We start from the raw sequence: 54619 nt of genomic DNA, 5'->3' as shown, positions 1-54619 counted from the left end.
GCGGCCTCCCATATGGTGACGCTGCTGCGCACCCTGCTGCCCGCCGACCACCCGGTGATCGTGATGGGCGACGGCCAGTCCCTGGCCGCCTGACGGCACGCCTCCACCGTGCCGGCGGCCGGGTCCGCCCGCGCCGCCGGCGCCGTCCCCCGTTTGTGCCCGTTGCCCCCTCCCGCTCCGGGGCGTTACCCCTGCGGGAGCGCGCCGGCCGGTCGGTGCGGGCCGGCTCCGGCGGCAGCCGTACGGGTGTCCGCCGTCGGCCGATGTCACGAATCCCTGCCCGCGCGGGTCTTCATGGTGAGACCCCTGCGGGGCGGTACACGTGCAACGGAGGCCAGAATGCCAGAGACTTCAGCGGTGCGGACGCTGCCTGCGGCCGAACGCTCCGGCGAGCTCGCCGACTTCGGTAGGCGCTGGGCCGAGGCGGAGCGGCGCGGCGACGTCGCCGCTCTCGACGCCCTGCTCACCGACGACTTCACCGCGGTCGGCCCGCAGGGCTTCGTGCTGGGCAAGGCGCAGTGGCTCGACCGGTACGCGTCGGGCGCGCTGGTGCACGACGACTTCACCTGGACCGAGGTGACGCTGCGTCAGTACGGGAGCTGCGCCGTGGCGGTGGGCGTCCAGCGCCAGCAGAGTGTCTTCGACGGGCGCGACGCGGACGCCGGCTTCCGGATCACCCAGACCCTCGTGGAGGTGGACGGCCGCTGGCAGCTCGCAGCCGTCCACCTCAGCCCGACCGGTGCGTGACCGGCCGGGCCGTCGGGATTCGGTGTGTCCGCGCGGTCAGCCGCGCGGCAGCACCGTCGACTGGACGCCGGTCAGGCCGGTCCAGTCGTTGGACGCGATCGAGGCGTGGGCCGCGGCCAGTTGGGCGACCCGGGCCTGCGCGTCCGCGGCCGTGGGGGCGGTGTCGTCCAGCGTCGGCGGCACGTTCTGCGCGTCGGTCATGATCAGCAGGTAGTGGTGGGTGTCGTACCAACTGGTGTCGATGCTGCCGTTCAGATACGTCGCCGCGTCACCGTCGAAGACCACGAACCAGGGGCGGATCGAGGCGTCGGAGTAGCGCGTCCGCGGGTCGCCGGCCGCCGCGTTGTGCACCGCGGGGAAGATGTTGGCCTGCGACAGCTTGCCCTGGCTCTGCAGGCCGGCCAGGTAGTCGGCGTACTCCTGGTCGGTCCACAGCGAGTCGGTGGGGTTGGACTCCTCGACGGTGCCGGGGATGACCTCCAGCAGGACCTTGCCCGCGAGCTGCTGCCGGGTCGGCCAGTTGCCCGCGCTCGCCGCCGCGTCCAGGGAGGCGTACTTGCTGCCGTCGGACTTCGTCAGCAGGTCGGACGGCTTGTAGACGAGGCTGCCCAGGTGGTCGGTGATCGACTGGTCCAGCTTCGCCGGGCTCATCCCGTACGTCGTCTGGAAACCGGCCTTCATCTCCAGCTTGATGATCAGCGGGCCGTGGCCGGGGTGCGCGCCGAGCCACACCCGCACGTCGTCGAGGCAGCTCTCCAGGTCCTTGTTGGCGCCGCCGGTGTACAGGTCGGCCGCGGACGAGGCGTTCACGCAGTTGTTGCTGTTGCCCAGCGGGTTGGAGTGGCTGACCTTCCACTCCTTGGTGACGAAGTCGTCCCAGACGTCCAGTTCGATCATCGACGTCCCGGTGTCCAGCGACTGCGCGAGGTAGCTGAACTCGCTCGGGTCGTAGGTGTTGTGCAGCCCGGAGCCGGTGGTGCCGGAGAACGGCAGCGAGTCGGTGTCGGCGGCGGAGGCGGCTCCGCCGCCGGCGCCCGCGACGGTGAAGGCGAGGCACAGCGTCGATGCGCCCAGTAGCGCGGCGCGAATACGTAGGGAAGCTCGGCGGATCAACCGAACGGTCACGTGTCCTCCTGTGGGGGTGTCGCTCCGCCCAGACGGTGCCCGCGGGCCATGAATCGACGGAGACATGACAGGTAACACGATCTGTCGTCCCGCTGTCACCTCCCCCACCTCCACTGTCGGCCAAGGGAGTTCGGCCCTACGCGCACCGCGACGAGGGTGTGGGGGGTGATGGTGTGTCAAGGGTGCCGAGGTGGTGGGGGCGGTCGCGCGGCTCAGCTCGCGCCGAGCAGGCGCAGCACCGCGGCCGTGGCCGCCGCCGCGACGACGACCACCGCGAACGGGGCGCGGCGCCAGGCGAAGAGCCCGCCGACCGCCACTCCCGCCGTGCGCGCGGCGCCGGCGAAGCCGTGCCCCTGTGTCAGGGCGGAGGTGGCCACCAGGGCGGCCAGCAGCACGACCACGGCGACGGCCATGAGCCGTTCGAAGCGGGCCGGAAGGGTGATCCGCGAGCGCAACACCGGCCCGGCGAAGCGGAACGCGAAGGTGCCCGCTCCCAATGCGGCGGTCGTGGCCAGGAGTTCGGTGCTCATCGGCTGGGCCTCGGCTCGGTGGGGGCGGCGTCGGCGGGGGCGTTTGCGGGTGCGTGCTCCGTATCCGCCTCGGCGCCGTACGGCAGGCCCGCGGCGACCCCGGCGAGGGCGAGCAGGACCGGCAGCCCGGCGGGCAGGAAGGGCGTGGTGGCCAGCGCGATCACCACCCCGGCGAAGGCCGCGCGGCGGTTGCCGGGCCGGTCCAGGGAAGGCAGCAGCAGGGCGAGCAGCACCGCGGGGAAGGCCGCGTCGAGCCCGAAGGCGTCGGTGTCGCCGACCGCCCGCCCGCCGAACGCGCCCGCCGCCACCCCGAGGTTCCAGGCGGCGAACAGGCCCGCCCCGCACAGCCAGTACGCCGTACGCCGCCGGGCCGGGGTGCGCTGTGCGAGGGTGAACGCCACCGTCTCGTCGACCATCACATGGCTGCCCAGCAGCCGGCGCAGCGGCCCGGTGCCGTCGAGCACGTCGCCGACCGCGAAGCCGAACGGCACATGCCGGACATTGACCAGCAGGCCCGCCGCGAGCGCCGCCAGCGGGTTGCCCCCGGCGCCGACGATCCCGACGAAGAGGAACTGCGCCGCCCCCGCGAACACCACCACGGACATCAGCATCGGCAGCCACAGCGGCAGGCCCAGGCCCACCGTGATCGCGCCGAAGGACGCGCCGACCAGCGCGTCGGCCACGCAGACCAGCGCGATGTCGCGCAGCAGGCCCGCCAGCTCCTTGTCCCGGGTTCGCCATATCGAACGGATCACCGTATAGAATGAACATAAGAAAGCTGCGTTCGTCAAGTCGAACGACACGACTTCTCCACCGAACGACGGCGGAGTGACGGCCGAACGACGATCGACGCCCGAAGGAACTGGAGCCACCCGGTATGACGACGGAGGACAGACCCCGCGGCGGCCCGCCGATCGCCGCCATCGCCGCGTCCCTTCAACACCAGCGCCGCCGCGCCGGGCTCTCGCTGGCCGAGGCCGCACGCCGCGCCGGCATCGCCAAGTCCACGCTCTCCCAGCTGGAGTCCGGCACCGGCAACCCCAGCGTGGAGACGCTGTGGGCGCTCAGCGTGGCCCTCGACGTGCCCTTCGCCCAACTGGTCGACCCGCCTCCGCCCCGGGTCCAGGTGATCCGCGCCGGCGAGGGTCCCACCTTCGCCGCCGAACACTCCTCCTACGTCGCCACGCTCCTGGCGTCCTGCCCGCCGCACGCCCGCCGGGACATCTACGTCGTCTCCGCGCAGACCGGCAGCGACCGCGAGTCCGAGCCGCACATGCCCGGCGTGGTCGAGCACGTGGTGCTGAGCACCGGCCGCGCGATGGTCGGCATCACCGACGACCCGGTCGAACTGCACCCCGGCGACTACGTCAGCTACCCCGGGGACGTGCCGCACGTCTTCCGCGCCCTCGAACCCGGGACCGTCGCGGTGCTGCTGTCCGAGCACAGCTGACCCGGCCCGCGGCGCAGTACGGTGTCCGCGCCCCAGGACGCGTACGAGTGCGAGGAGTTCCGCGCGATGCCGCAGCCGCCCGTACCGCCCGTACCGCCCGTACGGCAGGTGCCGCCCGAACCGACGGCGCCGTCGGTACGCACCGAGCGCTCGGGCCCGGTCACCACCGTGGTGCTGTCGCGGCCCCACGCGCGCAACGCCGTCGACCGGCCCACCGCGCAGGCGCTCGCGGACGCGTTCCGGGCGTTCGACGCCGACCCGGAGGCGGCCGTCGCCGTGCTGTGGGGCGAGGGCGGGACCTTCTGCGCGGGCGCCGACCTCAAGGCCGTGGGCACCGCGCGCGGCAACCGGCTGGCGGCCGACGGCGACGGACCGATGGGCCCCACCCGACTGCGGCTGGGCAAGCCGGTGATCGCCGCCATCGCGGGCCACGCGGTCGCGGGCGGGCTGGAGTTGGCGCTCTGGTGCGACCTGCGGGTGGTCGAGCAGGACGCCGTCCTCGGGGTGTTCTGCCGCCGGTGGGGCGTGCCGCTGATCGACGGCGGGACCGTACGGCTGCCGCGGCTGATCGGCGCCGGCCGGGCGATGGACCTGGTCCTCACCGGACGCCCGGTCGACGCGGCCGAGGCCCACGCCATCGGCCTGGCCGACCGGCTGGTCCCGGTCGGCACCTCCCGCGCCGCCGCCGAACAACTGGCCGCGCGGATCGCCGCCTTCCCGCAGACCTGCCTGCGCGAGGACCGGATGTCCCTGCTGGAGCAGGAAGGGCAGACCGAACAGCATGCGCTGGCGGGGGAGTTCGCCCACGGGCAGGTCTCGCTCGCCGAAATGGCCGCAGGGGTCGCCCGGTTCGCGGCCGGCGAGGGGCGGCACGGCGGCTTCGACGGATAGGAGGCCGCGCCCGACTCGTCGGCGTCGGCCGTACGATCCGCCGAGGACTGTTTAGGCTGGCCGTATGAAGGAGTGGGAACTCAAGAAGCTGCACATCCTCCGCGCCCTGCACGACGCGGGCACCGTCACGGCCGCCGCGGCCGCCCTGCGGATGACGCCGTCGGCGGTGTCGCAGCAGCTCGCCGTGCTCTCCAAGCAGATAGGGACACCCGTCGTCGAGGCGCACGGCCGCGGGGTGCGGCTGACCGGCGCGGCACACGTCCTGCTCCGCCACGCCGAGGTGGTATTCGCCCAACTGGAGCGCGCGGGCGCGGAGTTGGAGGGGTACGCACGCGGTGACGCCGGGCTGGTGACGATCGGCACCATCGCCACCGCGATCAGCCGGCTCGTGGTGCCGGCCGCGGAACTGCTGCGCCGCTCGGCGCCCGCCGTCACCGTGTCGGTGCGGGAGGTCGAGGCGGCGGCGGTCTTCGAGGAGCTGGCGGCGGGCGCGGTGGACGTCGCGGTGTCCCTCGCGGTCGACGCGCCGACCGCCCGCGATCCGAGGTTCACGGTCTTCCCGCTGCTCACCGACCCGCTGGACATCGCGCTGCCGATCGGCCACCCGCTGGCCGCCGAACCCGGGCTGCGGCTGGCCGCGCTCGCCGAGGAGCCGTGGATCTTCGGCAGCGCCGGGCCGTGGCGCACCCTGACCCTCGCGGCCTGTGCCGACGCCGGGTTCGTGCCGGAGCAGGCGCACGCCGCCTCCGACTGGCCGGCGATCTTCTCGCTGGTGTCGGCGGGCCTGGGGATCGCGCTCGTGCCGCAGATGGCGGCCGTCGGCGGGTGGCGGCGGGAGGTGGCGGTGCGGCCGCTGGACGTGGACCGGCCGGTGCGCAGGATCGTGGCGGCGGTCCGCGCCGGCACGGAGGACGCGGCGCTGGTGCGGCGGGCGATGGGCGCGTTGCGGCACGCCGCCGAGCTGGACCCCGCTGTGAAGCTGAGCTGAACGGAATGTTCAAAAACTATCGCTGGAGTTGAAGTGTCGGAGGGGGGAAGAGTAGGGGCAGGAAAAGGGGCAAGGGAGGACCGGCGAGGAGGAGGGGTTCGGGTGGGTACGGAATCGGGAACGGCGGCCGCCGGTGTGGCCGCGGGCGCGGCTGCGGGGGCGGGGGACGCGGGGACGGGAGCGGAAGCGGCCTTCACCGCGCTGACCGGCTTCACCGGGGACGCGCTGCCGTACGGCGGGGGGAATCCCTTCGCGGACTACCGGCGGGCCGAGCTGCCCTTCACCGGGCTGGCGGAGCTGACCGACCGCAGGCTCGGGGCAGGGGTGGTCGCGGCCAATGACGAGTTCTTCGCCGAGCGGGAGAATCTGCTCCTGCCCGGGCCCGCCGTCTTCGACCCCGAGCGGTTCGGACACAAGGGCAAGGTGATGGACGGCTGGGAGACCCGCAGGCGCCGGGGCCGCTCCGCGTCGGCCCCGCACCCGGAACCGGAGGACCACGACTGGGCGGTGGTGCGGCTCGCGGTGCCCGGGGTGGTCCGCGGCGTCGTGGTGGACACCGCGCACTTCCGCGGCAACTACCCGCGGTCCGTCTCGGTGGAAGCCGCCGCGCTCTCCCCGTCGGCGGGCGCCGAGGAGGTGGCGGACCCGTCGGTGGCATGGACCGCGCTGGTGCCGCGCACCCCGGTCGGCGGCCACGCGGAGAACGCCTTCGCGATCCGCCGGGAGCGGCGCTTCACCCACCTGAGGCTGCGTCAGTATCCGGACGGCGGTGTCGCCCGGCTGCGGGTGTACGGCGAGGTGGTGGCCGACCCCGCCTGGCTGGCCGCCCTCGGCACCTTCGACCTGGTCGCCCTGGAACACGGCGGCACGGTCCGGAACGCCTCGGACCGCTTCTACTCGCCGCCCGAGCACACCATCCTGCCGGGTCGCTCCCGGCGGATGGACGACGGCTGGGAGACCCGGCGCCGCCGCGACCACGGCCACGACTGGATCGAGTACCGCCTGGCCGAGCAGGGCGTGATCCGGGCGATAGAGATCGACACCGCCTACCTGAAGGGCAATGCGGCCGGCTGGGCCACGCTGTCCCTGCGGGACGGGGCGGACGGCCCGTGGCTGCCGCTGCTCGACCGGGTCCGGCTGCACCCCGACACCGTGCACCGGTTCGTCGTCGAGGACGGTACCGCCGCTGTCCCGGGCGGCGCCCCGGCCGGTATCCAGGTCGGCGCTCCGGCCACGGACGCCCGGATCGAGATCTTCCCCGACGGGGGCATATCCCGGCTGCGGCTGTACGGCTCGCTGACGGCGCAGGGCGCGGCGCGGCTGGCGGCGCGGGCGGCAGCGATCGCCTGAACCGGCGGTGGCGGCGGGGCGTCCGGCGGCCGGGCATCTGGCGGTCGGGCGGTTGGCGGCTGCGTTGGGGACCTGTCGGCTCGGCGTCGGGCGGTTCGGGGCGAGGTGTCGGCCGGGCGGACGGGAGCCGGTGGTGCGGCTCCCGTGCGCGCCGGGCGTCAGGTCAGGTCACTGCGCGCCGAAGCGCGCCAGCAGTTCGGTGCGGCCGAAGACGCGGGCCGTCTCGATCGCGGACGGCGTGCCCGCGGCCGGGTCGGCGCCGGCCTCCACCAGGGCGCTGATCACGTCCTGCTCGCCCTTGAACACCGCACCGGCGAGCGGGGTCTGACCGCGGTCGTTGATCCGGTCGACGTCGGCGCCGCGCTGGATGAGGGCGAGCACCGTCGAGGCGTGGCCGTGGTAGGCGGCGAGCATGACGAGGCTGTCGCCGCGGTCGTTCGTCAGGTCGGCCGGCACCCCGGCGTCGACATAGGCGGCGAGCTTGTCGGTGTCGCCCTGCCGGGCCAGGTCGAAGACCTGAGCGGCGAGTTGGAGCACCTCCGGGTCGTGCGCGGGCTCGCCGGGCGGCTCGGAGGGGGAGGCGGGGTCAGGGCTGGACTCGGTCATGCCACCACCCTACGCAGGGCAGCGTCCGCTGAAGAAAGAGATCACCACATGCCGTGTCGGGGTGTCACCGACCTTGATGTCCAAGGGCACGCAGGCGCGGCCGTCACCGGCGACGAAGAACGCACCGTGAAAGGAGGTGGGGGAGCCCGGGCACGCGTGGAAGGAGACCGCGGGCGCGGGAGCGGAGCCGTACTCGCCGCCGAACTCCAGCCCGGCGCGGGCCCGCTGCTCGGCGCCGACCGTGACCGTGACGCTGGCGCCCGCATGGAGCAGGGTGTCGATGCGGTAGTGCCAGCCGCCGGAGTTCTGCCGGCCGAGGTCGCGCTGCTCGCCGTCGGCCAGGTCGCCCAGGCCCTGCCAGGTCAGGGGGCCGACAGCGATGTCGGAGCCGGCGGGCGCCGTGGTGGGGTCGGCGGTGCCCGAGGGCGTGGTGCCCGGGTGGGCGGTAACCGAGGGATCGGCGGTCGGGGAGGCGGAGGCGGAGGTGGACGCGGAGGTGGTCGACGATGTGGACGGGGAGGCGGCGCGGGTGGAGGGCGGGGAGTGCGGGGAACGGGAGGTGGGCGCGGTCGTGGGGGAGCCGGCCGGATGGGTGGTGCGGCGCGGTGGGGAGGGGGAGTTGTCGGGCGGGAGGAAGCCGTCGACGCACTCCACCGGCCGGGGGTGCTCGATGCTCCCGACGGGTGGCGGCGCGGATGCGGCGGAGGGCGAAGCGGTGGCGGTGGCATGCGGGTGGGTGCCGAAGGAGCAGCCGGCGAGCAGCATGAGCGCCCCGCCCACGGCTCCGCCCACCCGTAACGCTCGTCCTGACATGAGCATCACTCCTCAATCAGGACGGTACGTGCTCAATCCAGCGGCGACCAGACCGCCAGTTGGCGGACCGGCGCGGGGTCGCCGGAGACCCGGAGGGTGCCGCTGTTCCACGGGACCCGCCGGTAGAGGCAGAGCAGCAACTCCCCGGCGGACCCGGTGAGGCAGGCGTCGGGCGCGGGCCCGTCGCCCGGGCCGACCCGGACCGCGGAGGCGCCGGTGGCGTCGAGGATCAGTGTCCAGGCCGGGCCCTCGGTGGAGACGAGGGCGACCCGGGCGGGGGCGTGCGGCCAGCCGTCCATGGTGCCGAAGCCGACCTGGAGGAGTTCGTCCACCGCGTCCAACGCCAGGGCCGGGGGCAGCGGTTCGGGGGCGCCGGCGGCGTCCTGCGCGTCGCGGGCGTGCACGGCGGCCTCCTGCACCTGGTGGCGGGCGACGGTGCCGGCCGTCGCCGGGCGCCCCGGCGCCGCCCACCACGTCCAGCACTCCCGGTCCGGGCCGGCCGCCCGCAGCGCGTCCAGCAGCGCGGTGGTGGCGCGGGCCGACCACGCCGAGAGCTCGCCGGGCGGGAGGAGGGCGCCGTCTTGGGCCGAGGCCGGGTCCGTGGTCGGGTCGGGGTGCGGGTCCGGCGGGCGGGTGGCCGGGCCCGCGGTGACGGCCGCCGCCCAGAAGCGCTGCACCTGGCCGACGTGTGCCACCAGGTCGCGGACCGTCCAGTCCGGGCACCCCGGCACCCGGGCCCGCGCGTCGGCGGCCTCCGCCGCCTTCCGCAGCGCGGCCGACCGGTCCGCCACCAGTTCCAGCCAGTCGGAGAAGCGCAGCACCGGGAAGTCCCCGGCGGGAGGGATGTGGAAGGGCGTCATGGGCACCGTTGTAGCAGCGGGCGGCGACAGCGGGGGCGGGTCCGGGGATCGGAGCGTTTTACCGGCATTGCGGCAGATTTGCCCAAGACTGTACGGTGCGGGCTCTGTTCAGCGGGCCGCTGAGGATGTTCCATGGTCGTCACACGGCCGCCGTGCGGAAGGCGGCCGCCCGCGCCCGGATGAGGTGGCCTTGGCCAGGACCGCGACGACCGTGACGACCGATACGACCGCGACGACCGTGCGGCGCGCCACCGTGCGCATCCCCGCCGCCCCGCTGGGCCCGGAGAACCCGCTGCCCGCGCTCGGCGAGCGCGGCCAACCGCATCGCCTCGACCCCGAGCAGCGCCAGGCGCTGCCCCCGGACATGGCCCGGCAGATCGGATACGCCCCGCTGCGCACCGTGCTGCCGGTGCGGGTCCTCGACGGGTACGGCCGGGACCGGGCGCCGGTCGAACTCGACGCCCTCGTCGTCGAGAACGACCGGTTGCGCGCCACCGTGCTGCCCGGGCTCGGCGGCCGGCTGTACTCGCTGCTGCACAAGCCCACCGGCCGCGAACTGCTCTACCGCAACCCGGTGTTCCAGCCCGCGGACTTCGCGCTGGCCGGCGCCTGGTTCTCCGGCGGCGTGGAGTGGAACCTGGGTGCCACCGGGCACGCCGCCCACACCTGCGCGCCGCTGCACGCCGCCCGGGTCACCGCGCCCGACGGCGGCGAGATGCTGCGGCTGTGGGAGTGGGAGCGGCTGCGCGACCTGCCGTTCCAGGTCGACCTGTGGCTGCCGGCCGGCTCGGACTTCCTCTACGTCGGCGTGCGGGTCCGCAATCCGCACGACCGGACCGTGCCGCTGTACTGGTGGTCCAACACGGCCGTGCCCGAGACCCCCGACACCCGGGTGCTGGTTCCGGCGGACGCGGCCTGGCAGTTCGACTACCACCGCGCCCTCACCCGCGTGCCGGTGCCGCGCGCCCACGAAGCCCCCGGCGGCCCGGGCGCGCCGGACAGCGCCGACCTCACCTACCCGACCCGGTTCGAGCACGCCGCCGACCACTTCTTCGACATCGCGGACGAGGACCGCCGCTGGATCGCCGCGCTCGACGGGCAGGGCCGCGGCCTGGTGCAGACGTCGACCGACCGGCTGCGCGGGCGCAAGCTGTTCCGCTGGGGCCGCGGCCGCGGCGGCCGCCGCTGGCAGGAGTGGCTCACCGAGCCCGGCACCGGCGGCTACCTGGAGATCCAGGCCGGCCTGGCCCGCACCCAGCTCGAACACCTGCCGATGGCCGCCGAGTCCGAGGTGAGCTGGCTGGAGGCGTACGGGCCGCTCGCCGCCGACCCGGCACACGTGCACGGCGCCGACTGGCCCGCCGCCCGCGCGGCCGCCGCCACCGCCCTGGAGGAGGCCCTGCCCCGGGCCGCCCTGGACGCCGCCCGCACCGCCTGGCTCACCCGCGCCGACACCGACCCCGACCCCGCCGACGTGCTGGCCACCGGCTCCGGCTGGGGCGCCCTCGAAGTCGAGCGCGGCCGCCACCCGCTGCCCGGCACCCCGTTCCCGCCCGCCACCCTCGGTGCCGCCCAGCAGCCCTGGCTCGAACTGCTCCTGTCCGGCGTCTTCCCCCGCCCCACCGCCGACCCCGTGCCCGGCCCCACCCTGGTCTCGCCCGACTGGCGCGAGCTGCTGGAAGCCGCCGACACCTACCCCGGCAACGAGTGGTACCGCGACTACCACCTCGGCATCGCGCAGTGGGCCGCCGGCGACCGCGCCCAGGCCGTCCGCAGCTGGGAGCGCTCGCTCGCCGCGCACCCCTCCCCGTGGACGCTGCGCGCCCTGGCCGTCGCCGACGCCGCCGCCGACCGGACCGAGCAGGCCGCGCAGCGGTACGCGGCCGGGTACGACGCGCTGGCCGACGCCCTCGCCGACTCCGGCTGGCCCTCCGCGCACACCGCCCTGCGCGCCTACGCGCTGGAGGCCGTGCCGGTGCTGCTCGCCGCCTCCCGCGCCGAGGACGCCGCGCGCATCCTGGACCGCCCGGTCCCCGGCCCCGACGGGCAGGCCGCGCCCGCGCCGCTGGAAGGCGGGCGGGCGCGGCTGCTGCGGGCCCGTACCGCGCTCGCCCAGGGCGACCCGGCCCGGGCCCGCGCCCTGCTCGACGAGGGCGTGGCCGTCGACGACCTCGCCGAGGGCGACGAAGTGCTCAGCGACACCTGGTACGCGGTCGCCGAGGCGCTGCTCGCCCACGACGCCGCCGACGACGGCAGCGCCCCGCAGGACGCGCGCGCCCGGGCCCGCCGCGAGCACCCGCTGCCGGCCGCGTACGACTTCCGGATGCGCCCGCAGGAGCCGCCGGCCGCCCACCGCTGACGGCGGGCGGCCGGTCAGCCGCCCGCGGTGAGCAGGGCCGCCCGCTCCTGGGCGGTCAGCTCGCCGGGGGCGCGGCGCTCCCGCGCGGCGCGGTTCGCGGCGTGCTGGAGCGCCTCGTTGACCGGCACAGGTACCCCGAAGCGGCGGCCGAGCAGCACGATCTCGCCGTTGAGGTAGTCCGACTCGATCGACCCGGTGCCGCGCGCCAGGCTCTGCCAGGTCGAACTGGGCTTGGCCGAAGGGGACTCCACCCGGTCCCCGCGGGTGCGCGCCTGCTGCTCGGTGCCGATGTACGCGATCCCCGCCGCGGCCAGGACCGCCGCGCCCTCGGCCCGGGCCCGCGCGGTCAGCTCGCGGCCCGCGTCCTGGCCGGCGCCGGCGCCGGCGTCGGAGCCGAGCACCGCGTCCACCGCGTTGCCGAGGTTCGACAGCAGCTTGGCGTACTTCCAGGCCATCACGTCCTCGGTGACCGGTGCCGCGAAGCCCGCGGCCGTCAGGTCGGCGGCGATCGCCCGTACGGTCGCGTCGCTGCCCGAGGGGTAGCGGCCCAGGTGCAGCATCCCGGTCAGCGGTGCGCACAGCGCGCTGACCACGCCCGGTTCGAGGAACGTCGCGGGCAGCCAGACGCACGCGCCGTAGACGCGGCCGAACCGGCGCAGCGCCAAGCGCTCGTTCTCCACGCCGTTCTGCGCGCACACCACGGCGGGCCCGGCGCCCGGGCCGCCGCCCGCCGTGCCCTCGCCGTACGCGCCCCAGGTCTCCAGGACGGCGGGGGTGTCCTGGGTCTTGACGCCGAGCACGAGCACGTCGTCGTCCCGCGCGGTCAGCTCGGCCGGGCCCTGGACCGCGGGGATCGGCAACCTCCGCTCCCCGTCGGCCAGTTCGAGCCGCAGTCCGTGCGCGCGGACGGCCGCCAGGTGCGCGCCGCGGGCCACGAGCACCACCTCGTGGCCGCTGTCGAAGAGCCGTCCGCCGATGGCGCCGCCGATCGCGCCCGCGCCGATCATGATGTATCGCATGGCTGAAACCCTGGACGTCCCGGGCGCCCGGCACAACTCCCGCCCCGACCGCAGGCGGCTTGCGCCCGCTGCCTCCCGCCGCGAGCGCCCGCCCGGCGCCTCGTGGCCACGGCCCGGGCCGGAACGGAAAACCGTTGGCCCAAGTCCCGCCGCGCCCCGCAGAGTTGGGGCGCGGGCCGGGGCTCGGCCCGCGTTCCCGTGGACACCGAAGGGGGCACCACCATGTCCACCCTGCGCGTCACCGCCGAGCGGCTGACCGTCCTCCACCACCCGAACGCCGACGCGCTGGAGCTGGCGCAGGTGGGCCTGTACCGCGCGGTGGTCGCCAAGGGGGCCTACCGCACAGGGGAGTTCGCGGTCTACATACCCGAGCAGGCGGTGCTGCCCGGTCCGCTCGTCGACGAACTCGGCCTGACCGGGCGGCTGGCCGGGTCGGGGAGGAACCGGGTACGGGCGGTGCGGCTGCGCGGCGAGCTGTCGCAGGGCATCGTCTGCCGGCCGGGCGCCCTCGACGGTGTCGACCTGGCGCGCGCCGCGGCCGACGGCACGGACTTCGCCGACGCGTTGGGCGTCGTCAAGTGGACGCCGCCGGTGCCGGTCTCGATGAGCGGCGACGTGGACGCCGCGCCCGACCTGCTGCCGTGGACCGACATCGAGAACCTCAAGCGCTACCCGGGCGTCTTCGCCCCCGGCGACCTGGTCACCGTCACCGAGAAGCTGCACGGCACCGCCTGCTGCCTGACCTACCACGCCGCCTCGGGCAGCGTGCAGGTCACCTCCAAGGGCCTGGGTGCCCGCGGCCTCGCGCTGCGCGAGGCGGACGGCAACCTCTACTGGCGCGCGGTGCGCGGGCACGATCTGCCGGCCGTGGCCGCGGCACTGGCCGCCCGGCTGGGCGCGGACCGGATCGGGATCTACGGCGAGGTCTACGGCAAGGGGGTGCAGGACCTCGACTACGGCGCGCACGCGGGCACCGGGTGTCCCGCCTTCGCCGCGTTCGACGTGTGCGCGGATACCGGCGGGCAGCTCAGCTGGCACGACCCGGCCGACCTGACGGTCGGCGAACTGCCCGTCGTACCGAGGCTGTTCCACGGCCCGTTCGACCTCGACCGGGTGCTCGCGCTGGCCGCGGGTCCCGAGACGGTCTCCGGCCGCGGCCTGCACATCCGCGAGGGCGTGGTGGTCCGCACCGCTGACGGCAAGTACAGCCCCGACGTCGGTGGCCGGGCCGTCGCCAAGGTCGTCGGCGACGCCTACCTGACCCGCAAGGGCGGCACCGAGTACGAGTGAGGGCACGCCCCCCGAAGGGCCGGGCCGGCGATCCGGCCCTTCGGGTGTTTCCGCGCACGGTCGGCATGCTCCGCCCCCGGCTGGGTACGCGCCGGGTTCAGCCACTTGCAGACACCGAGCGCGGACGCGGCGAGAGGAAGCACGACGATGACCGACATGAACCCCAACGGCGCCCTGCCCCCGGCCCAGCGGGCCCTGCACGAGATCTCGCACGGCAGCGAGAACGTGATCGCCCTGAGCACCCTCGCGGTCAGCGAGGTGCTGCTGCCGGTGCCCGGCGCCGAGGAACAGCCGCCGCCGGCCGGCGCGGAGGCGGCAGAACCGCCCCGCGAGATCCAGCTGCCGGTCTACGAGCAGGAGGACGGCCGCCAGCTCGTCCCGGTCTTCACCTCGGAGACCCGGATGGCCGAGGCGCTGCCCGCCACCCGCCGCTACCGGCTGGTCCAGCTCGCCGTCCTCAGCGGCGCCTGGCCCTCCGACGACCTGATCCTGTCCATCGACACCGGCAACGAGGACGCGCTGAGCATCTCCGGGGAGGGCGTGCGCGCGCTCGCCGGCCTCGTCGCCGGGAACTGAGCCCCCGCGGGTACGGCCCCGGCGCTCCACCCGCCGGGGCCGTACCCGCATCAGGACCGCGCGGCCCTCTACCCGCACCGAGCGCGTCCGGCACGGCTGCGCTCAGGCCCGGTACGCGGCTGGGCTCAGGCCCGGTAGACGACCAGGCCCCGCGGTGCCTTGTCGAGCAGCACCTCACCGGGGGCCGCCGCCACCTCCCCGTCGCAGGCCAGGTGCACCCCCTCGCCCGGCACCCGCACCCGCAGCCGCGGGACGACCACCGCGGTGTACACCGGCGACGAGGTCAGCGCCCCGGTCAGGGCGGCGCCCAGCATCCGGGTCCGGGCGAACGGCCCGCCGTCCACCATCCGCACGTCCAGCATCCCGTCGGCCAGCTCCCGCCGCCGCACCGGCGCCGGGCCCCAGCTGGCATAGCGGCAGTTGCCCGCGAAGAGCAGCCACACCGAGCGCCGCCGCCCGTTCACCACCACCTCGACCGGCTCGCAGGTGCGCAGCACGTGCACCGCCGCCAGCACGCTCGCCGGCCAGCTGCCCACCCGCCGCGACCAGCGCTCCCTGACCCGTACCAGGTCCGGGTAGGCGCCGATGCTGAAGGTGTTCAGGAACGGCGCCGCAGCACCGTCCACCCCGGTGCTGCGGGCCACGTCCACCCGCGAGGCCCGGCCGGTGCGCACCGCCGCCGCGGTCAGCTCGACCGACAGCAGCCCCAGGTCCGCGGCGAAGTGGTTGCGGGTGCCGCCGGGGAAGACCGCCAGCGGCAGCCGGTGTCGCAGCGCGACCGCGGCCGCCTCGCGTACGGTGCCGTCGCCGCCGCACACCCCCAGCGCGCCGCCGTCCCGCACCGCCGCCTCGGCCGCCCGCTCCAGCAGCTCGACCAGGTCGTCGTCCTCCGTGCACTCCGCGACGGCCGCCCCGGGCAGCGCGGCGGCGATCCGCCGCGCCGGGGTGGTCAGCAGCGGCGGCGGGCCCGACGCGGTGTTGGCCACCACGTGCAGGCCCCGCCCCTCCGCCAGCCGCGGCGCCTGCGCGGGCGCTCCCGCCGACGGCCGCCGCTGGACCGGCAGCAGCCTGCGTACCAGCAGCGCCGCGCCGACGCCCAGCGCGGCGCCGGCCACCACGTCGCTCGGGTAGTGCACGCCGGTGTAGACGCGGGAGAACGCCACGCTCGCCGCGACCGGCGCCACCGCCGCGCCCCACGCGCCGGACTGCGCCGCCACCCCAGCCGCGAACGCCGCCGCGGAGGCGGCGTGCCCGGACGGGAAGGACGTAGTGACCGGCTGCCGCTGCAACTGCCGGATCACCGGCACCGCGTCCAGCAGCGGCCGCGCCCTGCGCACCGCGCCCTTGCCCACCGTGTTCACCGCCAGTGAGGCCAGCGCCAGCGAGCCCATCCCGCGCAGCGCCGCCTTGCGGCCGTTCAGCCCGCCCACCGCCGCCATGCCCGCCGCCAGCCCGCACCACAGCCGCCCGTGGTTCGCCAGCCGGCTCAGCCGGGGCAGCACGGGCTCCGCGCCCGGCCAGCGCCGGCCGGCCACGGCGGCGAACAGTTCCCGGTCCCAGTCCTTCCACGGATACGTCATGCGGCTCGGCTACCCCGGCCCGGCCCGCCCGCACCTGCCGTCCGGCTGGTGGCTGACCGCCGTCCGACGGGCGGTGAACCCCGAAACGGGGGAAGGTGGGGCACAGGGGGGGGCTGTTTTCCACGCCTGGAGGGTGCGCGATGCCGTGGGCCGACGGGACGAGACCCGATCCGGGGCTGCCGGTGCCCGGGTACTGGGCGGCGCGCGTGGCCGCGGCGGCCGCCGGGACGGAGCCGGTCGGAGGCGGCCCGGACCTGCTGGCCGCGGCCGACGGGTACTGGGCACGGCGCGCGCTGCCCGGCGGCGCGGCCCACCTGCTGGCCGCGCCGGGCGCCGAGCAACTGCTGCTCGCGGTGCTCGCGGCGAGCGAGGGCGACCCGGTGCTGGCCCGCCCCGCCGCGGCCTGGCAGCCCCCGGTGGCGCGGCTGCTCGGCCGCCGCGTGCACACCGTGCCCACGGCCGCCGAGGGCGGCGGCGTCCCCGACCCGGTCGCGCTGCTGGAGACCGTACGGCGGGCCCGGGCGCGCGGCGCGGACCCGCGGCTGCTGGTGCTGTCGGCCGCGGACGACCCGACCGGCACCGTCACCGCGCCCGAGCTGCTCCACGAGACGTGCGAGGCCGCCGCGGAGGCGGGCCTGCTGATCGTGTCCGACGAGACGTACTCCGACACGCTGCACCACCGCGAGACGGTCCTGCTCAGCCCGGCCGAGATGCTGCCCGAGCACACGGTGGTGCTCACCGACCTCGGCGCGACGCTGGTGCCCGCGGACTTCCCGGCCGCGCTGGCCCGCTTCCCCGGCACCGCGCACGGCACGTCCTGGCGGCGGCGCGCCGCGGAGGTGCTGGCCGGCCTGCGCGCGGTGCTGCCCGCGCCGGTCGCCGCCGCGACCGCGTACGTGCTGGGCGAGCCGGCCGAGGTCGCCGGCCGGGCCGCCGCCGCGAACCGGCTGCACGCGCGCACGGCGGCGGCCGCGTACCGGGCGATCACCGAGGCCGGGGCGTCCTGCCGCCCGCCGCGCGCCGGCTGGCAGCTCTACCCGACGGCCGGTCCGGCCGGCCCCGAGGCGGCCCGGCGGGTGGAGGAGTTCCTCACCGGCGCGCTGGGCCGTCCTGTGCCCGGCGGCCACCGCTTCGGCGACGACCCGCAGGAGCCGCGGGCCAGGATCGGCACCGGGGTGCTGCTCGGCGCCACCGAGGACGAGCGGCGCGCCGCGCTGGCCGCCGCCGACCCGGTCGCGGTGCCGCACGTCGCGGCCGGACTGGCCGCGCTGACCGACGCGTTCACCGCGCTGACCGGCCTGGGCGCGGTCAGCGGTTCGGCCGACACCGGATCGCGGGGCGGTGGGGCCTGACATACGTTCGGCAGAAGCGTTCCGGCCAGGCGGGGGAGCGAGGGAGCCCAGATGAGCGACCAGCGCGCGTCCGCCCCGACCGCGCCCGCGGCCACCGGCGCCCCCCGCCCGGACGGCGCCCCCCTCCCCGACAGCGCCCCCGGCCCGGACGGCGCGCCCGGCAGCGGCGGCCGGCTCGCCTCCGGCCGGCCGCGCGCCGCCGACGCGCCCGAGCCGTCCGCCCGGCCCCGCCGCTGGCCGGCCACCTTCGTCGACCGCCTCTCCGAACCGCTCCCGGCGACCGGCATCCGCGACATCGCCCGGCTGGTCCGCGAGTGCGCGGCCCGCCCGCCCGCGCACACCCTCAAGGACGTGCCCCTGCTGCCGGTCGCGCCCGCCCCGCTGCCCGCCGCCGGGCCCGGCACGGTCAGCGTGACCTGGGCCGGGCACGCCAGCTGGGTGATCCGGATCGGCGGGCTGACGGTGCTCACCGACCCCGTCTGGTCCCGCCGCATCCCCGGCACCCCCCGCCGCATCACCCCGGTCGGCGTGCCGTGGCGGGCGCTCCCGCCGATCGACGCGGTCGTCATCAGCCACAACCACTACGACCACCTCGACGCGCCCACCGTCAAACGGCTGCCGCGCTCCACGCCCTGCTACGTGCCGGCCGGGCTCGGCAGCTGGTTCCGGCGCCGCGGCTTCCACCGCGTCACCGAACTGGACTGGTGGGAGGGCACCTGGCTGCGCGGGGTGCGGTTCGACTTCGTGCCCGCGCACCACTGGAGCCGCCGCACCCTGACCGACACCTGCCGGACGCTGTGGGGCGGGTGGGTGCTCACCGACGCCGACGGGCACCGCGTGTACTTCGCCGGGGACACCGGATACGGCGCCTACTTCGCCGAGATCGCCCGGGTGCACCCCGGCATCGACCTCGCGCTGCTGCCGATCGGCGCGTACACGCCCCGCTGGATGCTGCGGCCGGTGCACACCGACCCCGACGAGGCGGTGCAGGCGTACCTCGACCTCGGCGCGGCCGCGATGGCCCCGATGCACTGGGCGACGTTCCTGCTCTCCGGCGAGCCGCCCCTCGAACCGCTCACCCGGCTGCGCGCCGCGTGGACCTCCGCCGGGCTGCCGCGCGAGGCGCTGTGGGACCTGCCGATCGGCGCGTCCCGCGTGCTGGTGCCCTGACCCCCGGGCCGTCAGCGCGTCAGGGCGCCGTACGCGGCTGCTCCGGCCGGTCGGCCGTACCCGCCCGGCGGACCTTCCGCACCCGCCCGGTGACCGCGGGCCCGGCCGCGATCAGGATCGTCAGCGCCACCGCCAGCACCACGCCCTGCCACGGCTTGTCGAAGAGCGACCCGCCGAGTATCCCGATGAGCTGGTAGGCCGCCGCCCACGCCAGGCACGCCGGGATGTCGCCGCGCACGAAGCGGCGCAGCGGCATCTGCGCCAGCAGGCACGCCACCATCACCGGGATGCGCCCGGCCGGCACCAGCCGGGACAGCACCAGCACCGCCGCCCCGTGCCGGTCGAGCTGCCGCTCCGCCCGCTCCAGCGTGCCCTGTTCGGCGCGCCGCTGGAGCCGGTGCAGCCAGCGCGAGCCGTTGCGCGACCGCACCCCGCGCAGCCCCAGCCAGTACAGCGCCACATCGCCGAGGAACGCCGCGACCGACGCCACCGCGAAGACGAAGGCGAGCGCGACCGGTTCGGTCTGGTGGAAGGCGACCACCGCCGCTCCCGACACCAGCGCGCCGGTCGGCACCACGGGCACCAGCGAGCCGAGCACGATCAGCAGGAACAGCGACGGGTAGCCGACCGCCGACTGGGTGCCCTGCGACGCCGCCGGGTGCGCGGCCGGATGAGCCGCCGCCGCGGCCAGCAGGCCCATCATCCGCCGGCCCCCTGCCCGGCCCGGCCCAGGTCCGCGACCCGCACGCTCTGCCCGTGCGCCGGGCGGTGCACCGCCACCCCGGGCGCGAGTTCGGCGGCGAACCGCTCGAACTCCGCACCGGGCGCGTGGAACTCGTGCGGCCGCACCGCGTCCATGCCGATCGGCCAGTAGGTGCCGTAGTGCACCGGCACCGCCGTGCGCGGCGCCAGTTCGGCCAGCGCGCGCGCCGCCCGCTCGGCGTTCAGGTGCCCGGTGCCCAGGAACGGCCCCCAACCGCCCACCGGCAGCAGCGCGATGTCGCACGGTCCGACCGCGTCGGCCATGCCGTCGAACAGCCCGGTGTCGCCGGCGAAGTACGTCCGCGCCTCCCCGGCCACCACGTATCCGAGCGGCGCGGCGCGCTGCGGCCCGTACGGCAGCCGCCGCCCGTCGTGCGCGGCCGGCACCGCGCGCACCGTCAGGCCGCCGAACTCCACCGCCTCGCCGGCCACCACCTCCACCAGCCGCAGCCGGTCCCGTACCCGCCGCAGCGCCGGCACCGCGGCCCGCGCGCCGCGCGGCAGCAGCACGGTGGTGCCCGGCGCGAGCCGCGCCAGCGAGCCGACGTGCAGGTGGTCGGCGTGCAGATGGGACACCAGCACCACGTCGGCCCGGGCGGCCGCGGGGGTGGGCAGTGCGCCGCGCCGCCGGCGCAGGTGCGCCAACCGCCGTACGAACAGCGGGTCGGTGAGCACCCGGACGCCCGAGTCCTGGACGGTCACCGTGGCGTGCCCCCACCATGTGATCTCCACCACCACGCCGCCACGCCCTTCCCGCCGCTCACGGCACCGACCGGCCACCCGGCCCGGCCGTCCGCGGGTCCGCCCGCCTCTTCGGTGCCGGGGCCGTCCGACCTCGAGCGTATGCCCTGGCCGCCCCGGCCCGCCCGCCGCCACCCGATGACGCCCGCTGCCGCCTGCTGCCACGTGCTGCCACCTGCTGAGACCTGCCGCCACCTGCCCGCCGTCGGCTGTCCACAGGCCCGAACCGGGCAGACCGGCGGATATGGCAGTCTGGTCGGGTGCCTCAGCCGGGAGAGAGTCGGAGACGGGCCGCGAGGCGCAGCGCCGTGCGGACAGTCGGCCGTGTGCTCGCGGTGTGGGTGGTTGCCTCGGCGACGCTCGCCGTACTCGCCGCGGTGCTGCCGGACTTCACGCTGGAGGCGCCCGGCGGCGACAGCCCCACCCAGGTCGCGGTCACCGCGGGGCTGGGGGCCGGCGCGTTCGGCGTGCTGAGCGCGCTGGTGTGGCCGCTGCTGGTCCGCGCGCTGCTGCTGGTGCCCGCGCTGGTGCTGGGCGCGCTGGTGTTCTTCCTCAACGGCTCGCTGCTGCTGGTCGCTTTGAGCCTGACCCCGCACGGCCGCAGCGAGGTCACCCCGGCCACCGCGGTGGTGATCGCCGCCGTGATGTCCGCGGCGTCCTCGGCGACGAGTACGGCGCTGGCCGTGCGCGACGACGCCGCCTACGGGCGCCGGCTGGCCCGGCTGGCCGGGCGCAGGCGGCGGCACGTCGGCGACCCGCCGCTGCCGACCACGCCCGGCACGGTCTTCCTCCAACTCGACGGTGTCGGCCACGACGTGCTGCGCGACGCGCTCACCGCCCGCCCGCCCGCGATGCCCACCGTCGCCTCCTGGCTGGACCGCACCCACCACCTCGTCGGCTGGCGCACGGACTGGAGCAGCCAGACCGGCGCCAGCCAGCTGGCGATCCTGCACGGCAGCAACCACGACGTGCCCGCCTTCCGCTGGTACGAGAAGGAGACCGGGCAGGTCATGGTCTGCAACCGGCCCTCCAGCGCGGCGGAGCTGGAGCGGCGGGCGGTGCGGCGCACCGGCTGCGGCGGGCTGCTCGCCGACGACGGGGCCAGCCGCGGCAACCTGTTCACCGGCGGCGCCGAGCAGTCCGCGCTGGTGATGTCGGTGGCGGCGCAGCGCGCGAAGTTCACCCGCTCCCGGTCGGGTTACTTCGCCTACTTCTCCGACCCGGCCAACGCGGTGCGCACCGCCTGGTCGTTCGCGGCCGAGGTGGGCCGCGAGATAGGCGAGTCCACCGCGGCCCGGCTGCGGCGCGACCGCCCGCGGATCAAGCGCGGCGGCCTGTACCCGCTGCTGCGCGCCTTCGCCACGGTCGTCGAGCGGGACGTGGCGGTGGCGGCCGTCGTCGGCGACATGCTCGCCGGGCGCACCGCGGTCTACGCCGACCTGGTCGCCTACGACGAGGTCGCCCACCACTCCGGTCCGCGCAGCCGCGACGCCCGCAAGGTGCTGGCCCGGCTGGACCGCTCGGTGCGGCTGATCGCCGACTCGGCCCGCTACGCCCCGCGCCCGTACCGGATCGTGCTGCTGTCCGACCACGGCCAGAGCGCCGGCGAGACCTTCGAGGGCGCCTACGGTACGGGGTTGCGCGAGCTGGTGCGGACCGGCTGCGGGCTGCCGGCGCACGGCAGGAGCGGCCGGCGGGCCGAGCGGCGCCGCGGCGGCGCCGAGGCGCGGACGGCGGCGCGCACCGCGCTGCGGCGCCCGGAGCGGGGCCGGCGGGCGGAGGAGGCGGAGTGCGAGGGGCCGCCGTCCGATCCGGTGGTGCTCGCCTCGGGGAACCTGGGGCTGGTGGCGTTCCCCGACATCGCCGGGCGGGCGACGCTGGAGGAACTGGAGCGGCGCTGCCCGGACCTGCTGCCGACGCTCACCGCGCACCCCGGGATCGGGTTCGTACTGGTGCGCAGTGCCGTACGGGGCCCGGTGGTGCTCGGCCGGGACGGCGCGCACGACCTGGCCACCGGGCGGGTGACCGGCGCCGACCCGCTGGCGCCGTTCGGCCCGGGCGCGGCCGCGGCGGTGCTGCGCACGGACGGCTTCCCGCACACCGCCGACCTGATGGTCAACTCCGCCTGCGACCAGGCGGCCGGCACCGTGCACGCCTTCGAGGAGCAGGCCGGTTCGCACGGCGGCCTCGGCGGGCCGCAGACCCACCCCTTCCTGCTGCACCCGGTGGAACTGCCGCTGCCGACGGCGCCGTTGGTCGGCGCACAGGCCCTGCACCAGCTCTTCCACGGCTGGCTCACCGCGCCGGGCCGGCCGTCAGGACCGGACCCGCGGTGTGGTCGTCAACTGATGGTTGACGATGAGGAGGCGTCAACCTATAGTTGACGCATGACGGAACAGCAGCAGACCGTACGACTCGACGACCTCATCGACTACGTGAAGCAGCAGAACCCCGGCGACGACCCGCTCCAGAACCTGGAGCACGCCGTGGGTGTCGCCGGACACCTCGGCGACGTCGCGGACCACCTGATCGGCCACTTCGTGGACCAGGCCCGGCGGGCCGGCGCGTCGTGGACCGACATCGGCCGGCACATGGGGGTCAGCAAGCAAGCCGCGCAGAAGCGGTTCGTGCCCAAGGCCCCGGAGGACCTCGGGCTCATGGACGGCGAGGCGGCCTTCTCCCGCTTCACCCCCCGCGCCCGCACGTCGGTGGCGTCGGCCGAGCAGGAGGCGCGCGAGGCCCGGCACTCCCTGGTCGAACCCGAGCACCTGGTGCTCGGGCTGCTCGACCAGGCCGACACCCTCGCGGTGCACGCGCTCGTCGCGCTCGGCACCACCGTGGCGGAGGTCCGCGCCGCGGTCGCCACCCCGGGGACCGAGGAACAGCCGATCATGGGCCACGTCCCGGTGAGCGCGGCCACCAAGCGCGTCCTGCAACTGGTGCTGCGCGAGGCACTGCGGCTCGGCCACAACTACATCGGTACCGAGCACATCCTGCTCGGCGTGCTCAGCGACGAACAGCAGCCCGCCGCCCAGGCGTTGACCACGCTCGGGATCACCCACGAGGCGGTCGAGCAGTGGGTGGTCGCCACGTTGGCCGCGTACGTCGAGGCCCGTCGCACCGAGCAGTGAACGTCAGCCGCCGGCGGCTGCCGCCGGGCCGGCCGGCTCACGCCTCCTTGCGCAGCGCCAGCAGCCGGTAGACCGGATCGGCTCGCGGCACGTCGGGGTCCGGCAGCAGCGACAGGCGCCGGGCCAGCGCCCCGGACTGCTCCGCGTCCAGGGCGCCGGCCGGCGCGAAGTCGCCGCGCGCCACCTTCCCGGCCGCCCACGCCGGCGACATCCCCTGGCCGTGCCCGGTGAAGCGGGCCTCGCCAGCCCGGCGCAGGCCGTGCTCGGCGCCCACCGTCAGCACCCGCAGCGTCGCGTCATGGGCGCGCGCGGGCCGGAAGGGCGCGAGGAGTTCGCTGACGTCGCTGCCCATGTCGTACCCGGCGTCATGGTCCACCGAGGCCACGAACATCCCGCCCGGCCGCAGCACCCGCGCGCACTCCGCGACCACCGCGGCCGCGTCCGGCAGCAGGTGCAGCAGCCACACCGCGCTCACCGCGTCCAGGCTCCCGTCGGCGAACGGCAGCCTGCGGCAGTCGGCCAACACCAACCCGCCGCACAGCCGTTCGGACGCCAGCCGGGTCATCCCCGATGAGAGGTCCACGCCGAGCACCCGAAGTCCCGGCCGCAGCAGCCGCTCGGTCACCAGTCCGGTGCCGCAGCCCACGTCCAGCAGGGTGCGGGCCCGTTCCGGGACCAGGGCGAGCACCGCCCGCGCCGCGGAGCCCGCGCGCGGAACACCCCCGCGGGCGGCGTCGTAGCACGCCGCCTCCACGTCGTAGTCCAGCATGACGACGAATGTACGGGCGCCGGATGAACGGCGCTCCACCCCGCGTCTTGCGGTCCGGTTACACCTGCGGGTGCTGTGCAACAGGCGGGTGTGCCGTACCCTCACGGCCGGGTCCGCACGGGGGTGCGGCGGAAGGGGGAACAGGCGCCGTGGCGGACAGGGACGGGGACCGGGACACGGGTACGGACACGGGTACGGCCGGCGGAGCGGCGGCGCGGGCGCGCGGGCGGGGCCGCCCGGACCTGGCGCGGCGGCCCTTCCCGGCGGTGGCCGCCGGCACCCCGGCCGCCCAGCGGCAGGCCCTCGCCGACCTGCGCGGATGGGCCGAGCGCGGCGCCGAGGACGCCATCGACTTTTATCTGCGGGACAAGCGGGCCAAGCGCACCGCGTCACGGCTGCTCCAGGGGCTGGCGATCCTCCTCGCGGTCGCCGGGACCGCGCTGCCGCTGGGCGCCGCCGCCACCGGCTCGGCCGGCCAGGGCTGGGGATACGTCCTGCTCGCGGCCGCGGCCGGCTGCAAGGGCTTCGACCACTTCTTCGGGCTGTCCGCGGCCTGGATGCGGGACATCGAGGCCGCGCACACGCTGCGCTTCGAACTGAGCGCGGTCCGGCTGGAGTGGGCCGCCGACGTGCTGCGGGCCGGGCCCGCCGGCCAGACCCCGCCCGACGTGCCGCTCGAACCCGCCGAGGTGGAGCGGCAGTTGGCCCTGATCGGACGGCTCGCGGCGGCCGTGCGCGGGCAGGTCGAGCGCGAGACGGCCACCTGGCAGGCCGAGTTCGGCGCGGCGACCCGGCAACTCCACGAGCAGGCCGGGCTGCCCGGGCCGCAGCACGCGCCGGGCGCCTGACCGCCGCGCCGACCGTATACCGCCCGACCGCCCGATCACCGTGCGCGGCAGGCTGGTCGACGGCTGCCGCCGCGGCCCTCAGGCCCGGTACAGCGCGTCGATCTCCGCCGCGTACACCGTCTCGATCACGCGCCGCTTCAGCTTCATCGACGGCGTCAGGGTGCCGCGCTCCTCGGAGAACTGCGCGCCCAGGATGCGGAAGGTGCGGATCGACTCGGCCTGGGAGACAAGGGTGTTGGCGGCGACCACGGCCCGCCGGATCTCCGTCTCCAGCTCGGGGTCGTGCAGCAGCTGGGTGATCGGCAGCTGCGGCTTGCCGCGCATCTGGAGCCAGTGCCTGACCGCGTCGGGGTCGAGCGTCACCAGCGCGGCGACGTAGGGGCGGTTGTTGCCGACCGCCACGCACTGGCCGACCAGCGGGTGGGCGCGCACCCGGTCCTCCAGCGGGGTCGGCGAGACCGTCTTGCCGCCGCTGGTGACCAGGACCTCCTTCTTCCGCCCGGTGATGGTCAGATAGCCGTCCTCGTCGAGGGAGCCGATGTCGCCGGTGGCCAGCCAGCCGTCCCGCAGCACCTCGGCGGTGGTCTTCTCGTCGTTGAGGTAGCCGGCGAAGACCTGCCCGCCGCCGAGCCAGATCTCGCCGTCCTCGGCGATCAGCACGGTGGTGCCCGGCACCGGCAGCCCCACCGTGCCGAACCGGGTCTGCTCCGGGGGGTTCGCGGTGGCCGCGGCGGTGGTCTCGGTCAGGCCGTAGCCCTCGTAGATGGTCACCCCGGCGCCCGCGAAGAACAGGCCGAGCCGCCGCTCCATCGCCGAACCGCCCGAGATGCCGTGCCGCACCCGGCCGCCCAGCGCGCCGCGGACCTTGCTGTAGACCAGCTTGTCGTAGAGCTGGTGCTGCATGCGCAGGCCCGCGCTCGGACCCGGCCCGGTGCCGAACGCCCTGGCCTCCTGCGCCTCGGCGTACCGCACCGCGATGTCGACGGCCTTCTCGAACGGCCCGAGCCGCCCGCTCGCCTCGGCGCTGCGGCGCGCACCCTGGAAGACCTTCTCGAAGACGTACGGCACCGCCAGCACGAACGTCGGCCGGAAGGCGGCCAGATCCGGCAGCAGGTCGGCGGCGGACATGCTCGGCTGGTGGCCGAGCTTCACCCGGGCGCGGATGCAGCCCACCTCCACCATCCGCCCGAAGACGTGCGCCAGCGGCAGGAACAGCAGCGTGGACGGCTCCTCGCCCGGCCGGCTGCGGAACACCGGCTCCCAGCGGGCCACCACGTTGTCGGTCTCGGCCATGAAGTTGGCGTGCGTGATCACACAGCCCTTGGGGCGGCCGACCGTGCCCGAGGTGTAGATGATCGTGGCGACCGCGTCCGGCGTCACCGCGAGCCGGTGCCGCTCCACCACGTCGTCGGCCAGATGGCTCCCGGCCGCGCTCAGTTCCGCGACGCAGTCGGCGTCCAGCTGCCACAGCCGGGTCAGCCGGGGCAGTTCGTCGACGGCCGCGCCGATCGTCATCGCGTGGTCGCCGTGCTCCACGACCGCGGCGACCGCCTCCGAGTCGTGCAGCATCCACCGCACCTGCTCGGAGGAGGAGGTCGGGTACACCGGGACCGGCTGCGCGCCGATCGACCACAGCGCGAAGTCGAAGAGCGTCCACTCATAGCGGGTCCTGGACATGATCGCGACGCGGTCGCCGAACCGGATGCCCTCGGCGAGCAGGCCCTTGGCCACCGCCAGCACCTCGTCGCGGAACTCCGCGGCCGTCACGTCGCGCCAGCCGCCCTGCCCGTCCGCACGCCCGAGCACCACCTGGCCGGGGTGGTCCCGGCCGTTGCCGTAGACGGCATCGGCCAGCCCTCCCGCCTGCGGCGTCGTGACCAGTGGGGGGACAGTGAACTGACGCAACTGTGGTTCTCCTATGGGGCCCTTCTGCGAGCCCGTAAGCTACCTGATCCCTGTCACCCGCGGGAGGGGCCGGACAGTACCCGCTCGGTCACTCATCCATGCGTTCCCACCACGGGTTACCGGTCGTAGCAGGGTAGGCGCCCGGTCGTCGGGACCGACCCGTGGGCGGCGCGGAACACGGATCTCCACCAAACCTGCCCTGGTCGAGCACGCCCACTCCACCCCGATTGCGCGGACGTGCGCCCTGGTCAGCGCTTTCGCGTCACTGGCGGGTGCCCGCCCCTCCCGTGCCCCCGCCTGCCGCGCTCACGCCTGCCGCGCTCACGCCTCCAGCGGCCGGTGCAGGGTGTCCCCGGCGGCGAGGAGCGCCCGCGACAGCGCGGCGGACGCCTCCTGCGCCGCGCCGCGGGGCGCGCCGTGCAGCAGGACGAAGTCCACGCCGCCCAGTTCCGGCAGCCCCGCGGCGCGCGGCGGCAGCCGCACCAGCCCGGCCGGTACGAGCGAGCGGGCGTGCGCCATCACGCCCAACCCCGCGCGGGCGGCCGCGACCAGGCCGCTGAGCGACGCGCTGGTGCAGACCACCCGCCAGGTCCGGCCCTGCCGCTCCAGCACCTCCAGCGCGCGGGCCCGGGTGATCCCGGGAGCGGGGAAGACGATCAGCGGCACCGGACGCCGCGGGTCCAGCCGCAGCCGCTCACTGCCGATCCACACCAGCGTGTCCTGGTAGACCAGTTGCCCCGGGCCGTCCGGCCCCGACCGCTTGGCCAGGCACAGGTCCAACTGCCCCGCGTCCAGCATCCGGTGCAGGATGCCCGACAGCTCGACGGTCAACTCCAGGTCCACCTCGGGGTGTTCCTGCCGGAAGGCGGCCAGGATCTCCGGCAGCCGGGTGAGCACGAAGTCCTCGGAGACGCCGAACCGCAGCCGCCCGCGCAGCCGGGTGCCCGCGAAGAAGCCGGCCGCCCGCTCGTTGGCGGCCAGGATCGTGCGGGCGAAGCCGAGCATGGCCTCGCCGTCCTCGGTCAGCTCCACGCCGTGGGTGTCCCGCAGGAACAGCCGGCAGCCCGCGACCTCCTCCAGCCGCCGCACATGCTGGCTGACCGTGGACTGCCGCAGCTCCAGGCGCCTGGCGGCCTGCGTGAAGCTCAGGGTCTGGGCGACGGCCAGGAACGTGCGTAGCTGCACCGGTTCGAACACGCCACCCATCCTAGCGGCGGTCATCGCGATTTGTGATGACAGTCAGTGCGGTGAGTTGGCTTGCCGATGTCGCTGGTGGCGGGCAGGGTGGAGGCGTGCCCAGCCCCACCGGGAACCCGTCCCGCCGCAAGAACCCCGCTGCCGTGCTCCTGCGGCGCCTGCCCGTCGACCCGTACGTCGCCGCGCTGCTGTCCACCGTGCTGCTCGCCGCGCTGCTGCCCGCCACCGGCAGCGGGGCGCATGTCGCGAGCGGCGCCTCCGACGTCGCCGTGGGCCTGCTCTTCTTCCTCTACGGCAGCCGGCTGTCCACCGGCGAGGCGATGGCCGGCCTGCGGCACTGGCGGCTGCACCTGGCGGTGCTCGCCGCCACTTTCGCCGTCTTCCCGCTGCTCGGGCTGGCCGCGCGCGGCCTGGTGCCCCACGTCCTCGCGCCCGAGCTCTACCCCGGCTTCCTCTTCCTGTGCGTGCTGCCCTCCACCATCCAGTCCTCGATCGCCTTCACCTCGATCGCCCGCGGCAACGTGGCCGCCGCGATCTGCGCCGGCTCCTTCTCCAGCCTCGCCGGGATCGTGCTCACCCCGCTGCTGGCCGCGCTGCTGATCGGGGGCGACGCGGGCGTCAGCGGGCACGCCGTGACCGGTATCGCGCTCCAGCTCCTCGCGCCCTTCCTCGCCGGACAGCTGCTGCGCCGCTGGACCGCGCCGCTGCTCGCCCGCCACCGCAAGGCGCTCGGCTACGTCGACCGCGGCTCGATCCTGCTCGTGGTCTACACCGCCTTCAGCGAGGGCATGGCGGAGGGCATCTGGCACCAGGTGGCGGTGCCGCGGCTGCTGGAACTCCTGGCCGCCGAGGCCGCGCTGCTCGCACTGATGCTGACGGCCACCTCCTACGGCGCCCGCGCACTCGGGTTCGGCCGGGCGGACCGGATCACCGTGGTGTTCGCCGGGTCCAAGAAGAGCCTGGCCTCCGGGCTGCCCATGGCCACGGTGCTGTTCGGCTCGGGCGCGGGCCTGGCGGTGCTGCCGCTGATGCTCTTCCACCAGATGCAGCTGATGGTCTGCGCGGTGATCGCGAAGCGGTGGGCGCGCGATGCGGAGGCCGGGCAGGACGAGGCGGGGCAGGAGGAGGCCGGGCTACGGTTGCCCGGTGACTCAGGAGAAGGCGTGGGGGACGGCCCGGCGGACGAACGGTTCCGGACCGGGGGCGTCGCCGCAGCGGGCGGCGGCGGACAGGGCTGACCGGGGAGGCGACGGGAGCGGTGACGGGGGCGGCGGTGACGGCAGCGGCTGGGGCGGTGACCTGCGTCCGCCGGAGGCCGAGACCGACGAGCGGACCACCCTGCTGACCTTCCTCGGCTACCTGCGCGAGTCGCTGATCCGCAAGGCCGAGGGCGTCCCCGACGACGTGGCGCGGACACCCGCGGTGCCGTCGGGCACCAGCCTGACCGGCATGCTGCGGCACCTGGCCGCCGTCGAGCTGAACTGGTTCGTGTGGGCGTACGCCGGCGAGGGCGGCGCCGAGCCGTGGGACGACGAACTGGCCGCCCCCGACGGCGACACCGTCGCGGCGGCCGCGGCGGCGTACCGGGAGGCCGCGCGCCGGGCCGACGCGGTGGTGCGGGGCTGTACGGACCTGGCGCGGCCGGGGGCGCGCTCGCTGCGGGAGACGCCCGCGCCGTCGATGCGGTGGGTGCTGGTGCACATGGTCGAGGAGACCGGCCGGCACGCCGGGCACGCGGACATCCTGCGGGAGCTGTACGACGGGTCGGTGGGGCGCTGACCCGGGCGGCCGCGTACCGACCGGCCGCCTACCCGCAGCGCTCCGGCGGGCGTCAGTCCCGTACGGGCGCGGCGGGCGCGGGCGCGGCCGCCGGGGCGAAGCGCTCCTCGCCGGCGTAGACGTTCATCGAACTGCCGCGCAGGAAGCCGACCAGGGTCAGCCCCGACTCCGCGGCCAGGTCCACCGCGAGCGAGGACGGCGCGGAGACCGCCGCCAGCACCGGGATACCGGCCATCACCGCCTTCTGCACCAGCTCGAACGAGGCCCGCCCCGACACCATCAGCACCCGCCCGGCCAGCGGCAGCAGCCCCTCCCGCAGCGCCCGTCCGACCAGCTTGTCCACCGCGTTGTGCCGCCCGACGTCCTCGCGTACGTCCAGCAGCTCCCCGTCGCCGTCGAACAGCGCCGCCGCGTGCAGGCCCCCCGTACGGTCGAACACGCTCTGCGCCGCCCGCAGCCGCTCCGGCAGCGCGCTCAGCAACTCGGGTGTCAGGCGCGGCAGTCCCGGATCGAGCGGCGGCATACGGCTCGCGGTGCGCACCGCGTCCAGGCTCGCCTTGCCGCACAGGCCGCAGGAGGACGAGGTGTACACGTTCCGCTCCAGGGCGATGTCCGGGAGCGGCACGCCGGGGGCGAGAGCCACGTCCACCACGTTGTACGTGTTGCCGCCGTCGGCGGTGGCGCCCGCGCAGTACACCACACTGGCCACGTCCTCCGCTCGGGCCAGCACCCCTTCGCTGACCAGGAAGCCGACCGCGAGCGCGAAGTCGTCGCCCGGGGTGCGCATGGTGATCGCCAGCGGGCGGCCGTTCAGCCGGATCTCCAGCGGCTCCTCGGCCACCAGCGTGTCCGCGCGGTGCCCGGCCGCGCCGTCCCTGATCCGCAGTATCCGCCGCCGCTCGGTGACGCGTCCCATGCCGTACCCGTCCTGGTGGTCTCGTCGGTTCCGGCCGGTGCTGCCCGCCGTCGGCCGGTTGTCGCGGTTGTCCCGTCGGGCCGCCCCGCCCGCGCACCTTGCCATAGGGTGTGCCAGGCAGAAATCGGACCACCACGGACTTCCCAGGATGGCAGACCGCATGACAGACCAGCCGACGCCGGCCGCAGAACACACCCTGGGCGGAAACGAACAGGCCCTGGCGAAGCTGCGCACCCTGCGCGGCAGCATCGACAACCTCGACGCGGCCCTCGTCCACCTGCTCGCCGAGCGCTTCAAGTGCACGCAGGAAGTGGGGGAGTTGAAGGCCGCGCACGACCTGCCGGCCGCCGACCCCGCACGCGAGGCCGACCAGATCGCCCGACTGCGGCGACTGGCGGCCGACGCCCGCCTCGACCCGGCCTTCGCCGAGAAGTTCCTCAACTTCATCATCGACGAGGTCGTCCGCCACCACCGGGCGATCGCCGCCCGCCAGGACGGCTCCGCGGAGGCGTGACCCGCCCCGCACCGTCCCTCCCCGCGGCCCCCGCGGCCGGGCGCCGCACCCCCTGCGCCCACCGGAATCCCAGGTGAGGAGCACCCCGAATCCTTGGTATCGTGGAGTCGTCACCGAGACCCACCGGTCCCGGCGGCTCCACCGGTCCGGGTGGCGGAATGGCAGACGCGCTAGCTTGAGGTGCTAGTGCCCTTTATCGGGCGTGGGGGTTCAAGTCCCCCCTCGGACACCGCGAAAACCCCTGTTGATCAGGGGTTTTTCTGTTTTCGGCGGCCGGCGCGGACCGGCAGCGCCCGATCTGGGCGCGATCGGGGTTCGGCCGGTGCTCGGTCCGCGCTCGGTGCGGCCTCGGTCAGGGCTTTCGCAGGGCTTCGGCGAGCATCACGATGATGCCGCTGGGGCCGCGGACGTAGGTGAGTTTGTAGATGTCCTCGTAGGTGGCCACACCGCGCAGGGGGTGGCAGCCGTGTCGCGCCGCGGTCGCGAGGGCCTCGTCGAGGTTGTCGACGGAGAAGGCGACGCGGTGCATGCCGATCTCGTTCGGGCGCGTGGGCTGCGTCTCGATCGCCTCGGGGTGGAGGTACTCGAAGAGTTCGAGCCGGCCGTGGCCGTCGGGCGTCTGGAGCATGGCGATCCTGGCGTGGTTGCCGTCGAGGCCGACCGCGGTGTCGGTCCACTCGCCGCTGACCGTGTCCCGGCCGAGGACGGTGAGGCCGAGGTCGGTGAAGAAGGCGATCGCGGCTTCGAGGTCCCGGACGGCGATGCCGACGTTCTCGAGTCTGATGGGCATGCCTCGCATGCTAGGCCCGGCGGCCGGGCGGGATGCGTCAGACGGCCTGGCCCGCCGGGGTGAAGTAGTCGCCGTGGGCGAGGTCGTCGAGGAGGGTCGGGTGGGTGGGGGTCCAGCGCAGCAACTCCTGGGTGCGGGCGCTGGATACGGGGGAGTCGTGGGCGTAGAGGCGTGCCATGAACGGGGAGGCGTAGTGGCCTGAGGCCTGGTCCGGGGTGAGGGAGCGGGTGGGGACGGCCAGTTCGTCGGCGATGGCCTGCGCGATGTGCCGCAGGGGCACCCCGGTCTCGGCCACGCCGTGCAGCACGCTGCCCGCGGGGGCGCCCTCCAGGGCCAGCCGGAAGAGGACGGCCGCGTCGCGGCGGTGGACGGCGGGCCAGCGGTTGGCGCCGTCGCCGACGTACGCGGAGCAGCCGGTCGCGCGGGCGGTGGCGATGAGCATGGGGACGAAGCCGTGGTCGCGCGGCCCGTGGACGGTGGGTGCCAGGCGGACCACGCTCGCGCGGACCCCCCGGTCGGCGAAGTCCAGGCAGGCCCGCTCGCCCGCGATGCGGAAGGCGGCGATCCCGGAGGCGTCGGGGGCGTCCTGTTCGGTGGTCTCGCGGCCCTCGGGCATGACGAGCGTGCCCGAGGTGACGACGAGCGGCTTGCCGGTGTGCTCCAGCGGCCCGCCGAGCGCCTCGATCGCCGTCCGGTCGCGCCGCTTCATGTCGTCGAGGTCGGAGAAGTCGCCCCCGTAGGCCATGTGCAGCACGCCGTCGGCGGCCTCCGCGCCCCGGCGCAGGCTGTCGTGGTCGTCGAGCGAGCCGCGGTGCACCGCCGCGCCCAGCGCTTCCAGGGTGGCCGCGCCGGCGTCCGAGCGGGCCAGGCCGGTGACGTCGTGGCCGGCTGCGACGAGTTCGGCGACGACGGCGGGACCGGTCTGGCCGGTGCCGCCGGTGACGAAGATGCGCATGGGGCGCCTTTCGGTAGGTCGGGGATGGGGGCGACGGGTGGGTCCGCCGCGGTGCGACGGCCGGGCGGAAGGGGAGCCCCGGCCCGTAGCGCCAGTCACTGACTCTAAGTAGCGCCAGTCACTGGCGTCAAGTAGTGCCAGTGACTGGCACATGGGGTACGTTCGAGAGGTGCCACGTAGCGGAGCAGAAGCGCGCCGCCGCCTCCAGCAGGCGGCCCTGGAGCTGTACCGGGAGCGCGGGTTCGACCGGACCACCACCGCCGAGATCGCCGCGCGCGCGGGTGTGAACGAGCGGACCTTCTTCCGGCACTTCCCCGACAAGCGGGAGGTCCTCTTCGACGGCGAGGCCGACCTGCGGGCCGCGCTCACCCGCGAGGTCGCCGCCGCCCCCGCGGACCTGCCGCCCCTCGCCGTACTGCTGCGGGCCTTCCGCAAGGCCGCGCGGATACTGGAGGACAACCGGCCGTTCGCCGAGCCGCGGCTCGCGCTCATCGCCGAGACCCCGGCGCTGCGCGAACGCGACCTGGCCAAGGGCGCGGCGGTGTCCGAAGCCCTTGCCGAGGCACTGCGCGGGCGCGGCGTCCCCGACCGGAAGGCCGACCTGGCCGCGCGGACCGGCTGGGCCGCCTTCCACCACGCCGCCCAGGCGTGGATCGACGACTCCGCCCCGGGCGACCTGGCCGAGGGCGGTTCGGCTGCGGGCGGCTCCGCGCAGGGGCTCGACCGGCACCTGCTGCGGGCCTTCGAGGACCTGCGGTCGCTGGCGGCGCAGGGGCGCTGAGCACGTCCTCGGCCTCGGCTGACGGCTGCTCACCTTGCTGTGCGGAGAGCCCAGGAGGGCCCTGGACGGACGGCGGTACAGGCCGGGGCGGGCGGCTGCCGTGGCCGTGACCTGTGGCCCGTTCGCTCGGGAGGGTGAACATCGCGGGGGGTGGGAACAGCGGTGGGGCGCCGGGGCTTGATACCGGCATGAGGATCTTTCGTACGTATGCGCGGGTGTATGGCAGCGACCTGGACGCGGTGGCGGTGCCGCTCGGCGAGATGACCGGGGAGCCGGTCACCGGCCGGTTCGCGCTGCCGAACGGGCTGGAGCTGGCCGCTGTCGGCCGGGTGCTGGTGGTGGCGGGGGAGGAGCAGACCCTGGCTCCCTACCGGGAGACGTCGGCGACACTGATCGTGGACGACCTCGACGCGTGCCTGGCGCTGCTCGATCAGGTGGGGGCGCGGGTCATACGGGGCCCGCAGGAGGTCCCCACCGGAAGGAATCTGACGGCCCGGCTGCCGGGCGGGGCCCAGATCGAGTACGTCGAGTGGGACGACGCGCAGTGGGAGCGGGCCGGTGGCCGCCCGGCCGGGTGAGGCGGCCCGGGCGCCGGGGCGCGGTCGTGGCGGGCGCCGGGGTCGCCGCGGCTACGGCTGCGGCTGCGGGCTGCTCCGGGTCCTCATCGCGTCATGCCTTCGGGTCGTCCGAGCGGTCGGCCGCCGGCCGCTGGGCGGTCCAGGAGGTGAGGATGCGCAGGGCGTCGTGCGAGGGGGAGTCCGGTTCGGCGGTGAGGATCATCAGCCGCTGGCCGGAGCCGTCCGGGCTGGCCCAGGTGTCGCAGTCGAGGGTGAGATCGCCGACGAGAGGGTGGTGGTAGTGCTTGGTGCCGTAACTGGCGCTGTTGACGCGGTGTTCGGCCCACCAGGTGAGGAAGTCCGGGTCCTGGAGGGACAGTTCGCCGACGAGCTGGGCGAGGTCCGGGTCGTCGGGGTCGGCGGCGGCCTCCATCCGCAGGGCGGCGACGGCCTCGCGGGCGTCATGGGCCCAGTTCCGGTGCAGGGCGCGTATCCCGGGGTGGGTGAAGACCAGCCGCAGGTAGTTGCGGCGGTGGGCCGGCAGGTCCGCGAAGTCCGTGTAGAGGGCCACGGCCGCGGGGTTCCACGCCAGGACGTCGAGCCGCTTGCCGAGGACCAGCGCGGGGCTCTCGGTGAGCTGATCGAGCAGGCGCCGCATGGGCGGGCGCAGGCGCTGGGCGGTGCGGCGGCGGCGCGGGCGGGCGTCGGTGCGGCCGGCGATCTCGTAGAGGTACCGCTGCTGGTCGTCGTCGAGGCGCAGTGCGCGGGCCAGGGTGGTGAGCACCGGGACGGACGCCCGGACCCGGCCCTGCTCCAGCCGCGTGTAGTAGTCGACGCTGATGGCGGCGAGCTGGGCCACCTCCTCGCGGCGCAGCCCGGCCACCCGGCGGGCCGCGTCGCTCTCCGGCAGGCCGCACTCCCGTGGGGTCAGCTGCGCCCGGCGGGCCTTGAGGAAGGCGCCGAGCGCCCGGGAGTCGGAGTCCGAGGTCATGGTCCCCAGTCTCCGCACGCGACGGTGGCCGGGGCAAACGCCGAAGGGGGGCACGTTCTTTCCCGGGCAGGAACCTGTCTCTCCCGCACCCGCGCCGACCGGTCGAATGTGGAGATGTGCCCGGCGGGGCACGGGCCCCGGCCCACCGCCCCCGCCCCTCGCCCCGCCTCCAGGGCACGCGTCAGCACCGTCAGCGTCACCCTTGCGAGGAGAGCACCATGGCCAGGACCAACGTCAGCTTCGACAGCGCCGGCATCCGCATCGCCGCCCACCTCTACACCCCCGACACCGCACCCGGCGCCGCCTCCGACACCGCACCCGGAGCCGCTTCCGCCGCCTCCGGTACGTCCTCCGTCGCGGACCGGCGTCCGGCACTCGTCGTCGGCCACCCCGGCGCGGGCGTCAAGGAGCAGACCGCCGGGACGTACGCCCAGCGCATGGCCGAGCGCGGCTTCGTCACCCTCGCCTTCGACGCCGCCTACCAGGGCGAGTCCGCGGGCCTGCCGCGCGGCCTGGAGGACCCGGCCCAGCGGGTGGAGGACTTCAAGGCCGCCGTGTCCTTCCTCACCACCCGTGAGGAGGTCGACCCCGACCGCATCGGCCTGCTGGGCATCTGCGCCTCCGGCGGCTACACCCTCACCGCGGCCGGGGGCGACCACCGCGTCAAGGCGGTCGCGACCGTCTCGGGTGTCGACATCGCCCGGCAGTTCCGGCTCGGTGCCGACGGCACCCAGGACCCGGCCGCCTTCCAGGGCATGCTGGACGCCGCAGGCCAGGCCCGTACCGCCGCCGCCCGCGGTGAGGACCCGGGCGCCCTGCCGGTCTTCCCCGAGACCGCCGAGCAGGCCGCCGCCGTCGGGGGCGAGCACGCGGCCGAGGGCTTCGACTACTACTGCACCGACCGGGGCCGCCACGAGCGCTCCGCGCGGACCCTGGCCTGGCCGAGCATCGACAAGATGGCCGCCTTCGACGCCTTCCAGGCGGTGCCCCTGATCGGCCCGCGACCGCTGCTCCAGGTCGTCGGCAGCCGCGCGGTCACCTCCTGGATGGCCGTCGACGTCCACCAGCGCGCCACCGGCCCGAAGGAACTGCACTGGATCGAGGGCGCCAGCCACGTGGACCTCTACGACCGCAAGCAGTACCTCGACCCGGCCGTCGAGAGGCTCGCCGCGTTCTACACGGCCCACCTCGCCGCCGCCCGCTGAGGGTCCGCGGGGTGCCGCGGGATGCGGCGGGGCGCCGCGGGGTCTGGCGCGGGGCACTCCCGGGGCGGCCCGGACCGCTGCGCACCGCGGCAACGCACCGACTGCGGCCAACAGCCGTCCCTCGGGTGACTTCCCGTGACAGCATGTGGGGACTTCATCCGAAGAAGGGGGAGCAGGGACTTGGTGGCGCCGGGCTTGTTCGTCGACCGTACGGAGACGATGGCGGAGCTGCACGCGCTCGCCACCGGGCAGCGCCGGGACCGGGCCGGCTGGGCCATGCTGGTCGGCGGCCCGCCGGGCATCGGGAAGTCGGCGCTCCTGGCGGAGTACCAGCAGCAGCTCACGGCCGGCGGGCTGAACCGGGTCTACTCGGTGCGGTGCCACCCCGGCATCGGCCCCGGGCTGACCTACGGGCCGGTGACCGAACTGCTCACGCTGTTCGCGCGGGAGTCCGCGGGCGGGCGCCGGCGGCTGAAGCGCGCGCTCAAGCAGGCCGGTCAGCAGGTCCTCGACTACGGCCCGGCGCTGCTGTCGATGCTGGTCCCCGGTCTCGGCGAGGCCTTCGCGGTGGGCCGCGACCTCACCCGCGCCTCGGTGTCGTCCGGGTCCATCCCGTTCGACAGCCTGGTGCCCTTCCAGCAGGGCGCCGCCATGCGGATCGTGGACGAGCTCGTGCGGCTGATGGGCGAGGACGGGCCGGCGGTGGTGATCGTCGACGACATGGAGCACATCGACCACAGCAGTCTGCTGGTCCTGGACTACCTGCTGCGCCGGGCCCGGTCGGCCGGGTTCGGCCTGCTGCTCAGCCACACCACGGGCAGCGGCCCGGCCTCCGGTTCGGGTGCCGCTGTCGAGGAGCTGCTCTACCGCTGGCAGCTGGACGGGCTGGTGGACCGCCGCGTGCTGCCGGGCCTGCCGGCGGAGGCCGTCCGCGAACTGGTGGTGAGCGTCCACCCGACGGCGCCGCCGGAGCTGTCCACCCGGCTGAGCCAGGTGACCGCGGGGCACTCGGTGTTCGTCAAGCTGTGCCTGGACGCGTGGAAGGAGGAGCAGGGCGCGGAGGTCACGATCCCCAGCACCCTGACCCGGGTCGTCGAGGCCCGGCTCGCCCACCTCACCGAAGCCGACCAGGAACTGCTGACCGTCGGCGCCACCGAGGGCAGTGTCTTCCTGTCCCGGACCGCGGCGTCCGTCCTGGAGCAGTCGCACGACCGGGTGATGGAGCAGTTGCGGAAGATCAGGGAGAACACCGAACTGCTGGTGCAGCACCCCCTGCCGGCCTGGGCGCGCGCGGACGTCAGCGACTGCTACGCCTTCACCTACCAGGCGTTGTGGAGCGTGGTCTACCAGCGGCAGACCCCCGAGCAGCGCAGGTCCCGCCATGAGCGCATCGCCGCGGCACTCGCGGCGCAGGCCCAGGGGGAGCCGCTGCTGGGGCGGCGGCTGGAGATCGCCCGCCACCTCAAGCGGGGCGGCAGCCAGTGCCTGGCCGCCTGTTCGGACGCCTACTACGGGCTGGCCCGGGACGCGGCGGTGGACGGCCTGTCGTTCTCCGAGGCCGAACAGCACTGCGAGGAGGCCATCCGTACGGCCCGGGAGCTGCCGCCGACGGTGCCGGGGCGCGACCGCCGCCTCGTGCTGGCCGTCGAACTGCTGCTCTCGCTGTCGGAAGTGCGCTGGCGCGGCCAGCACCGGGACGCCGGAGTGCCGGACATCGACGGCCTCGCCGCGGAGGCGGAGGAAGCGGCCGCCCGGTGCGGCGACCGCGACCTCATGATCCGTACCACCCTGATGCGTGGGAAGACCCAACTGGCGACGCGGGGGCTGGTCCCGGGGTTGGAGAAGCTGCGCCGCGCGGTGGAGCTCGCGGAGGAGCACGGCGACCCGGTGGCGCTGTTCGTCGCCCGGGTGGAGTACGGGCGCCAGGTCTCCAAGCGGCGGCTCGAGGAGGGCCTCGCGCAGTTGGAGGAAGCGGAGCGGATGTACGCCGCCGACCCCCGGCTGGGCGGCAGCGGCGACCCGGTGCTCCAGCACGCGCGCAACCTCGCCGAGATGCAGTTGGGCATCTCGCTCTTCGACAGCGGCCGGCTGACCGAGGCGGTGACCCGGCTGCGGCGCTGCGTCGACCGGCTGCGGGGCGAGACCCTCAAGGCGGAGCTGCCGATCGCCCTGAACTACCTCGCCCAGGTCCTCACCGGCCTCGGGCAGGAGCAGCCGGCCGCCGACGTCCTGCGCGAGGCACTCGACTTCGAGGTCCGGCGCGGCGGTGACAGCGGCTGGCACGCCTACAACACGGCGCTGCTCGCCCAGCTGTACTCCCACGACCCGCAGCGCGCGGAGGAGACCCTCGCGCTCGCCGCCGACGCGTGGGCCGAGACCGAGCGGACCTGGCTGGCGAACCTGGTGCCGATCGTCCGGAACCTCTACGCGGACGTGCTGCTGCGCGTCGCGCGGCAGCGGGCGGAACTCCTGGAGCAGGCCGACCGGCTTGCCGTCGACACGATCCGTGAGACGGCGCACAGTGGGATGATCAGGAGCACGATCGCGGCGCACTCGCTGCGCAGCCGGACCTTCCTGCGAAAGGGGGACACCGTGGCGGCGGTGGCCGAAGCCGAGGAAGCACTGCGCATCCTGGACGAGGTCGGGCCCATGCCCGCCCTGCGCACGGAGGAGGTCCTCTACCACGCCGGCGTCGCCATGCGGCGCGGCGGCCGGGCCGCACAGGCGGACGGCCTGCTGGATCGAGCCCGCGAAGAGGTCGCGCGCAAACGGGCGCTGATCACCGATCCGGCGATGCGCGAGTCGTTCGGCGCGGAGCGGTTGAACCGGGTGATCCTCGGCGAGGGCGGGGGCGCGGCATGACGGGGAACCCGGGGCCCGCGGAGGAGGCTCGCGCGCGGGCGGGGCAACTGCCCGCGTGGGACATGGACAGCGCTGTCCTCACCATCACCAAGGAGTTCCACTTCTCGGCCAGCCATGTGCTGACGGGGCTGCCCGGCTGGCACCAGTGCGCGCGGATGCACGGCCACAACTACGTGGTGGTCCTGGAGCTGTCCGCGCGCACCGACCAGCTGACGGACAGCGGTTTCGTCCGCGACTACCGCGACCTGGACGGGTTCAAGAAGTGGCTGGACGACACGCTCGACCACCGCCACCTCAACGACGTGCTCGGCGAACTCCCGTCCTCCGCCGAGAACCTCGCCATGTGGATCTTCGGCGGGTGGACCGCGCGCCTGCCCGAGCTGGTGGCGGTCCGGGTGTCCGAGACCGTCAAGACCTGGGCCGAGTTCCGCCCGTCGCGGCGGCGGACCGACTGACCCGCGGCCGGGTGCCGCGCCGGGCGGCGCGCGGTCGGAGGGCCGGCTGCTACCAGCTGGCCTTGCGGACCCCGGGGAGGTGGCCGGCGTGCGCGTGGGCGCGCAGGGCCACGCGGGACAGGCCGAAGGCGCGCAGGTAGCCGCGGGGGCGGCCGTCGACCGCGTCGCGGTTGCGGACGCGGGTGGCGCTGGCGTCGCGGGGCTGGCGGCGCAGCTCGCGCTGGGCGGCCGCGCGGTCGTCGGCGGAGGTGGCGGGCGAGGCGATGACGCGCCTCAGTTCGGCGCGGCGCTCGGCGTAACGGGCCACGACGGCACGGCGCTTGTCGTTCTTGGCGATCTTGCTCTTCTTGGCCATGGCGCTGGTGTCCCCTCAGACCTGGTGGCCGCGTGCGCGGACGAGCCGGACGGCCTTCTCGATGCCGATGCGGTCGACGGTCTTGATGCCCTTGGCGCTCAGCGTCAGCCGCACGTGGCGGTTCTCGCCGGGCAGCCAGTAGCGCTTGGTCTGGATGTTGGGGTCGAAGCGGCGCGCGGTGCGCCGGTGGGAGTGCGAGACGGTGTTGCCGAAGCCGGGTTTGCGGCCGGTCAGCTGGCAGTGGGCCGACATGGGGCTGCCTTTCCGTGGGTGGGCGAGTCGGACGGCCACCAGCTTAAAGAAAAGCGTTTTCATTTCCAAATGCACTCCGGGTGCCGGCATGCGCGAGGCCGGCACCGCCCCGTCGTGACGGGACGCGCGCCGGCCTCGGCCGCTCCTGCTCGTCAGCGCCCCTGCGGTGCGATCCCCTTCGGACCCTCGGCCGCACACGCGGCGCACGTCCCGAAGATCTCCATGGTGTGCACGATGTCCACGAACCCGTGCGCCGAGGCGGTCGACTCGGCCCACCGCTCCACCGCCGGGCCCTCCACCTCGACCGCCTTGCCGCAGGAGCGGCAGACCAGATGGTGGTGGTGGCCGCCCTCCGAACAGCGTCTGTAGACGGACTCGCCGTCGCCGGTGCGCAGGACGTCGACCTCGCCCGCCTCGGCGAGCGACTGGAGCGTGCGGTAGACGGTGGTCAGCCCCACCGACTCCCCGCGCAGCTTCAGGATGTTGTGCAGGTCCTGCGCGCTGCGGAACTCGTCGACCTCGTCCAGAGCGGCGGACACCGCGGTGCGCTGCCGGGTGGAACGGCTGCGGACGGACTGCCCGGCGGTGCTCACGGATCTTCCCTCCGTCGGTGGTGCGGTGAGTGCGGTGCGTGCGGTGTGCTCGGCGGCGGCCTGCGGTGCGGCCGGGCGGTCACTCCTCGACATGCCGGATCGCGTCGAGCACGATGTGCGCGACGTGTTCGTCGACGAGGGTGTACTCGACCTCGCGGGCCTCGCGGTGGGTCGTCACGATGCGCGAGGTGCGCAGCACCCTGAGGTGCTGCGAGACCAGGGGCTGGTTGACCCCGAGTGCCGCGACGAGCTCATGGACCCGCTTGCCGCCGGTGGACAGCTCGCGCACGATGCCCATCCGTACCGGGGACGCCAGTGCGCGCAGCAGCTCGCTGGCCGCTCGCAGGGCGAGGGTCCGGTCGTCCGGATGCGCGGGAGCCGTCATATGCAGAACCTAACATATGAGAATCGGTCTCATATGGGGCTCGGGCTCGGCACGGGTCAGCGCACCGCCACCAGCACGTGGCTGCTGCCGAACTGCCAGACGGAGCCGGCCTGGCCGAACCCCGCCGCCCGCAGCAGCCGCACATGGTGGGAGAGGGGCAGGTCGCTGTCCTTGGTGCTGGGCACCGACCCGGCGCGGCGGTGCCGCTCGGCGACGAGCTCGCTGAACGCCGGGTCGTCCGAGACCGCGCGCCACCACTGGTCCCAGTCCTCGTGGTCGAACGCCCGCTGCCGCTCGGCCCGCAGCCGCCCGACGCGGGCGCTGATCTCGCGCGGCCCGGTGGGCTCGGGGGCGAAGTGGTCGCCGTTGACCAGCGCCCCGCCCGGCCGCAGGAGCGCGCCGAGCTGCCGGTAGGCGCGGCGCAGGAGCGGCTCCGGCAGGCAGTGCAGCGTGGTGGTGGAGACCACGGCGTCGACCGGCCGGTCCAGGCCCAGGTCGGCGGTCCACCGCTCCGCCCCGATCGCCGCCTCCACGAAGCGGACCGCCGCGCCGTGGCACTGCCGGGCCAGGCTCAGGACGACCGGGTCGCGGTCCACGCCGACGAAGTCCACGCCGGGCAGCCGGGCCGCGAGCCGGGCGGTCAAGGTGCCCGGCCCGCAGCCCAGATCGACCACGAGCGGGCGCTCCCGCCCGGCCGTGACGTGCTCGACCACGTCGGCGATGACGCCGGCGCGCTCCTCGCGCGCGATGGCGTAGCGCTGCTGCTGGGCCTCCCAGCGCTCCGCGTACTCCCGTGCCCGCACCGTGTCCATCGCCCTCGCCGCCCGCCTGAGCCGTCTGCCGCCGTTCCGTGTCCCCGTCTTCCTGCCAGCCTATAGTTGAAAACAGTTTTCATTCCAATGGGAGTGCGGCGCGTCGGCGGCGGTTCCGCCCGATGGTCGCTCTCCGGTCCGGTGCGCGCCCCTTCAATCCAACGCGCGCAGCGCCTCCACCAGCCGGTCGATCTCCTCGACCGAGGTGTAGGCGTGCGTGCTGACCCGGACCGAGCCGGTCTTCTCGCCGGACCCGCCCTGGCAGTGCTGGTCGCTGCGCACCATCAGCCCGCGGTCGAACAGGACGAACCCCAGGTCGCCGGAGGGGATCGCCCGGTGCCGGAAGCTGACCAGGCTCTGGCGGCGCTGGACGGTGGAGTCGGCGGCCAGGCTGGTCCGGCAGCCCAGCACCTGGTACGAGCCGAGCCGGCTCAGCTCGTCGGTCAGCCGCGCGGTCAGGGCGCGGGTCCAGCGGTGGACGCGCGCGGTGTCGGCGTCCCGCAGCCAGTCCAGCGCCGCGGACAGCGAGACCGCGCCCACCGTGTTCGGGGTGCCGGACCACCCGCCCGGGCGCAGCGCGGGGCCGCGCGCCTGCCGTGCCCACAGCGCGCCGGTGCCGGGCAGCGCCAGCGCCTTGTGGCCGGAGAACGCCACGAAGTCGACGTCCAGGGCGTCCAGCCGGATCGGCTGGTGGCCGACGCTCTGCGACGCGTCGAGGCAGATCGGGACGTGCGGGCCGACGGCGGCGCGGACCCGGTGGACGTTCATGTCGTTGCCGTAGACGTGGTGCACATGGGTGGCCGCGACGAACCGGGTGCGCGCACCGACCTGTTCGGCCAGCGCCACGTGGTCGTAGTCGCCCGACCCGCGCTGGTACGGCATCGGCCGCAGCACCACGCGTACGCCCTGGCGTGCGAGCAGGTCCCGTACCTCCTGCCAGGGGGAGATGTTCGCCTGGTGGTCGGCGAAGGGCACGATCACCTCGTCGCCGTCGGCGAGTTGGGCGGCCAGCCAGTCCCGGGCCACCAGGCGCAGCGCCTCGGTCGCGCCGCTGGTCAGCACGACCTGCGAACGGTCCGGGTCGGGGTCGCCGAGCGACTGGGCGACCTGCCGGCGGGCCTGCGCCACCAGCGCGGTGGTGCGGTTCGCCCACGGGTACGACCCGCGGCCGGAGTTGGCGTTCGACGTCGTCAAGTAGCCCTGGACCGCGTCCAGGACCGCCTGCGGCTTCTGCGAGGTGGCGGCGCTGTCGAGGTAGGCCAGGCCGGGTTCGGCCCGCAGGATCGGAAACTGGGCGCGCACCTCCTCGTGCCAGGACGCCAGTTCGCGCAGCACGTCGTCGGGGGACTCGGGGGACTCGGCGGCTTCCGGGTTCTCGGGTGTCGTCATCGGCGTCAGTCCCGGGTCAGGGGTGCGCCGGCGTCGCGCCAGGCGACGATGCCCCCGGTGAGGCTGCGGGTGTCGGGGTGCCCCATCCGGGTGAGCAGCGCGGCGTACCGCGCGGACTGCTCGCCGACCGGGCAGGCCAGCAGCACCGGCCGGCTGCGGGCGAACGGCACACCCGCGCGCAGGAGTTCACCGAGGATCTCGTCGGTGATGTTGACCGCGCCGGCCATGTGCAGGGCCGTGTACGCGTAGGTGCTGCGCAGATCCACGACCAGTGGGTCCGCCTCCTCGATCCAGGCGCGCGCCTCGGCCACGGTCACCGCCGGGGCCGCGGCGACCTCGGCCGCGGTCAGCCCGGCGACCGTGTTCGGGGTGCGGGCGGTGTCGCCGAGCAGGTCCGGCCGCCGCTGCCGGATGTAGCTGAGGTAGCCCTCGACCCGGTCGCAGACGATGAACACCGCGGTCTTCCGCTCGGCGGGCGGCTGCCCGCTGCGCGCGAGCGACTCGTCGGCCGCGCGCAGGTGCCGCAGCGCGCCGTGGAAGGCGGCGCCGCCGGTCGGCCCGGCGAGCAGCCCGCAGCGCCGGATCAGGGTGACCATGCCGTCGATCGCCTCCCCGGAGTCCACCGCGGCGAGCGTGTCGTAGGTGGCCGGGTCGAACAGGCCGACCTCGTGCACCTCGTCGCGGGTGCGGATGCCGGGGATGAAGTCGGACTTCGCCGCGACCAGGCCGACCACCTCGACGTCCGGGCGGTGGGCGCGCAGCGCGCTCGCCACCCCGGTGGAGGAGCCGGCCGTGCCCACGCACGCGATGAAGTAGTCCGGCGCGCGGCCGTCGAGGTCGGCGACGATCTCCGGGCCGGTGCCCTCGAAGTGGGCTTCGCTGTTGCGGGGGTTGAAGTACTGGTCGGTGTGGAGCAGCGGGGTCGGCGAGTCCGCCAGCGCCTGGTGGAAGAGGGTGAGCGGGTCCTCGGTGTCCGTGGGGTCCAGGCACTCGCTCTGCCCGGGCAGCTCCTCGATCTCCGCGCCGAGCAGCAGGAGCAGTTCCTTGGTCTCCGGTATGCGCATCCGGTTGGTGACGCTCTTGAACGTCAGGCCGTGCATGCCCGCGATGACCGCCAGCGCCTTGGCGGTGTTGCCGCTGGACAGCTCGACGATCCGGCTGCCGTCGGCCTGCGCGTCCGGCAGGCCGGCCCGCGCCATGTGCCAGGCGGCGCGGTCCTTGACCGAGCCGAACGGGTTGAGCATCTCCAGCTTGGCGAACAGGTCGATGTGGCGTAGGCCGTGCACCGCCGGATCGATGCGCACCAGCGGTGTGTTGCCGATGGCGTCGGTGATGCGGTCGTACCTCACTGCGGCTCTCCCTTGTGAACTGTCGGCCAGTACGCCTCGTCCAGGCACCACTTCCAGCTCCCGCCCGACCGCCACAGGGCGACCTTGCGGGCGGCCGGGTGGCGTTGGGACCGCCCGGCGTGGAAGTCCATGCAGTACGCGGCGGTGTTCGCGAACGCCAGCACGTCACCGGGCCGCGGCGCCCGCGGCAGATGGACCAGGCGGCGGGTGATCAGGTCGGTCTCCAGGCACAGGTGCCCGAACAGGTGCACCGCCACGGGCCCCCGGCCGTACGAGCCCGCGCCGTACGAATCCGCGCCGTACGGTCCCGTGCCGTACGGTCCCGGGTCCGCCGCTTCGCCGGTGCCGGGGCGGGGGAGCAGCACCGGGTCGAGCAGCACCCCATGCTCCTCCAGGGCGATGTCGTCGGCCTTGGCGGCCAGCCGCACCCACAGGTCCGCGCCCCCGTCCGGCGGCCGTCTGACCTCCTGCACCGTCGCCAGGGTCAGCCCGCACTGGTCGAGCAGCGCCCGGCCGGGCTCGGCGTGCACGTCGTAGAGGTGCTCCAGCGCCAGCGCGGCCAGTGGGCGGCCGCCCAGCTGCGCGGACGACGGCGCCGACAGCAGCTCGTCGAGGTAGTGCGCGCCCGCGGCCGGCCGCCAGGACGGGTACAGCGCGAGCGACCCGCGCAGGGTGCCCTTGTCGTTGCGCAGCCCGTAGCCGTGGCCGCCCCAGGCGAGGGCGGGTCGGGTGCCGAGCGCCGCGGCGGACAGCGCGCTGGTGTACGTGTCCCAGTCCTCGCGGTGGGCGAGGTAGCTGATCCCGAACCCGCCCCCGATGTCCACGATGCCGGGGGACAGTTCGCGGTCACGGCACGCCGTCAGCGCCCGGAGGCACCCTTCCAGCGCGGTCGCCTTCTCCGTCAGGCTCGTGGTGTCCAGGTGGTAGGCGACACCGACGAGGTCCAGCACGTCCCCGTACCGGACGACGCGGTCCAGCGCGTCCTCCAGCGCCGCCACCGGTATGCCGAACCGGCTGAGCCGGGAGCGGACCCGGACGCCCGGTGCCGTGAACCCGCTCAGCCGCAGCATCGTGCGGCAGCGCGGCAGGGCGTGGCCGCGCAACAGGCGTGCCAGCAGGTCGAGTTCTTCGGCAGAGTCGACCGCGACCGTCACCCCGCTGCGCGCGGCCAGCCACAGGAACTGCGGGCTCTTCGGGCCCGTCGCGGTGATCCGGTCCGGTGTGAAGCCGCAGCCCAGCGCGTGCTGGAGCTCACCCAACGACGCCACGTCCACCCCGGCGGCGGTGTCCGCCAGCCGCCGCAGCAGCGCGCTCGACGCCGACGCCTTGTGCGCGAACAGCACCCGCCCCTTCAGCCGGTGCCGTCCGAGCACCGCGCCGAACTCCTCGGCGTTCGCCGCCGCCTGCTCGGGGAGCACCACGTTCAGCGGCGACTCCAACGCGTCCACCAGCGAGTGCACCAGCTCCGGTTCCGCCAGCAGCGCCGCCGCCTCCCCCTCGACCCGCGCCCGCAGATACAGCGGCTCGGCCATCGTCTCGTCCTGCCTTCCATGGAACCCCTGACCGCCGGGGCCGGGGCTGAGCTGTCGGGGCGCGACCGGACGATTGCGGTCTGCTGGTCGCGGTCTGCCGGTCGTGGTCTGTCGGCTGCGGGTGGGCGCTGCCGGATCGGTGCGGCCGGTCTGCCGGTGCCGGGCTGTCGGTACCGGGCTGATCACTCCGGACTGGTGCTGCCGTGTCGGTGGTGTAGGTCTGTCGATGTCGTCCTGCCTGTTCCCGTTCGCAGCCGCCGTGTTGGCGGTGCCGATCCGGTGGTGCCGGTCTGGCGCTCGCAGGTTGTGGCCGTCACGGTTCGGCGTTCTCGGCCCGGCGGTCCCGCTCCGGTTGTCGCGGTCTGTGGTTCGCGGTCCGGGGGTAGCGGTCTGTGGTTCGCGGCCCGGCGGTCTCGGTCCGGTCGTTGCGGGTTGCGGCTCGCGGGCCGGTGCCGGCCTGGTTCGGCGGTGCCGGTCTGGTGGTTGCGGTCTGTGGTTCGCGGCCCGGCGGTCTCGGTCCGGTCGTTGCGGGTTGCGGCTCGCAGGCCGGTGTCGGGCTGGTTCGGCGGTGCCGTTGTGGTCGTGGCGGGCTGTGGTTCGCGGTTCGGTGGTGGCGTTCCGGTCGTTGCAGGTTGCGGCTGGCAAGCCGGTGTGGGGCTGGTTCGGTCGTTGCGGGTTGCGGGTTGCGGGTTGCGGGTTGCGGCTCGCAGGCCGGTGTGGGGCTGGTCTGGTGGTTGCGGTCTGTGGTTCGCGGTCCGGTGGTCGCGGTCCGGTCGTTGCGGGTTGCGGCTCGCAGGCCGGTGTCGGGCCGGTCTGGTGGTTGCGGTCTGTGGTTCGCGGTCCGGGGATCGTGTTCCGGTCGTTGCGGGCTGCGGCTCGCAAGCCGGTGTCGGGCCGGATCGGCGGTGGCGGTCTGTCGGTTGCGGACTGGTCGGTCCGGTTCGGTCGTTGCGGGCTGGTGCGGTTGCAGCATGTCCACCGCATCGGGCGGCTAAGCCCGGCGCAGCCGCCCGCAGGGCCCGCCGGAGGCCGCCGCGGGGGCCGGGCCGGCCGCGGCCCGAGCGGCCCGGTCCCCCGCCCACCGCAGGTGACCTGCGGGGACGCGGGTCCCGCCGGCCCCGGACCGTGCACAGCCGACTCAAAGGTCAAGATTCTGTAATGATTTTCATCTCGCGTAGCGGAAAGTGGGATTGGGAGTCGTTTTCAATTACGGTGAGGGGGTCGCGGCCGGACGTGCCGCGTTGCCGCCACCACTGCCCGAGGAGAACCCATGGCCAGCCCCGACAACCGCAGCGCGGCGCCCCGCCGCCGCCACCTGCTCGCCGCGGGCGGGATAGCCGTCGCCGCGCTGGTCGCGACCAGCGCCTGCTCCACCAGTTCCCCGAGCGACGACGGCAAGGCCGGCGCCTCCGCGGGCAGTTCGGGCAGCGCCAAGAGCAGCGGCAAGGTCATCCAGGTGGTGGCGGCGGAGAACTTCTGGGGCAGCATCGCCGAGCAGATCGGCGGCAGCCACGTGAAGGTGACCAGCATCATCACCAACCCCGACACCGACCCGCACGACTACGAGCCGACCGCGGCGAACGCGCGGACCGTCGCCTCCGCGTCGTACGCGATCGTCAACGGCATCGGCTACGACTCCTGGGCCTCGAAGCTCCTGGCGTCGAACCCCTCCGCGCAGCGCACCGTGCTCACCGTCGGCGACCTGGTCGGCGTGAAGGAGGGCGGCAACCCGCACCGCTGGTACTCCCCGGACGACGTGCACAAGGTGATCGAGCAGATCACCGCCGACTACAAGAAGGCCGACCCGGCCGACGCGGCGTACTTCGACGCCCAGAAGACCACCTTCGAGACCAAGACCCTCGGGGAGTACAACACGCTGATCGCCGACATCAAGGCGAAGTACGCCGGCACCCCGATCGGCGCGTCCGAGTCGATCGTCAGCCCGCTCGCCGACGGCCTCGGCCTGAAGATGCTCACGCCGTACTCGTTCCTCAGCGCGATCAGCGAGGGCGCCGACCCCACCGCGCAGGACAAGACCACCATCGACCACCAGATCGCCACCCGGCAGATCAAGCTCTACGTCTACAACAGCCAGAACGCCACGCCCGACGTGCAGGCGCAGGTCAAGGCCGCCAAGGCGAAGGGCATTCCGGTCGCCACGGTCACCGAGACCCTCACCCCGGCCGGGGCGTCGTTCCAGCAGTGGCAGGTGACCGAGCTCAAGGGCATCCAGCAGGCGCTGGCCGAGGCGACGGGCAAGTAGGGATGCATCCGCTCACCAGACTGCGCGAGGCCGTACGGCCGCAAGTGCCCGCGGCGCGCGAGGAAGCCGCCGCCCCGGAAACCGCCGAGCCGCAAGCCGCGCCGCAAGCCGCGCCCCCGGCCGCGCCGGAGAGCGCCCGGCCGCAGGACCCCGCGGCCGGGCCCGCGGTGGTCTCGCTGCGCGACGCGGCCGTGCGGGTCGGCGGCCGCACCCTGTGGTCGCACGTCGAACTCGACATCGCGCCGGGGGAGTTCGTCGCCGTACTCGGCCCGAACGGGGTCGGCAAGTCGACCCTGGTCAAGGCGATCCTCGGGCTGGTCCCGACCGCCGCGGGCAGCATCAGCGTGCTCGGGCGGCCGCCGGGCCGGCGCGCGCAGCAGGTGGGCTACCTGCCGCAGCGGCGCAGTTTCGACCCCGGGCTGCGCATCCGCGGCGTGGACGTCGTCCGGCTGGGCTGGGACGGCGACCGCTGGGGGCTGGGACGGCCCGGGTCGGCGCGGGCGGCCCGGGAGCGGATCGCCGAAGTGGTGGAGACGGTCGGCGCGAGCGCCTACGCGCACCGGCCGATCGGCCAGTGCTCGGGCGGCGAGCAGCAGCGGCTGCTGATCGCCCAGGCACTGGTCCGGCGGCCCCGCCTGCTGCTGCTGGACGAGCCGCTGGACAGCCTCGACCTGCCCAACCAGGCCGCGGTGGCCGCGCTGATCGGGCGGATCTGCCGGGAGGAGCAGGTCAGCGTGGTGATGGTCGCGCACGACGCGAACCCGATCCTCGCGCACCTGGACCGGGTGGTGTACCTCGCCGAGGGCGGGGCGGTGGCCGGGACCCCGGCGGAGGTGATCACCTCGCGGACGCTGAGCCGGCTGTACCGCACGCCGATCGAGGTGCTGCGGACCTCCGACGGGCGGCTGGTCGTGGTCGGCCAGCCCGAGGCGCCCGCGGTGCACACCGACCGGCACCCGCCGGCGGGGGAGGGGGCCGGCCGTGGGACTCGCTGACGGCGCGGCCGGCTGGTCGTGGAACCCGGTCGCCGACGTCCAGCAGATGTGGGCGTACCCCTTCATGGTCAACGCCTTCCGGGCCGGCGCGATCGTGGCCGTACTGGCCGGGGCGATCGGCTGGTTCATGGTGCTGCGGCGGCAGAGCTTCGCCGGGCACACGCTGTCGGCGGTGGCGTTCCCCGGCGCGGCCGGCGCGACCCTGGTCGGTGTGGGCGCGGTCTACGGCTACTTCACGTTCTGCGTCGGCGCGGCCCTGGTGATCGCCGCGATCCCGCGGGCCGGGGGCGGCGCGGGCTCCGGCGGGGGGACGGGCGCCGGCGGCGGCGAGGAGGCGGCGGTGACCGGCACGGTCCAGGCGTTCCTGCTGGGCGCCGGCTTCCTCTTCATCGCCCTCTACAAGGGCTTCCTCGGCGGGGTGGACGCCCTGCTGTTCGGGAGCTTCCTGGGGATCACGGCCGGCCAGGTGCGGGTGCTGGCGGTCGTGGGCGCGGTGGTGCTGCTGGTGCTGGCCGCTGTCGGGCGGCCGCTGCTGTTCGCGTCCGTGGACCCGGCGGTCGCCGCCGCCCGCGGGGTGCCGGTGCGGCTGCTGTCGGCGGTGTTCCTGGTCGTGCTGGGCGCGGCCACGGCGGCGACCAGCCAGATCACCGGCGCGCTGCTGGTGTTCGCGCTGCTGGTGATGCCCGCGGCCACCGCCCAGAACCTGACCGCCCGCCCGGTGCGCGGCCTCGCCGGCTCCGTGCTGATCGCGCTCGTGGTGACCTGGACCAGCCTGACGGTCGCCTACTACTCGCCCTACCCGATCGGATTCTGGGTGACCAGCTTCGCCTTCGCCGCCTATGCGGCCAGTTGGGGCGCGCGGCTGCTGCGCGAACGCGCCGGACGCGCGCCGGACCGTGCGGGCCCGGGCGCCGTACCGGCCGAGGCCGCGGCCGTCTGGACCTCGGGGAGCCTGCTGTGAACACCCTCGCCCTCGGCTGGCCCGGCGCGCTCGGGCACCCCTTCTTCCTGCACGCGGTCCTCGCCGGCGGGGCCGTCGCCGCCGCGTCCGGCATGGTCGGCTACTTCCTGGTGCTGCGCGCGCAGGTCTTCACCGGCGACGCGCTCAGCCACATGGCGTTCGCCGGGTCGCTCGCCGCGCTCGCCGCGGGCGTGGACCTGCGGCTGGGCCTGTACGCGGCGACCATCGCGGTCGCGGTGCTGCTCGGCACCCTCGCCCGCTCCGGCCGCGCGGACGACGTCGCCATCGGCAACGTCTTCGCCTGGATCACGGGCCTGGGCACCTTCTTCCTCACCATGTACAGCACCTCCGGCGGCGCGGACAACGCCGGCGCCGGGGTGCGGGTGCTCTTCGGCTCGATCTTCGGGATGTCGGCGGGCCAGGCCGGTACCGCCGCCGCGGTGGCCGCCGGGGTGTGCGCGGTGGTGCTCGCCGTCTTCCGGCCGCTGCTGTTCGCGTCCGTGGACGAGGCGGTCGCGGCGGCGCGGGGCGTGCCGGTGGGCCTGCTCGGCTACGGCTTCCTGGCGCTGATCGGCGTGACCGCGGCCGAGGCGAGCCAGGCGGTCGGGTCGCTGCTGCTGCTCGGCCTGCTCGCGGCGCCCGCGGGCACCGCCCAGCGGCTCACCGACCGCCCGGCCCGGGCGTTCGCCCTGTCCACGGTGCTCGCGGTCGCCGAGATGTGGGGCGGGCTGTCCCTGAGCTACGCGGTGCCGAAGATGCCGCCGAGCTTCGCGATCGTGGCGCTGGCCGCCGCGGTGTACGCGGCCGCCTTCGCCGTCGGCGGCCGGCGGCGGCGCCGCGGTCCGGGCCTCGCGGCCCCGGGCGCCGGACTGCGCCGCGCCTGAGTCCCGGCGCCGGTCCCGTACGAACCCGAGCACGCACCCCAGGGGGCCAACCGTGCACAGCACCTCCGCGGGCGGGCAGCCGCCGCGGCGCGACGACGACCGGGTGCCGGGGCGCCGCACCCAGCAACGCAGGGCCCTGCTGCGGGCGTTGGTCGACGGCGACGGCTTCGTCAGCGCGCAGAGCCTGCACGCCGCGGTGGTCGCGGCGGGCGTGCCGGTCGGCCTGAGCACCGTCTACCGCACGCTGGCCGCGCTGGGCGACGCCGGTGTGGTGGACGTGGTGCGCGACGCCGGGGGCGAGCGGCTGTTCCGGCACCGCCCGAGCCGGGAGCACCGGCACTACCTGATCTGCCGTACCTGCGGGGCCAGCAGCCCGGTCGAGGCGTCCGTGGTCGAGAGCTGGGCGCGGACCGTCGCCGAGGAGTCGGGCTTCGCCGAGGTGGAGCACACCGTGGAGCTGACCGGCGTGTGCGCGGACTGCCGTGGCGGCGCCGGGCGGCGGGCGGAGCCACCCGGCCACTGATTGGTAATGGAAGTCGTTTTCATATAGCGTCGAGCTTGTCATCCCGACCCACCGGAGGAGCCAACCATGGCCGTACCCAAACGGAAGATGTCGCGCAGCAACACCCGGCACCGGCGCGCCCAGTGGAAGGCGAGCGCGCCCCGGCTGGTGGCCGTCACCGTGGACGGCGCCACCCACCTGGTCCCGCAGCGCCTGGTCGCGGCGTACGAGCGCGGGCTGCTCGACCCGGCCCGCGCCGGCCTCGGCCGGGTCCACGGGGGGCGTTGATGGACCCGCGCGGGAAGCTCCCCGTCGTCATCGTCGCCGGGATGCACGCGCAGGCGCGCCGGACGGCGGTCGGGAACCTGCTGACGATGGTGCCCGGCAGCGTCGCGCTCCACCACGACCTGTCCTCGGCGGCCGACGGCACGGTGCGGCGCACCGTCCGCGACGCCGACGGCCTGCTCTCGGAAGGCGAGACCCCGCTCGTCAACGACTGCGCGTGCTGCGCGCTGCGCGCCGACCTCGTCCCGGAACTGGAGCGGCTGGCCGGGGACGGCCTGACCCGGCTCGCGGTGGTCGAGCTGTGGGACTCCGTCGAGCCGCAGGGGATGGCCGAGGTCATCGCCGGGCAGGGCGGGCGGTTCCTGGAGCTCGGCAGCGTCATGACGGCGGTCGACCCCGGCCTGGTGCTGCCCTGCCTCGCCAACGGTGACGACCTGGAGGAGGCCGGCCTCGCCGCGGCCCGGGAGGACCGCCGCACCGTCGGCGACACCTGGGCGCGGCAACTGGAGTACGCGCCCGTGCTGGTCGTCGCGCAGGACGCCGAGGCGACCGACGAGGACCGCGCGCTGCTGTCCCAACTGCACCCCACCGCACGGCAGGTCTCCGACCGCTCGACCGAGCTGGCCCGGGCGGCGTTCGCCGGGTTCGACGTCGAGGCCGCCGCCGCGGCCCAGCACCCGGCCTGCTCGCGGCTGCCCCAGCAGGCGGACGAGGCCGGGGTGGGCACCCTGGTGTGGCGGCGGCGCCGGCCCTTCCACCCCGGGCGCCTGTACACCGCGCTGGAGGACCTGGTCTGCGCCGCCGCCCGCAGCCGGGGCCGGTTCTGGCTCGCCGACCGGCCCGACACCCTGCTGTCGTGGGAGGCGGCGGGCGGCGCGCTGGTGGTGGAGAACGCCGGGCCGTGGCTGGCCGCGCTGCCCGGGGCCGCCTGGGAGATGGTGCCCGCGATGCGGCGCGCCGCCGCCACGCTCGACTGGGACCCCGAGCACGGCGACCGCTGCCAGCACCTGGTCTTCACCTCGCCCGCGCTGGACCGGGACGGGCTGGCGCGGGTGCTGGAGTCCTGCCTGCTGACCGACGCGGAGTACGCCGCCGGACCCGACGGGTGGCGCCGCTTCCCGGCCGCCTTCGACGAGTTGCTCAACCCGGTCTCCTGAGGCCCGGTCTCCCGCACCCCCCCCGCCTCCGCGCCCCAACGCCCCCGCGCCCCCTGGGCCTTGGCGCCCGTATCCGTCCCGCAGTCCGTATCCCCCGCCCGCACCGAGGAGTGCCCTCATGGCCCGCCGTTCCGCCGATCCCCGCAAGCCGCTGAAGCCGCGCGTCAACCCGCTGGACGCGGCGAAGATCACGTACATCGACTACAAGGACACCGACCTGCTGCGGAAGTTCGTCTCCGACCGCGGCAAGATCCGCAGCCGCCGGGTGACCCGGGTCAGCGCGCAGCAGCAGCGCCTGCTGGCCCGCGCGATCAAGAACGCGCGGGAGATGGCGCTGCTGCCGTACTCCACCTCCGTGCGCTGACCCGCGGTGTCAGGCCGGGGCGTTGGCGTCCAGCGCGGTGTGGGTGCCGAAGGCCCGGGCGTGGTAGGTCAGGGGCCGGGCCGGCGCGGTGTCCGCGCTGAGCACCCGGCCGAAGACCACGACGTGGTCGCCGCCGGCGACCAGGTCGGCCACCTCGCACGCCAGGAAGCCGGTCGCGCCGGGCAGCCGCGGCACCTGCCCGCCCACCTGCCACTCGACCCCGCCGAACTTGGCCGGGCCGCCCTTGCGGGCGAAGTTCACAGCCAGCTCCGGCTGCTGCGCCCCCAGGATGTTGAGGCCGAACCGGCGGCTGCCGTCGATCACCGCCAGCAGGTCGGAGGACCGGTCCAGGGAGACCAGCACCATCGGCGGGTCCATCGACAGCGAGGTGAAGGCGCTGACGGTGGTGCCGTACGGCGCGGGGCCCGCCATGGCGGTGACCACCGCGACGGGTGTGCACACCCCGGCCATGGCCTCCCGGAACGCGGACTTCAGCTCCTGCTCGACGTCCGGGCGGGACTCGGTACCGGTCACGAGGGCTCCTCCCGCGGTGCCGAGCCCAGCGCGTACAGCCGGGGGAGGTTGACCACGATCGCCTCCTGGGTGCTGCGGGCGATGACGACCACGGCCTCGTCGTCGGGGTCCGGGTTCTCCTCCCGGTGCGGCACGTAGGGCGG

The 54619-nt window shown here is 75.1% G+C and carries 57 protein-coding genes and 1 tRNA gene (2 of these 58 running past the window's edge); 31 read left to right on the top strand and 27 right to left on the bottom strand.

Annotation, left to right across the window (positions count from 1 at the left end; all coding sequences use genetic code 11):
- Both WA788_RS18725 and WA788_RS18720 read left to right on the top strand, forming a co-directional pair.
- Positions 1-93, top strand: partial view of a L,D-transpeptidase family protein gene (locus WA788_RS18725; RefSeq protein ID WP_335978715.1) — the final stretch only. The gene continues 768 nt to the left of window position 1, outside the view; the window shows 93 of its 861 coding nt (coding positions 769-861); its start codon lies off the left edge, out of view; the stop codon is at positions 91-93.
- Positions 94-339: 246 nt separating this feature from the next.
- Complete coding sequence (locus WA788_RS18720; RefSeq protein WP_335978714.1) at positions 340-747, top strand: nuclear transport factor 2 family protein; 408 nt, start codon at positions 340-342, stop codon at positions 745-747.
- A 36-nt stretch (positions 748-783) separates the two neighbouring features.
- Here the strand turns inward: WA788_RS18720 and WA788_RS18715 are convergent, their stop codons facing one another.
- From WA788_RS18715 to WA788_RS18705, 3 genes are all read right to left on the bottom strand, one after another.
- The gene (locus WA788_RS18715; RefSeq protein WP_335978713.1) at positions 784-1872 is read right to left on the bottom strand and encodes a phosphatidylinositol-specific phospholipase C domain-containing protein; all 1089 of its coding nucleotides are present in this window, start codon (positions 1870-1872) and stop codon (positions 784-786) included.
- Between the two features lie 212 nt (positions 1873-2084).
- The gene (locus WA788_RS18710; protein ID WP_335978710.1) at positions 2085-2402 is read right to left on the bottom strand and encodes an AzlD domain-containing protein; all 318 of its coding nucleotides are present in this window, start codon (positions 2400-2402) and stop codon (positions 2085-2087) included.
- On the bottom strand, positions 2399-3157 hold the full coding sequence (locus WA788_RS18705) for an AzlC family ABC transporter permease (protein ID WP_443034059.1): 759 nt from the start codon (positions 3155-3157) through the stop codon (positions 2399-2401). The genes WA788_RS18710 and WA788_RS18705 overlap by 4 nt, the downstream gene beginning before the upstream one ends.
- 122 nt (positions 3158-3279) lie before the next feature.
- Between WA788_RS18705 and WA788_RS18700 the strand changes: the two genes are divergently transcribed.
- The 4 genes from WA788_RS18700 (at position 3280) to alc (ending at position 7081) form a co-directional block, all read left to right on the top strand.
- Positions 3280-3852 (top strand): helix-turn-helix domain-containing protein, encoded by a 573-nt coding sequence (locus WA788_RS18700; protein WP_335978708.1) that lies wholly within the window; start codon positions 3280-3282, stop codon positions 3850-3852.
- A 21-nt stretch (positions 3853-3873) separates the two neighbouring features.
- Complete coding sequence (locus tag WA788_RS18695) at positions 3874-4743, top strand: crotonase/enoyl-CoA hydratase family protein (RefSeq protein WP_335978707.1); 870 nt, start codon at positions 3874-3876, stop codon at positions 4741-4743.
- A gap of 64 nt (positions 4744-4807) precedes the next feature.
- Positions 4808-5731, top strand: coding sequence for a LysR family transcriptional regulator (locus WA788_RS18690; RefSeq protein WP_335978705.1), 924 nt, complete (start codon positions 4808-4810; stop codon positions 5729-5731).
- 201 nt (positions 5732-5932) lie between these two features.
- Entirely contained in the window at positions 5933-7081 is a 1149-nt protein-coding gene (gene alc, locus WA788_RS18685) for an allantoicase (protein ID WP_335978839.1), read from the top strand.
- Between the two features lie 168 nt (positions 7082-7249).
- On the opposite strand, the gene WA788_RS18680 is transcribed toward alc, so the two are convergent.
- From WA788_RS18680 to WA788_RS18670, 3 genes are read right to left on the bottom strand one after another with little or no spacing between them, the layout of a single operon-like run.
- On the bottom strand, positions 7250-7687 hold the full coding sequence (locus WA788_RS18680; protein WP_335978703.1) for an ankyrin repeat domain-containing protein: 438 nt from the start codon (positions 7685-7687) through the stop codon (positions 7250-7252).
- 9 nt (positions 7688-7696) lie between these two features.
- Complete coding sequence (locus tag WA788_RS18675; RefSeq protein WP_335978701.1) at positions 7697-8500, bottom strand: hypothetical protein; 804 nt, start codon at positions 8498-8500, stop codon at positions 7697-7699.
- Positions 8501-8532: 32 nt separating this feature from the next.
- Positions 8533-9360 (bottom strand): maleylpyruvate isomerase family mycothiol-dependent enzyme, encoded by an 828-nt coding sequence (locus WA788_RS18670; RefSeq protein ID WP_335978699.1) that lies wholly within the window; start codon positions 9358-9360, stop codon positions 8533-8535.
- A gap of 211 nt (positions 9361-9571) precedes the next feature.
- Between WA788_RS18670 and WA788_RS18665 the strand changes: the two genes are divergently transcribed.
- Positions 9572-11719: a DUF5107 domain-containing protein gene (locus tag WA788_RS18665; protein ID WP_335978697.1), complete on the top strand. Its 2148-nt coding sequence runs from the start codon at positions 9572-9574 to the stop codon at positions 11717-11719.
- A 14-nt stretch (positions 11720-11733) separates the two neighbouring features.
- Here WA788_RS18665 and WA788_RS18660 read toward each other — a convergent pair whose 3' ends face one another.
- Positions 11734-12738, bottom strand: coding sequence for a ketopantoate reductase family protein (locus tag WA788_RS18660; protein ID WP_335978695.1), 1005 nt, complete (start codon positions 12736-12738; stop codon positions 11734-11736).
- Between the two features lie 222 nt (positions 12739-12960).
- Between WA788_RS18660 and WA788_RS18655 the strand changes: the two genes are divergently transcribed.
- Both WA788_RS18655 and WA788_RS18650 read left to right on the top strand, forming a co-directional pair.
- Positions 12961-14028 (top strand): RNA ligase (ATP), encoded by a 1068-nt coding sequence (locus WA788_RS18655; RefSeq protein ID WP_335978693.1) that lies wholly within the window; start codon positions 12961-12963, stop codon positions 14026-14028.
- A gap of 147 nt (positions 14029-14175) precedes the next feature.
- On the top strand, positions 14176-14604 hold the full coding sequence (locus WA788_RS18650) for an SseB family protein (protein WP_335978691.1): 429 nt from the start codon (positions 14176-14178) through the stop codon (positions 14602-14604).
- 125 nt (positions 14605-14729) lie between these two features.
- On the opposite strand, the gene WA788_RS18645 is transcribed toward WA788_RS18650, so the two are convergent.
- Positions 14730-16184 (bottom strand): phosphatase PAP2 family protein, encoded by a 1455-nt coding sequence (locus tag WA788_RS18645; RefSeq protein ID WP_335978689.1) that lies wholly within the window; start codon positions 16182-16184, stop codon positions 14730-14732.
- 140 nt (positions 16185-16324) lie between these two features.
- Between WA788_RS18645 and WA788_RS18640 the strand changes: the two genes are divergently transcribed.
- Entirely contained in the window at positions 16325-17536 is a 1212-nt protein-coding gene (locus WA788_RS18640; RefSeq protein WP_335978687.1) for an aminotransferase class I/II-fold pyridoxal phosphate-dependent enzyme, read from the top strand.
- Positions 17537-17587: 51 nt separating this feature from the next.
- Complete coding sequence (locus WA788_RS18635; protein WP_335978685.1) at positions 17588-18706, top strand: MBL fold metallo-hydrolase; 1119 nt, start codon at positions 17588-17590, stop codon at positions 18704-18706.
- A gap of 19 nt (positions 18707-18725) precedes the next feature.
- On the opposite strand, the gene WA788_RS18630 is transcribed toward WA788_RS18635, so the two are convergent.
- Positions 18726-19406 (bottom strand): DedA family protein, encoded by a 681-nt coding sequence (locus WA788_RS18630; protein WP_335978838.1) that lies wholly within the window; start codon positions 19404-19406, stop codon positions 18726-18728.
- Positions 19406-20206, bottom strand: a complete 801-nt coding sequence (locus WA788_RS18625; protein ID WP_335978683.1) for an MBL fold metallo-hydrolase — start codon at positions 20204-20206, stop codon at positions 19406-19408. Before WA788_RS18625 ends, WA788_RS18630 begins: the two co-directional genes overlap by 1 nt.
- A 311-nt stretch (positions 20207-20517) precedes the next feature.
- Here WA788_RS18625 and WA788_RS18620 point away from each other — a divergent pair, with 311 nt between their 5' ends.
- Both WA788_RS18620 and WA788_RS18615 read left to right on the top strand, forming a co-directional pair.
- Positions 20518-22593 (top strand): alkaline phosphatase family protein, encoded by a 2076-nt coding sequence (locus WA788_RS18620; RefSeq protein WP_443034057.1) that lies wholly within the window; start codon positions 20518-20520, stop codon positions 22591-22593.
- A 3-nt stretch (positions 22594-22596) separates the two neighbouring features.
- Positions 22597-23340 (top strand): Clp protease N-terminal domain-containing protein, encoded by a 744-nt coding sequence (locus WA788_RS18615; RefSeq protein WP_335978680.1) that lies wholly within the window; start codon positions 22597-22599, stop codon positions 23338-23340.
- A 37-nt stretch (positions 23341-23377) separates the two neighbouring features.
- Here WA788_RS18615 and WA788_RS18610 read toward each other — a convergent pair whose 3' ends face one another.
- Positions 23378-24109, bottom strand: coding sequence for a class I SAM-dependent methyltransferase (locus WA788_RS18610; RefSeq protein WP_335978678.1), 732 nt, complete (start codon positions 24107-24109; stop codon positions 23378-23380).
- Between the two features lie 149 nt (positions 24110-24258).
- On the opposite strand from WA788_RS18610, the gene WA788_RS18605 reads away from it, so the two are divergent.
- On the top strand, positions 24259-24957 hold the full coding sequence (locus WA788_RS18605; RefSeq protein ID WP_335978676.1) for an SLATT domain-containing protein: 699 nt from the start codon (positions 24259-24261) through the stop codon (positions 24955-24957).
- Between the two features lie 78 nt (positions 24958-25035).
- On the opposite strand, the gene WA788_RS18600 is transcribed toward WA788_RS18605, so the two are convergent.
- Together WA788_RS18600 and WA788_RS18595 are read right to left on the bottom strand one after the other, a co-directional pair.
- Complete coding sequence (locus WA788_RS18600) at positions 25036-26862, bottom strand: AMP-dependent synthetase/ligase (protein ID WP_335978674.1); 1827 nt, start codon at positions 26860-26862, stop codon at positions 25036-25038.
- Between the two features lie 321 nt (positions 26863-27183).
- On the bottom strand, positions 27184-28059 hold the full coding sequence (locus tag WA788_RS18595) for a LysR substrate-binding domain-containing protein (protein WP_443034056.1): 876 nt from the start codon (positions 28057-28059) through the stop codon (positions 27184-27186).
- A gap of 158 nt (positions 28060-28217) precedes the next feature.
- Here WA788_RS18595 and WA788_RS18590 point away from each other — a divergent pair, with 158 nt between their 5' ends.
- Both WA788_RS18590 and WA788_RS18585 read left to right on the top strand, forming a co-directional pair.
- Positions 28218-29297 carry a bile acid:sodium symporter family protein gene (locus tag WA788_RS18590; protein WP_335978834.1) on the top strand — a complete coding sequence of 360 codons (1080 nt, stop codon included), beginning with the start codon at positions 28218-28220 and terminating at the stop codon, positions 29295-29297.
- Positions 29206-29838: a DinB family protein gene (locus WA788_RS18585; protein ID WP_335978672.1), complete on the top strand. Its 633-nt coding sequence runs from the start codon at positions 29206-29208 to the stop codon at positions 29836-29838. The genes WA788_RS18590 and WA788_RS18585 overlap by 92 nt, the downstream gene beginning before the upstream one ends.
- Positions 29839-29890: 52 nt before the next feature.
- On the opposite strand, the gene fdhD is transcribed toward WA788_RS18585, so the two are convergent.
- On the bottom strand, positions 29891-30754 hold the full coding sequence (fdhD, locus tag WA788_RS18580) for a formate dehydrogenase accessory sulfurtransferase FdhD (RefSeq protein ID WP_335978671.1): 864 nt from the start codon (positions 30752-30754) through the stop codon (positions 29891-29893).
- 160 nt (positions 30755-30914) lie between these two features.
- Between fdhD and WA788_RS18575 the strand changes: the two genes are divergently transcribed.
- Positions 30915-31268 carry a chorismate mutase gene (locus tag WA788_RS18575; RefSeq protein ID WP_335978670.1) on the top strand — a complete coding sequence of 118 codons (354 nt, stop codon included), beginning with the start codon at positions 30915-30917 and terminating at the stop codon, positions 31266-31268.
- A 144-nt stretch (positions 31269-31412) separates the two neighbouring features.
- Positions 31413-31497: transfer RNA gene (locus tag WA788_RS18570), tRNA-Leu, on the top strand.
- Positions 31498-31620: 123 nt separating this feature from the next.
- On the opposite strand, the gene WA788_RS18565 is transcribed toward WA788_RS18570, so the two are convergent.
- Both WA788_RS18565 and WA788_RS18560 read right to left on the bottom strand, forming a co-directional pair.
- Positions 31621-32058 carry a VOC family protein gene (locus WA788_RS18565; RefSeq protein WP_335978669.1) on the bottom strand — a complete coding sequence of 146 codons (438 nt, stop codon included), beginning with the start codon at positions 32056-32058 and terminating at the stop codon, positions 31621-31623.
- 37 nt (positions 32059-32095) lie between these two features.
- Positions 32096-33013 (bottom strand): SDR family oxidoreductase, encoded by a 918-nt coding sequence (locus tag WA788_RS18560; protein ID WP_335978667.1) that lies wholly within the window; start codon positions 33011-33013, stop codon positions 32096-32098.
- A gap of 169 nt (positions 33014-33182) precedes the next feature.
- Between WA788_RS18560 and WA788_RS18555 the strand changes: the two genes are divergently transcribed.
- Together WA788_RS18555 and WA788_RS18550 are read left to right on the top strand one after the other, a co-directional pair.
- Positions 33183-33794, top strand: coding sequence for a TetR family transcriptional regulator (locus WA788_RS18555; protein ID WP_335978665.1), 612 nt, complete (start codon positions 33183-33185; stop codon positions 33792-33794).
- Positions 33795-33982: 188 nt separating this feature from the next.
- On the top strand, positions 33983-34372 hold the full coding sequence (locus tag WA788_RS18550; RefSeq protein WP_335978663.1) for a VOC family protein: 390 nt from the start codon (positions 33983-33985) through the stop codon (positions 34370-34372).
- Between the two features lie 91 nt (positions 34373-34463).
- Here the strand turns inward: WA788_RS18550 and WA788_RS18545 are convergent, their stop codons facing one another.
- Positions 34464-35342 (bottom strand): helix-turn-helix domain-containing protein, encoded by an 879-nt coding sequence (locus WA788_RS18545; RefSeq protein WP_335978662.1) that lies wholly within the window; start codon positions 35340-35342, stop codon positions 34464-34466.
- Positions 35343-35560: 218 nt separating this feature from the next.
- Here WA788_RS18545 and WA788_RS18540 point away from each other — a divergent pair, with 218 nt between their 5' ends.
- The 3 genes from WA788_RS18540 to WA788_RS18530 all read left to right on the top strand — a co-directional run bounded on the left by WA788_RS18540 (position 35561) and on the right by WA788_RS18530 (position 39864).
- Positions 35561-36547 (top strand): alpha/beta hydrolase, encoded by a 987-nt coding sequence (locus WA788_RS18540; RefSeq protein ID WP_335978661.1) that lies wholly within the window; start codon positions 35561-35563, stop codon positions 36545-36547.
- Positions 36548-36730: 183 nt separating this feature from the next.
- Complete coding sequence (locus tag WA788_RS18535) at positions 36731-39409, top strand: AAA family ATPase (RefSeq protein WP_335978659.1); 2679 nt, start codon at positions 36731-36733, stop codon at positions 39407-39409.
- 62 nt (positions 39410-39471) lie between these two features.
- The gene (locus WA788_RS18530; protein WP_335978832.1) at positions 39472-39864 is read left to right on the top strand and encodes a 6-pyruvoyl trahydropterin synthase family protein; all 393 of its coding nucleotides are present in this window, start codon (positions 39472-39474) and stop codon (positions 39862-39864) included.
- Between the two features lie 49 nt (positions 39865-39913).
- Here WA788_RS18530 and rpsN read toward each other — a convergent pair whose 3' ends face one another.
- The 8 genes from rpsN to WA788_RS18490 all read right to left on the bottom strand — a co-directional run bounded on the left by rpsN (position 39914) and on the right by WA788_RS18490 (position 46531).
- Positions 39914-40219 carry a 30S ribosomal protein S14 gene (gene rpsN / locus WA788_RS18525; protein ID WP_335978657.1) on the bottom strand — a complete coding sequence of 102 codons (306 nt, stop codon included), beginning with the start codon at positions 40217-40219 and terminating at the stop codon, positions 39914-39916.
- Positions 40220-40234: 15 nt separating this feature from the next.
- Positions 40235-40471, bottom strand: a complete 237-nt coding sequence (rpmB, locus tag WA788_RS18520; RefSeq protein ID WP_335978655.1) for a 50S ribosomal protein L28 — start codon at positions 40469-40471, stop codon at positions 40235-40237.
- Positions 40472-40623: 152 nt separating this feature from the next.
- Positions 40624-41064 carry a Fur family transcriptional regulator gene (locus WA788_RS18515; RefSeq protein ID WP_335978653.1) on the bottom strand — a complete coding sequence of 147 codons (441 nt, stop codon included), beginning with the start codon at positions 41062-41064 and terminating at the stop codon, positions 40624-40626.
- Positions 41065-41143: 79 nt separating this feature from the next.
- Positions 41144-41449 (bottom strand): ArsR/SmtB family transcription factor, encoded by a 306-nt coding sequence (locus tag WA788_RS18510; protein WP_335978651.1) that lies wholly within the window; start codon positions 41447-41449, stop codon positions 41144-41146.
- 56 nt (positions 41450-41505) lie between these two features.
- Positions 41506-42261 (bottom strand): class I SAM-dependent methyltransferase, encoded by a 756-nt coding sequence (locus WA788_RS18505; RefSeq protein WP_335978649.1) that lies wholly within the window; start codon positions 42259-42261, stop codon positions 41506-41508.
- 153 nt (positions 42262-42414) lie between these two features.
- Entirely contained in the window at positions 42415-43650 is a 1236-nt protein-coding gene (locus WA788_RS18500) for an aminotransferase class V-fold PLP-dependent enzyme (RefSeq protein WP_335978647.1), read from the bottom strand.
- A 5-nt stretch (positions 43651-43655) separates the two neighbouring features.
- Positions 43656-44999 (bottom strand): pyridoxal-phosphate dependent enzyme, encoded by a 1344-nt coding sequence (locus tag WA788_RS18495; protein WP_335978645.1) that lies wholly within the window; start codon positions 44997-44999, stop codon positions 43656-43658.
- A complete protein-coding gene (locus tag WA788_RS18490) occupies positions 44996-46531 on the bottom strand; it encodes a Y4yA family PLP-dependent enzyme (RefSeq protein ID WP_335978643.1) in 1536 nt (511 codons plus the stop codon). Before WA788_RS18490 ends, WA788_RS18495 begins: the two co-directional genes overlap by 4 nt.
- A gap of 1270 nt (positions 46532-47801) precedes the next feature.
- On the opposite strand from WA788_RS18490, the gene WA788_RS18485 reads away from it, so the two are divergent.
- From WA788_RS18485 to rpsR, 8 genes are all read left to right on the top strand, one after another.
- The gene (locus WA788_RS18485) at positions 47802-48794 is read left to right on the top strand and encodes a metal ABC transporter solute-binding protein, Zn/Mn family (RefSeq protein ID WP_335978641.1); all 993 of its coding nucleotides are present in this window, start codon (positions 47802-47804) and stop codon (positions 48792-48794) included.
- 2 nt (positions 48795-48796) lie between these two features.
- On the top strand, positions 48797-49789 hold the full coding sequence (locus WA788_RS18480; RefSeq protein WP_335978639.1) for a metal ABC transporter ATP-binding protein: 993 nt from the start codon (positions 48797-48799) through the stop codon (positions 49787-49789).
- Positions 49776-50750 (top strand): metal ABC transporter permease, encoded by a 975-nt coding sequence (locus tag WA788_RS18475; protein ID WP_335978637.1) that lies wholly within the window; start codon positions 49776-49778, stop codon positions 50748-50750. Before WA788_RS18480 ends, WA788_RS18475 begins: the two co-directional genes overlap by 14 nt.
- Positions 50747-51634 (top strand): metal ABC transporter permease, encoded by an 888-nt coding sequence (locus WA788_RS18470; protein WP_335978635.1) that lies wholly within the window; start codon positions 50747-50749, stop codon positions 51632-51634. Before WA788_RS18475 ends, WA788_RS18470 begins: the two co-directional genes overlap by 4 nt.
- Positions 51635-51686: 52 nt before the next feature.
- A complete protein-coding gene (locus WA788_RS18465) occupies positions 51687-52157 on the top strand; it encodes a Fur family transcriptional regulator (protein WP_335978633.1) in 471 nt (156 codons plus the stop codon).
- A gap of 66 nt (positions 52158-52223) precedes the next feature.
- Complete coding sequence (rpmF, locus tag WA788_RS18460) at positions 52224-52424, top strand: 50S ribosomal protein L32 (protein ID WP_335978631.1); 201 nt, start codon at positions 52224-52226, stop codon at positions 52422-52424.
- Positions 52424-53578, top strand: a complete 1155-nt coding sequence (locus tag WA788_RS18455) for a CobW family GTP-binding protein (RefSeq protein ID WP_335978629.1) — start codon at positions 52424-52426, stop codon at positions 53576-53578. The genes rpmF and WA788_RS18455 overlap by 1 nt, the downstream gene beginning before the upstream one ends.
- A 118-nt stretch (positions 53579-53696) precedes the next feature.
- Entirely contained in the window at positions 53697-53942 is a 246-nt protein-coding gene (rpsR, locus tag WA788_RS18450) for a 30S ribosomal protein S18 (RefSeq protein ID WP_335978627.1), read from the top strand.
- A 9-nt stretch (positions 53943-53951) separates the two neighbouring features.
- On the opposite strand, the gene WA788_RS18445 is transcribed toward rpsR, so the two are convergent.
- The gene (locus WA788_RS18445; RefSeq protein ID WP_335978625.1) at positions 53952-54476 is read right to left on the bottom strand and encodes a flavin reductase family protein; all 525 of its coding nucleotides are present in this window, start codon (positions 54474-54476) and stop codon (positions 53952-53954) included.
- Positions 54473-54619, bottom strand: partial view of a cupin domain-containing protein gene (locus WA788_RS18440; protein WP_335978623.1) — the final stretch only. It continues 375 nt past the right edge of the window; only the last 147 of its 522 coding nucleotides appear in the window; the start codon falls outside the window, past its right edge — the gene reads right to left on this strand; the stop codon is at positions 54473-54475. The genes WA788_RS18445 and WA788_RS18440 overlap by 4 nt, the downstream gene beginning before the upstream one ends.

This window comes from Streptomyces sp. CA2R106 (genome assembly GCF_037034245.1).
GTDB lineage: Bacteria > Actinomycetota > Actinomycetes > Streptomycetales > Streptomycetaceae > Actinacidiphila.
The sequence above is the reverse complement of the archived record's forward strand: the minus strand, read 5'-3'. Positions and strand labels throughout refer to the sequence as shown.

What these genes read in the sequence shown, in the direction of transcription:
- WA788_RS18575 (WP_335978670.1), top strand. Translation starts at nt 30,915, where the DNA reads ATGACAGACCAGCCGACGCCGGCCGCAGAACACACCCTGGGCGGAAAC.
- WA788_RS18480 (WP_335978639.1), top strand. Translation starts at nt 48,797, where the DNA reads ATGCATCCGCTCACCAGACTGCGCGAGGCCGTACGGCCGCAAGTGCCC.
- WA788_RS18655 (WP_335978693.1), top strand. Translation starts at nt 12,961, where the DNA reads ATGTCCACCCTGCGCGTCACCGCCGAGCGGCTGACCGTCCTCCACCAC.
- WA788_RS18675 (WP_335978701.1), bottom strand. Translation starts at nt 8,500, where the DNA reads ATGTCAGGACGAGCGTTACGGGTGGGCGGAGCCGTGGGCGGGGCGCTC.
- WA788_RS18560 (WP_335978667.1), bottom strand. Translation starts at nt 33,013, where the DNA reads ATGCGCATCTTCGTCACCGGCGGCACCGGCCAGACCGGTCCCGCCGTC.
- rpmB (WP_335978655.1), bottom strand. Translation starts at nt 40,471, where the DNA reads ATGTCGGCCCACTGCCAGCTGACCGGCCGCAAACCCGGCTTCGGCAAC.
- WA788_RS18505 (WP_335978649.1), bottom strand. Translation starts at nt 42,261, where the DNA reads ATGGACACGGTGCGGGCACGGGAGTACGCGGAGCGCTGGGAGGCCCAG.
- WA788_RS18670 (WP_335978699.1), bottom strand. Translation starts at nt 9,360, where the DNA reads ATGACGCCCTTCCACATCCCTCCCGCCGGGGACTTCCCGGTGCTGCGC.
- rpmF (WP_335978631.1), top strand. Translation starts at nt 52,224, where the DNA reads ATGGCCGTACCCAAACGGAAGATGTCGCGCAGCAACACCCGGCACCGG.
- WA788_RS18700 (WP_335978708.1), top strand. Translation starts at nt 3,280, where the DNA reads ATGACGACGGAGGACAGACCCCGCGGCGGCCCGCCGATCGCCGCCATC.
- WA788_RS18545 (WP_335978662.1), bottom strand. Translation starts at nt 35,342, where the DNA reads ATGACCTCGGACTCCGACTCCCGGGCGCTCGGCGCCTTCCTCAAGGCC.
- WA788_RS18640 (WP_335978687.1), top strand. Translation starts at nt 16,325, where the DNA reads ATGCCGTGGGCCGACGGGACGAGACCCGATCCGGGGCTGCCGGTGCCC.
- fdhD (WP_335978671.1), bottom strand. Translation starts at nt 30,754, where the DNA reads ATGGGACGCGTCACCGAGCGGCGGCGGATACTGCGGATCAGGGACGGC.
- WA788_RS18530 (WP_335978832.1), top strand. Translation starts at nt 39,472, where the DNA reads ATGGACAGCGCTGTCCTCACCATCACCAAGGAGTTCCACTTCTCGGCC.
- WA788_RS18550 (WP_335978663.1), top strand. Translation starts at nt 33,983, where the DNA reads ATGAGGATCTTTCGTACGTATGCGCGGGTGTATGGCAGCGACCTGGAC.
- WA788_RS18540 (WP_335978661.1), top strand. Translation starts at nt 35,561, where the DNA reads ATGGCCAGGACCAACGTCAGCTTCGACAGCGCCGGCATCCGCATCGCC.
- WA788_RS18610 (WP_335978678.1), bottom strand. Translation starts at nt 24,109, where the DNA reads ATGCTGGACTACGACGTGGAGGCGGCGTGCTACGACGCCGCCCGCGGG.
- rpsR (WP_335978627.1), top strand. Translation starts at nt 53,697, where the DNA reads ATGGCCCGCCGTTCCGCCGATCCCCGCAAGCCGCTGAAGCCGCGCGTC.
- rpsN (WP_335978657.1), bottom strand. Translation starts at nt 40,219, where the DNA reads ATGGCCAAGAAGAGCAAGATCGCCAAGAACGACAAGCGCCGTGCCGTC.
- WA788_RS18490 (WP_335978643.1), bottom strand. Translation starts at nt 46,531, where the DNA reads ATGGCCGAGCCGCTGTATCTGCGGGCGCGGGTCGAGGGGGAGGCGGCG.
- WA788_RS18565 (WP_335978669.1), bottom strand. Translation starts at nt 32,058, where the DNA reads ATGCCCATCAGACTCGAGAACGTCGGCATCGCCGTCCGGGACCTCGAA.
- WA788_RS18720 (WP_335978714.1), top strand. Translation starts at nt 340, where the DNA reads ATGCCAGAGACTTCAGCGGTGCGGACGCTGCCTGCGGCCGAACGCTCC.
- WA788_RS18710 (WP_335978710.1), bottom strand. Translation starts at nt 2,402, where the DNA reads ATGAGCACCGAACTCCTGGCCACGACCGCCGCATTGGGAGCGGGCACC.
- WA788_RS18650 (WP_335978691.1), top strand. Translation starts at nt 14,176, where the DNA reads ATGACCGACATGAACCCCAACGGCGCCCTGCCCCCGGCCCAGCGGGCC.
- WA788_RS18645 (WP_335978689.1), bottom strand. Translation starts at nt 16,184, where the DNA reads ATGACGTATCCGTGGAAGGACTGGGACCGGGAACTGTTCGCCGCCGTG.
- WA788_RS18635 (WP_335978685.1), top strand. Translation starts at nt 17,588, where the DNA reads ATGAGCGACCAGCGCGCGTCCGCCCCGACCGCGCCCGCGGCCACCGGC.
- WA788_RS18690 (WP_335978705.1), top strand. Translation starts at nt 4,808, where the DNA reads ATGAAGGAGTGGGAACTCAAGAAGCTGCACATCCTCCGCGCCCTGCAC.
- WA788_RS18485 (WP_335978641.1), top strand. Translation starts at nt 47,802, where the DNA reads ATGGCCAGCCCCGACAACCGCAGCGCGGCGCCCCGCCGCCGCCACCTG.
- WA788_RS18615 (WP_335978680.1), top strand. Translation starts at nt 22,597, where the DNA reads ATGACGGAACAGCAGCAGACCGTACGACTCGACGACCTCATCGACTAC.
- WA788_RS18630 (WP_335978838.1), bottom strand. Translation starts at nt 19,406, where the DNA reads ATGGGCCTGCTGGCCGCGGCGGCGGCTCATCCGGCCGCGCACCCGGCG.
- WA788_RS18680 (WP_335978703.1), bottom strand. Translation starts at nt 7,687, where the DNA reads ATGACCGAGTCCAGCCCTGACCCCGCCTCCCCCTCCGAGCCGCCCGGC.
- WA788_RS18500 (WP_335978647.1), bottom strand. Translation starts at nt 43,650, where the DNA reads ATGACGACACCCGAGAACCCGGAAGCCGCCGAGTCCCCCGAGTCCCCC.
- WA788_RS18660 (WP_335978695.1), bottom strand. Translation starts at nt 12,738, where the DNA reads ATGCGATACATCATGATCGGCGCGGGCGCGATCGGCGGCGCCATCGGC.
- WA788_RS18455 (WP_335978629.1), top strand. Translation starts at nt 52,424, where the DNA reads ATGGACCCGCGCGGGAAGCTCCCCGTCGTCATCGTCGCCGGGATGCAC.
- WA788_RS18510 (WP_335978651.1), bottom strand. Translation starts at nt 41,449, where the DNA reads ATGACGGCTCCCGCGCATCCGGACGACCGGACCCTCGCCCTGCGAGCG.